Source organism: Lysinibacillus sp. UGB7 (assembly GCF_049058285.1).
GTDB classification, from domain to species: domain Bacteria; phylum Bacillota; class Bacilli; order Bacillales_A; family Planococcaceae; genus Lysinibacillus; species Lysinibacillus sphaericus_B.
This window is the reverse complement of record NZ_JBMGUV010000036.1, coordinates 1-50,928: the sequence shown is the minus strand read 5'-3', so window position 1 is coordinate 50,928 and position 50,928 is coordinate 1. Positions and strand designations below refer to the sequence as shown.

36 protein-coding genes, 5 pseudogenes and 1 riboswitch are annotated in these 50,928 nt (G+C 38.0%); of the genes and pseudogenes, 9 read left to right on the top strand and 32 right to left on the bottom strand.

Annotated elements, in window-relative coordinates:
• Positions 1–150: 150 nt before the first annotated feature.
• The 3 genes and pseudogenes from ACOMCU_RS23395 to ACOMCU_RS23385 form a co-directional block, all read right to left on the bottom strand.
• A pseudogene (locus tag ACOMCU_RS23395) lies at positions 151–312 on the bottom strand (transposase); the annotation flags it as partial.
• Positions 313–657: 345 nt separating this feature from the next.
• Positions 658–4,419 (bottom strand): S-layer homology domain-containing protein, encoded by a 3,762-nt coding sequence (locus ACOMCU_RS23390; RefSeq protein WP_421051582.1) that lies wholly within the window; start codon positions 4,417–4,419, stop codon positions 658–660.
• A 206-nt stretch (positions 4,420–4,625) separates the two neighbouring features.
• A complete protein-coding gene (locus ACOMCU_RS23385; RefSeq protein ID WP_421051581.1) occupies positions 4,626–5,618 on the bottom strand; it encodes a hypothetical protein in 993 nt (330 codons plus the stop codon).
• Positions 5,619–6,075: 457 nt separating this feature from the next.
• Here ACOMCU_RS23385 and ACOMCU_RS23380 point away from each other — a divergent pair, with 457 nt between their 5' ends.
• The gene (locus tag ACOMCU_RS23380; RefSeq protein WP_421051580.1) at positions 6,076–8,580 is read left to right on the top strand and encodes a LuxR C-terminal-related transcriptional regulator; all 2,505 of its coding nucleotides are present in this window, start codon (positions 6,076–6,078) and stop codon (positions 8,578–8,580) included.
• A 79-nt stretch (positions 8,581–8,659) separates the two neighbouring features.
• Here ACOMCU_RS23380 and safA read toward each other — a convergent pair whose 3' ends face one another.
• Together safA and ACOMCU_RS23370 are read right to left on the bottom strand one after the other, a co-directional pair.
• Positions 8,660–9,268 carry a SafA/ExsA family spore coat assembly protein gene (safA, locus tag ACOMCU_RS23375; protein WP_421051579.1) on the bottom strand — a complete coding sequence of 203 codons (609 nt, stop codon included), beginning with the start codon at positions 9,266–9,268 and terminating at the stop codon, positions 8,660–8,662.
• A gap of 542 nt (positions 9,269–9,810) precedes the next feature.
• Positions 9,811–10,446, bottom strand: a complete 636-nt coding sequence (locus ACOMCU_RS23370) for a hypothetical protein (protein WP_421051577.1) — start codon at positions 10,444–10,446, stop codon at positions 9,811–9,813.
• Positions 10,447–10,655: 209 nt separating this feature from the next.
• Here ACOMCU_RS23370 and pgeF point away from each other — a divergent pair, with 209 nt between their 5' ends.
• Entirely contained in the window at positions 10,656–11,417 is a 762-nt protein-coding gene (pgeF, locus tag ACOMCU_RS23365) for a peptidoglycan editing factor PgeF (RefSeq protein WP_421051576.1), read from the top strand.
• A 229-nt stretch (positions 11,418–11,646) separates the two neighbouring features.
• Positions 11,647–11,973: a DUF5658 family protein gene (locus ACOMCU_RS23360; protein WP_421051574.1), complete on the top strand. Its 327-nt coding sequence runs from the start codon at positions 11,647–11,649 to the stop codon at positions 11,971–11,973.
• 108 nt (positions 11,974–12,081) lie between these two features.
• On the opposite strand, the gene ACOMCU_RS23355 is transcribed toward ACOMCU_RS23360, so the two are convergent.
• From ACOMCU_RS23355 to ACOMCU_RS23300, 12 genes are all read right to left on the bottom strand, one after another.
• On the bottom strand, positions 12,082–13,188 hold the full coding sequence (locus tag ACOMCU_RS23355; RefSeq protein ID WP_421051573.1) for a Ger(x)C family spore germination protein: 1,107 nt from the start codon (positions 13,186–13,188) through the stop codon (positions 12,082–12,084).
• Complete coding sequence (locus tag ACOMCU_RS23350) at positions 13,185–14,267, bottom strand: GerAB/ArcD/ProY family transporter (protein WP_010858883.1); 1,083 nt, start codon at positions 14,265–14,267, stop codon at positions 13,185–13,187. The genes ACOMCU_RS23355 and ACOMCU_RS23350 overlap by 4 nt, the downstream gene beginning before the upstream one ends.
• 31 nt (positions 14,268–14,298) lie before the next feature.
• Positions 14,299–15,693: a spore germination protein gene (locus ACOMCU_RS23345; protein ID WP_421051572.1), complete on the bottom strand. Its 1,395-nt coding sequence runs from the start codon at positions 15,691–15,693 to the stop codon at positions 14,299–14,301.
• Between the two features lie 195 nt (positions 15,694–15,888).
• A complete protein-coding gene (locus tag ACOMCU_RS23340; protein WP_010858881.1) occupies positions 15,889–17,268 on the bottom strand; it encodes an amino acid permease in 1,380 nt (459 codons plus the stop codon).
• A 445-nt stretch (positions 17,269–17,713) separates the two neighbouring features.
• Positions 17,714–19,072 (bottom strand): magnesium transporter, encoded by a 1,359-nt coding sequence (gene mgtE, locus ACOMCU_RS23335; RefSeq protein ID WP_421051571.1) that lies wholly within the window; start codon positions 19,070–19,072, stop codon positions 17,714–17,716.
• A gap of 256 nt (positions 19,073–19,328) precedes the next feature.
• Positions 19,329–19,494, bottom strand: a riboswitch (M-box (ykoK) riboswitch).
• Between the two features lie 318 nt (positions 19,495–19,812).
• Complete coding sequence (locus ACOMCU_RS23330; protein WP_155242390.1) at positions 19,813–19,956, bottom strand: hypothetical protein; 144 nt, start codon at positions 19,954–19,956, stop codon at positions 19,813–19,815.
• A gap of 453 nt (positions 19,957–20,409) precedes the next feature.
• Positions 20,410–20,619 (bottom strand): hypothetical protein, encoded by a 210-nt coding sequence (locus ACOMCU_RS23325; protein WP_010858879.1) that lies wholly within the window; start codon positions 20,617–20,619, stop codon positions 20,410–20,412.
• Between the two features lie 70 nt (positions 20,620–20,689).
• Positions 20,690–22,210 carry an NCS1 family transporter gene (locus ACOMCU_RS23320; RefSeq protein WP_421051570.1) on the bottom strand — a complete coding sequence of 507 codons (1,521 nt, stop codon included), beginning with the start codon at positions 22,208–22,210 and terminating at the stop codon, positions 20,690–20,692.
• A 363-nt stretch (positions 22,211–22,573) separates the two neighbouring features.
• Positions 22,574–23,836, bottom strand: a complete 1,263-nt coding sequence (gene preA / locus ACOMCU_RS23315) for an NAD-dependent dihydropyrimidine dehydrogenase subunit PreA (RefSeq protein WP_421051569.1) — start codon at positions 23,834–23,836, stop codon at positions 22,574–22,576.
• 204 nt (positions 23,837–24,040) lie between these two features.
• Positions 24,041–25,393, bottom strand: coding sequence for an NAD(P)-dependent oxidoreductase (locus ACOMCU_RS23310; RefSeq protein WP_421051568.1), 1,353 nt, complete (start codon positions 25,391–25,393; stop codon positions 24,041–24,043).
• Positions 25,394–25,796: 403 nt separating this feature from the next.
• Entirely contained in the window at positions 25,797–27,200 is a 1,404-nt protein-coding gene (gene hydA, locus ACOMCU_RS23305; RefSeq protein ID WP_421051567.1) for a dihydropyrimidinase, read from the bottom strand.
• Between the two features lie 129 nt (positions 27,201–27,329).
• Positions 27,330–28,574: a Zn-dependent hydrolase gene (locus tag ACOMCU_RS23300; protein WP_010858874.1), complete on the bottom strand. Its 1,245-nt coding sequence runs from the start codon at positions 28,572–28,574 to the stop codon at positions 27,330–27,332.
• Between the two features lie 153 nt (positions 28,575–28,727).
• On the opposite strand from ACOMCU_RS23300, the gene ACOMCU_RS23295 reads away from it, so the two are divergent.
• The 3 genes from ACOMCU_RS23295 to ACOMCU_RS23285 all read left to right on the top strand — a co-directional run bounded on the left by ACOMCU_RS23295 (position 28,728) and on the right by ACOMCU_RS23285 (position 33,043).
• On the top strand, positions 28,728–29,897 hold the full coding sequence (locus ACOMCU_RS23295; protein WP_421051566.1) for a PucR family transcriptional regulator: 1,170 nt from the start codon (positions 28,728–28,730) through the stop codon (positions 29,895–29,897).
• A 246-nt stretch (positions 29,898–30,143) separates the two neighbouring features.
• Positions 30,144–31,505: an aspartate aminotransferase family protein gene (locus tag ACOMCU_RS23290; protein WP_421051564.1), complete on the top strand. Its 1,362-nt coding sequence runs from the start codon at positions 30,144–30,146 to the stop codon at positions 31,503–31,505.
• A 17-nt stretch (positions 31,506–31,522) separates the two neighbouring features.
• On the top strand, positions 31,523–33,043 hold the full coding sequence (locus ACOMCU_RS23285; RefSeq protein WP_421051563.1) for a CoA-acylating methylmalonate-semialdehyde dehydrogenase: 1,521 nt from the start codon (positions 31,523–31,525) through the stop codon (positions 33,041–33,043).
• Between the two features lie 172 nt (positions 33,044–33,215).
• Here the strand turns inward: ACOMCU_RS23285 and ACOMCU_RS23280 are convergent, their stop codons facing one another.
• The 9 genes and pseudogenes from ACOMCU_RS23280 to ACOMCU_RS23240 all read right to left on the bottom strand — a co-directional run bounded on the left by ACOMCU_RS23280 (position 33,216) and on the right by ACOMCU_RS23240 (position 41,213).
• Positions 33,216–33,548 (bottom strand): DUF378 domain-containing protein, encoded by a 333-nt coding sequence (locus tag ACOMCU_RS23280; RefSeq protein WP_421051561.1) that lies wholly within the window; start codon positions 33,546–33,548, stop codon positions 33,216–33,218.
• 690 nt (positions 33,549–34,238) lie between these two features.
• Entirely contained in the window at positions 34,239–34,730 is a 492-nt protein-coding gene (locus tag ACOMCU_RS23275) for a methylated-DNA--[protein]-cysteine S-methyltransferase (protein WP_421051560.1), read from the bottom strand.
• Positions 34,723–35,631 carry a DNA-3-methyladenine glycosylase family protein gene (locus ACOMCU_RS23270; protein ID WP_421051559.1) on the bottom strand — a complete coding sequence of 303 codons (909 nt, stop codon included), beginning with the start codon at positions 35,629–35,631 and terminating at the stop codon, positions 34,723–34,725. The genes ACOMCU_RS23275 and ACOMCU_RS23270 overlap by 8 nt, the downstream gene beginning before the upstream one ends.
• A 12-nt stretch (positions 35,632–35,643) precedes the next feature.
• The gene (locus tag ACOMCU_RS23265; RefSeq protein WP_421051557.1) at positions 35,644–36,204 is read right to left on the bottom strand and encodes a bifunctional transcriptional activator/DNA repair enzyme AdaA; all 561 of its coding nucleotides are present in this window, start codon (positions 36,202–36,204) and stop codon (positions 35,644–35,646) included.
• Positions 36,205–36,225: 21 nt separating this feature from the next.
• Entirely contained in the window at positions 36,226–36,996 is a 771-nt protein-coding gene (locus ACOMCU_RS23260; RefSeq protein ID WP_421051556.1) for an isocitrate lyase/PEP mutase family protein, read from the bottom strand.
• Between the two features lie 413 nt (positions 36,997–37,409).
• Positions 37,410–38,612, bottom strand: a pseudogene (locus tag ACOMCU_RS23255) (IS110 family transposase).
• Between the two features lie 346 nt (positions 38,613–38,958).
• A complete protein-coding gene (locus tag ACOMCU_RS23250) occupies positions 38,959–39,252 on the bottom strand; it encodes a hypothetical protein (RefSeq protein ID WP_010858864.1) in 294 nt (97 codons plus the stop codon).
• A gap of 216 nt (positions 39,253–39,468) precedes the next feature.
• Positions 39,469–40,076 (bottom strand): annotated as a pseudogene (locus ACOMCU_RS23245) (SDR family NAD(P)-dependent oxidoreductase).
• 357 nt (positions 40,077–40,433) lie between these two features.
• A complete protein-coding gene (locus ACOMCU_RS23240) occupies positions 40,434–41,213 on the bottom strand; it encodes a CsxC family protein (RefSeq protein WP_421051555.1) in 780 nt (259 codons plus the stop codon).
• 709 nt (positions 41,214–41,922) lie between these two features.
• Between ACOMCU_RS23240 and ACOMCU_RS23235 the strand changes: the two are divergent.
• Together ACOMCU_RS23235 and ACOMCU_RS23230 are read left to right on the top strand one after the other, a co-directional pair.
• Positions 41,923–41,994, top strand: a pseudogene (locus ACOMCU_RS23235) (YjcZ family sporulation protein); the annotation flags it as partial.
• 237 nt (positions 41,995–42,231) lie between these two features.
• Positions 42,232–42,351: a YjcZ family sporulation protein gene (locus tag ACOMCU_RS23230; RefSeq protein ID WP_010858859.1), complete on the top strand. Its 120-nt coding sequence runs from the start codon at positions 42,232–42,234 to the stop codon at positions 42,349–42,351.
• 371 nt (positions 42,352–42,722) lie between these two features.
• Here the strand turns inward: ACOMCU_RS23230 and ACOMCU_RS23225 are convergent.
• The 4 genes and pseudogenes from ACOMCU_RS23225 to ACOMCU_RS23210 all read right to left on the bottom strand — a co-directional run bounded on the left by ACOMCU_RS23225 (position 42,723) and on the right by ACOMCU_RS23210 (position 48,111).
• Positions 42,723–43,129: pseudogene (locus tag ACOMCU_RS23225) on the bottom strand (SAM-dependent methyltransferase).
• Between the two features lie 347 nt (positions 43,130–43,476).
• Positions 43,477–44,139: a peptidylprolyl isomerase gene (locus tag ACOMCU_RS23220; RefSeq protein WP_421051554.1), complete on the bottom strand. Its 663-nt coding sequence runs from the start codon at positions 44,137–44,139 to the stop codon at positions 43,477–43,479.
• Between the two features lie 126 nt (positions 44,140–44,265).
• On the bottom strand, positions 44,266–47,037 hold the full coding sequence (dinG, locus tag ACOMCU_RS23215; RefSeq protein ID WP_421051553.1) for an ATP-dependent DNA helicase DinG: 2,772 nt from the start codon (positions 47,035–47,037) through the stop codon (positions 44,266–44,268).
• A gap of 588 nt (positions 47,038–47,625) precedes the next feature.
• Complete coding sequence (locus ACOMCU_RS23210; RefSeq protein ID WP_421051552.1) at positions 47,626–48,111, bottom strand: hypothetical protein; 486 nt, start codon at positions 48,109–48,111, stop codon at positions 47,626–47,628.
• Positions 48,112–48,553: 442 nt separating this feature from the next.
• On the opposite strand from ACOMCU_RS23210, the gene ACOMCU_RS23205 reads away from it, so the two are divergent.
• The gene (locus ACOMCU_RS23205) at positions 48,554–49,828 is read left to right on the top strand and encodes a cation:dicarboxylate symporter family transporter (protein WP_010858853.1); all 1,275 of its coding nucleotides are present in this window, start codon (positions 48,554–48,556) and stop codon (positions 49,826–49,828) included.
• 462 nt (positions 49,829–50,290) lie between these two features.
• Here ACOMCU_RS23205 and ACOMCU_RS23200 read toward each other — a convergent pair whose 3' ends face one another.
• Together ACOMCU_RS23200 and ACOMCU_RS23195 are read right to left on the bottom strand one after the other, a co-directional pair.
• Positions 50,291–50,548, bottom strand: coding sequence for a hypothetical protein (locus ACOMCU_RS23200; protein ID WP_421051551.1), 258 nt, complete (start codon positions 50,546–50,548; stop codon positions 50,291–50,293).
• A 100-nt stretch (positions 50,549–50,648) separates the two neighbouring features.
• Positions 50,649–50,783: a sigma factor gene (locus tag ACOMCU_RS23195; RefSeq protein WP_421051583.1), complete on the bottom strand. Its 135-nt coding sequence runs from the start codon at positions 50,781–50,783 to the stop codon at positions 50,649–50,651.
• Positions 50,784–50,928 lie beyond the last annotated feature (145 nt).

Genomic DNA, 50,928 nt, shown 5'->3' with positions numbered 1-50,928 from the left:
TAAAATACGTATTATGAAATTGATTCAATAAGGTTGACTAATCGTAAGAAAGAGGCTGAGACATAAATAGTTACAGTTCACGTAAAAAATCGAGATTGCATGATGCAATCTTGATTTTTGCGTTTGATTTTGACAATATGTAGTGGAGGATTATCCTCGTACCGCATATTTTCTTAAATTTACGGCCATTAATGTAAGGCCGATTTCGTTCTCAGCTTTCGATTTTCCACGGACAGAAAATCGTGTGAAACCTAAAATAGCTTTCAAGAACCCGAAAACTGGCTCCACGTCAACTTTACGTTGACGGTAAATCATTGCTCTGTGTTAATTTTTGTAGAGGTACTTAAATTTTTTCAGAAGATGTCCTTTTTTTATGCCTAGAATTATGAATAGATTTAATTGAAATAGAAGTGTTTCAATAGTTGTTCGGAGCGAAGGCGGCGGCTCCTGCGGGAACAGCACAAGCGGAAGCACCCGGACTGAGCGAAGCGAGGGAGAAGGCTGGAGCCTGTGCCCGCGGAAAGCGTCCGCCGTAGCGGAGAAAAATGACTACGAAGTAGACTAAAAAAACAAAGCCTCGAAGATTTTACTAATCTTAAAATTTTCGAGGTTTTTCATTTTTGAGGTGAGTTGTTTTGTCCCAGCCCTTTTCAATAGTTATTGATTCAGCGCTCTATACAAAAAGGCCACGAATTGCGCACGTGTCACAAACTCTTCTGGTCTGAAGTTGCCTTTATCCCCTAAGGCAATGCCGTTATCTGCAAGTGCAGCAATGTAATCATAACTCCAATGCATAACTGGAACATCTTGGAAGGTACTCGTTCCACTTGGTGTGATACCAAATGCGAGTACAAGTATTTTCGCCAGTTGTGCACGTGTCATATTTGCATTTGGATAAAAAGCTCCATTTGACCCATCCACAATACCTGCTTGCTGAAGTAAGGTAATCGCCTCATCATACGGATGACTTGTCGGTACATCACTAAACGCTACAGCATCCCGTTTTGCTGTTAATTGGAACCCACGTGCAACCATCACCGCAACATGCTGGCGTTGAATCGGTTCATTCGGTCGGAAAGAGCCATCAGGATAGCCTGTGATAATCCCACGAGCCGCAATATCTTCAATCATGTCTTGTGCCCAATGTCCATTAATATCTGAAAAAGAGATTGGCTGAGACTTGTCGACAATAAATACCGCAAACTTAGTAAATTCATCTGTCGAAACTGTGATAAAGTCACCCTTAGTCGTACCTTTCATCTCTAGCCATTCTTTTTTCAAAGGATCATAAGAGAAAATGGAAGCGTATTGATCCTTGCCAACCTTTGAAGAGTCGAACTTCATTGTTAACGTAAGAGGTTTCTTTATATTCCCTGCGCTATTTTTGTGTAATTCAAATATTGGGCTAATAAGACGTTGTCCGTTACTTAAAAGGTTCGTGATATCGCGTAATTTCTCTACTGTTATTGTTAGTTCTTGCTGTGCTACGCCAACTGGAATAGAAACATTGATTTCTTCACCAACACTAGTTTCACCAGAGCTTCCTACTGGAACAGTTATTATGCCATTTGTTGTAACGATCTGTGTAGGAGGTGATTCATTTCCTACATTGCTGTTGGAATTTCCACTATTTGAATTATTCGTGTTCGAGTTATTACTGCCTGAACCGCCATTATTAGAACTACCACTATCTGAGCCACCACTTGGCCTGTAATCAATTGTTGCCATGCTTGTTATGCTACTATTACCAGCAGCATCTCGGAATTGAACGTAAAGCTTCTTCTGTCCCTCTTCTTCAGTAAAGCTCCATTTTTTTGAGAGTGATACTTTTTCCCAAGCTGACCACTTTAGTTCATCTGTGGAAAAACGCATCTCGGCGACTCCACTTCCCGAACCATCCGATGAAGTTAGACTAAGTGTAACCGAATTACTATTTGTCGTAGCAGAACCTCCATTAATAACAATTGTTCCTGTGGGCGCTGTTCTATCAATCTTAAAATTTATCGTTGTGACACGGCCTGCTGGATTTGTGACAACCAACGTGTACGTTCCTTCCTTGTCTACCTTTGTTTCACTCGTGAAGGCTACTCCATTCAATGTCGCCGTTCCCTTATTAAATACGATTGTTACCTTGTCTTTATAAACACCTCCATTTGTTACTCCTGTGACAGTTGGTGCTGTGCTGTCAATAGTGAAGCTTATTGTTGTGACATTGCCTGCTGTATCCGCTACGACCAGTGTATAGCTTCCATCCTGATTAATTTCGTGACCACTGGCAAAAATTACTCCATTCAACGTTGCAGTTCCTTCATTGAATCCGACTGTTACTTTATCTTTGTAATTACCTCCATTTGTTACTCCTGTGACAGTTGGTGCTGTCTTGTCAATCGTGAAGTGTATCGTTGTAACATGGCCTGATGCATCTGGTAAGACGAACGTGTACATTCCTTCCTGGTCCACTTCCGTTCCACTCGTGAAGGCTACTCCATTTAACGTCGCGGTTCCCTTATTAAATCCAATTGTTACCTTGTCTTTGTAAGCACCACCATTGGTTATGCCCGTTACAGTAGGTGCTGTCCTGTCAATCATGAAATTTACCGTCGTAACATTGCCTGCCGCATCCGTTACGATTAGTGTATAGCTTCCATCCTGACCAATTTCCGTACCGCTGGCAAAAGCCGCTCCATTCAACGTTGCCGTTCCCTCATTGAATGTGATTGTCACCTTGTCTTTGTAAATACCACCATTTGTTACACCTGTTACGAGCGGTGCTTCCGTATCAATCATGAAATTTACCGTCGTGACATTACCGGCTGAATCTGTTACTACAAGTGTATACATACCATCCATTGTAACCAGCATACCGCTAATAAGAGCTGTACCGTTCAATGTCGCCGTTCCTTCGTTGAATGTAACGGTAACATTCGATTTATATATCCCACCGTTCGTTACTCCCGTCACAATAGGCGCAGTCGTATCAATCTTGAAGGTCACCGTCGTACTATTGCCTGCTGTATCCGTTACGATTAGCGTATACGTTCCATCCTGGGTGATATCAGTACCACTTGTGTAGGGGTTGCCATTGAGTAGCCCACTACCCTCATTAAATACCGCATTCACCTTGTTGTTATATACTTTGCCATGCTCTACATTCGAAATAATCGGGGCTATCGTATCAACTGTAATCATACTGCTAATTGTACCAGTACTCGTATTACCAACTTTATCTTTAAATTGCACATAAATGGTTTTCGCTCCCCCGCCAGCCGGAAGGGCCCACGACTTCCCGTTCAAGTCAGTGATGTTAAACCAGCTAGTCTGCCAACTGCCAATGATATTTGAGAGACGTGCTTGCTCAACTCCTGAACCGCTTCCATCCGTATAGGTTCCTTTCAATGTAACCGTGTCCGATTTCGTCCATGTAGCACCATCATTAATGATTAGTGTACCCGTTGGTGCTGTCTGATCCAATAGAATGGACTGAGAAGAATTGGCTGAGATCCCGTTGTTGGAATCCCTCAATTGCATATAGATGGTCTTCGCCCCATCTCCGCCAGTTAGACTGAATGTTGCAGTATTGCTGAAGGGCAGCCAAGATGCTGCTGATAAATTAGCAGCGCTATTTGCAAACCTCATATGCGTAACACTATCACCTATATCAGGATCTGATCCAGTTATAGATAGATTGACAGTACTAGTACTTGTCATTGCGCCTTCCAGAATCGTGAAGGAACCCACTGGAGGGTTATTAGCAAGTGTCCCTGTCTCATAAGTAACAATCAGCTTCGGTCGAAAAGCAGCATTCGAATTTTCCAAAGAATAAAGTAGAAATCTGCCGCTATCTGCATCAGCTTCATTGCCGTTGAGTATAAAAGTTATTTTACGATCAGAACTATCTGTGAAAGCGTCAATAGCGCTCTTGACATTGAGCATAATCGTTTGATTCTCAAGATAAGTACCCATCGGCACCTCAGCAGTACTTTTAGCGGTGAACTTATCTGCATAGGGGCTATTCGTATCTATTGAGGGGAAATTTACATAATTCAAATCATCCGCAGCAGAGCCCCTTGCCTCCATATACAAGGTTTGACCAGGGTTTCTGATGACAGTTGCAACCGTCAAGCCCAGCTCTGCTGACACAATATTCCCTTCTGGCACACCTAGATCAAATGTTGTGGCCATTCGATTCCGAACATTGACGAAACCGTCATTATTGCTCATACCTACATATAGCAAACCATCATCAACATTATCATAAACACCGTCATAATCCTGATGACCCCTTAAATCCATCGTATCTGCAGTTGCTGTATAGGATTTTGTTACTGTAGCTCCTGCAGCATGTGGTGCAAAATCAGGTACTATAACGGATAATAAAAAAGTAAGAACCACCAATCCCACCCGTTTATTTTTCTTCATTTATTATTCCTCCTCGAAAAACGTCTCCTTTACACTGTAAAATAACAAATAGTTGTTCGATACTGAGGAATGTTAATGATTGACTATTAACAATAAAAAAATAATAAATAGTAGTGTTACTTCACTTTTTATCAACTTCATATAACATGAATATCCCTAACTAACCACCACATCAGGTTGGATAGTCAGGGATATTTGTTCTGTTTTTATGCTCTATATGCTCGTGCTACGTAATAAGCGATCGAGCCACTTCCTGAGTTGCAACGAATGCTCAATTTGAGGCCGTCTTTTTCAGCTTCCCAGAATTGCTTATTTTTATTGGAAGTTCTTTCAGCAACTGTTTTAGCACTTTCGTCTATGGCACAATAACAATTATTATCAGTAGAAAGGGATGTTAACGGACATTCTACACCAAATGAAAAATTAGTGCCTGTACTGCCATATTGCATTGTAAAGCCATATTGTGTCCCTACTAAAGCACTATCTCGCTTCTCGGTTGCAATTAATCCGGCTACTGGATATTTAGCTACCCCAGGGATCTCGACACCTTCGGGAATAGGCGTAGTCATGAGCATTGGTTTGCCATGAACATTATGATCACTAACAAATGTAAGAGGCTTGTCCAATTCATTAATTAACAACACAATAGCATTTGCTGGTTTTTTCATAAAATAAATGATAGGAATAATGATAGCTACGATAACAAGCGCTGCAACCGCAACAACTACTCCAACCGTCGCAGCTGTAACACCAGCTAGAGCGGCAATTGCTTCTGCAGCTCCGACTGCCAATTTTGCCACTACTGTCGAAGTTGATAAAAAGCCGATTCCTAATACACCAGAAAGAAGGATTTGTGCAGTGACAATGCCTGCATCATCTTTTTCTAACCCTTTTAATCGTTCAAGACCATCAATAATGACATGAAGCTGTCTTTTGATGTCATCCCCAGTTGCATTGATGAGAATTTCATAAGTCTCCTTTTTCAAAGGAATTGCTGCTGTTTGATCGCTTGCCTCCAACTCGGTGATGTCTTTGCCTAGAGCGTCCGCCAGTGCTTGCTTTCTTTCCTCAATGAAGATTGTTTGAAGCTTATTGATCTCCTCTTGTGAACTAGCCTTCTCTAGTTTTGTTGCATAATCCGGGAATAAAGACCGGAACCCCTGTTTTAATTTAAGATCGATATCAATTGTAGTGTGCATAAATTTCGAACCTCCCGTGTTTTTTCAATATTCTGGAGCCGGTTGCCCCCAATCGTACTTGAATCACCACGTTCTCATTTGTGATTTAACTTTAGATGTAATGATGATACCGGTATCTTTTGCATTGGTGACGATATAATCTCTCTTGCATTACCTACCGCATGAACTGGTAGACTACTTAGTTGTGAAAATACGACAACTATGAACCATAAGTGCAAACTGCTTTTTAAAAGAAACCTCCCTCTTTGCATATTGTGATACTTATATTTTTTTATAAGTATTTCTCTACCACTGTAAAATAAAAAATGGAAATGCAATACTGACGTATGTTAATGCTTTGACGATTAACACTAGTAAAATGCTTAGAATTTGTAATAAAATGATAGTTAATAGAAATTTTCTCAATCATTACCATAAAATATGCTATCTATCTTTTGAACTAAGGAGAGGAAATGAATTGCCCAATATTCTATTATCTTCTAAAATAAAAATCCCTTATAGCTTGGACGAAGCTGTGGAAAGACCTAGGTTGTACGATATTTTTCACGAAAACACTTTAAAAAAAGTAACGATTATACGTGCACCTGCTGGCTATGGCAAAACAACACTTTTAAGTCAATGGCTTATACAAACAGACAAACAAATTGCATGGATATCGATAGATCATGCTGATAATGACCCTATTCGTTACTGGACATACGTTCTACATGCAGTGGCAAAAGCCAGTCAGTCCGATATAGACAAAGTGCTGGAACCACTTTTGCAGTCACAAGATGCGGCTACTGTTGAATTCCTAATTGACGCCTTTTTACATGAAATCAATACGATGGAAGAAACGTTACATATCGTCATGGACGATTATCATTTAATTGAAAATCAGCTGATCCATCAAATGATGACTCAATTTATCGAGCAACTTCCAGCGCATGTCCACGTTTATCTGACAACACGCACTGCCTTGCCATTGCCAATCGCAAAGTGGCGCGTCAAGCAATGGCTATATGAATTCACTACTGATAACTTACGTTTTACCTATCAGGAAATAGGGCAATTTTATGCCATGAAAAATGTAACCTTACCCCATCAAGAAACCCTACAATTTATTTTGGAGAAAACAGAGGGCTGGGTAGCAGGCTTATTATTAACTAGATTAATAAATGAATCAGAGTCGGAACACCAATGGCATGAGCTCGCACAGCCATTCGTTAGTGAATTTTTACTACAAGAAATTATCGCGACGCTCCCACCACCTACACAAGAGTTTCTTCTATATACATCGATATTACCTGAGCTTGATCCAGCTATTTGTAATCGACTTACACAGCGAATTGATAGCTATGAACTACTTGAAGAATTAGAGGAAAAAGGGCTTTTCATCGTACGTTTACAGTCAACAAAACCTGTTTTTCGCTACCACCATTTGTTCGTGGAAGCTTTACAGAACGAATTCAAAAAAAGATTTTCAGTACAACAGGTAACGGCATTTGCGCATGAAACAGCTACTCTCTTGCATGATGAAGGGGATTTTATCTCTGCCATTGAACTCGCACTACACTATCATCTTTTCGAACAGGCGGATATATGGATAACAGAACATCTAGTTGCGCTTTACTTGTCTGGCCAAACCGCTACCTTTATGCGTTGGCTACATCAGTTACGAAACCAACACTATACGGTTCCATGCGAAATGCTTGTCATGGGCGTTATTACAGCTCTTTCTACACTGGAAATAGCAGAGGCCTCCTCATTTATGCAGGAGCTTGAACTACGCCAGCACACCGAGCAATGGATGGATAAGGAAGAAAACGAAGCGATGGCGTATATTTATGAAACGGTAAAGGCTTATGCCATCATTACTACAGGTGGAGATTTACATCAAGCCAAAGAAATACTTCAAAAACAACTTGCAAAAGAAGCTGTGCCCTCTCGTTGGGATGAAGTGCCGATGCAATATAATATTTTTGAATATAAACTACTACGGACCAGTACGGGCTCAAAAGGAAAAATACCAACAATGGAGGAAGGTACGGCTATAGTAGAACTTTTTCGAAATACTACTTATCAAACAACAAGTGTTACAGCGTTTAGCTATGGAACTTCGGCAGAATCTTTATATGAGCGAAACTTAATTGATTATGCCAAAAAAGAACTTGAAATCGCTATCCAATATGGACATCAACTCAAAGACCCTGGCTTATTTATCCCTATGTATTTATTGAAGGCGAAAATTTATATAGCCGAAAAGCAATTGATTTCTGCACAGGCCATGCTTACGCAAGTAAAGGATATGGTCAAGGAAAAGCATTGGTTGATGACCCTTCGTATCATGCAGGCTTACTGTTACATTTTAGCAGGTGATACTTTGAATGCCGAAATGGAGTTACAAGTAACGAAAACAAAACAGCCCTTTTGGATGCTTGTCTACGCTCGATTGTTACTATTAAAAGAACAACCTGAAGATGCTTTAACGATAGTCATCCAAACGAAAACAAAAGCACAGCAGGATACACAAATTGCCACTATAATTGAAGCAACTGTTCTTGAGGCACTTTGCCATCTCAGACTTGGCAACACCAATTTGGCACTAGATTTTTTACATGAAGCATTAGCACAAGGAGCACCTTATTACTATATTCGTACCTTTTTAGACGAGAAAGAGATACATCCCCTATTAATCAAGTATTTTAAACTGGTACAAGAGAATCCTTCTAAATGGCAGCCCCTTTCGCATCACTATTTGCAACATCTTCAAGTAGAAGACGCAGCAAACAGCGAGATGGACAATTTATTGACGCCACGTGAACAAGAGGTCTTTAATGTATTAGCAAATGGCGGAACGAATCGTGAAATCGCACAACAGCTTAACCTATCGGAAGGGACGGTTCGCGTTTACTTATCAACGATTTATAGTAAACTTGGCGTCAATTCGAGGGCAAAAGCGATTCTTCTCAAGAAATGGTAAAATCAGCGGGTTACGGATAACACGAAAAAAGGCTGCTCCCTTATCAGTATATACTGACGTGGGAACAGCCCTTTTTTTGTTATTTTTGTGTAAACATTTGTGTCCAGTAATTGCCTTCTGCTACATAACCTACACCGATATGGGTAAAGTTTTTACTCATAATATTCGCTCGATGTCCTTCACTGTTCATCCATGCCTTTACAACTTCTGCTGCTGAGCGCTGACCCTTTGCAATGTTTTCACCTGCTGATTTATAGCTAATACCAAAGTTTTTCATCATTGTAAATGGCGTACCGTAAGTTGGGCTTGTGTGGTCAAAATATTTTTTGTCATGCATATCTTGAGATTTGTATTTTGCTACTCTTGAAAGCTCCCAATCTTCTTTCAACGCTGATAGACCTGCTTTTGCACGTTCAGCATTGACAAGTTTAACAACTTCTTGTTCTACAGTTACTTGCTCTTTTGTTGGAATATTAATTTTTTGTCCTGGGTTAATTTGATTCGGATTTGCCAGTTGTGGATTCGCATCAATCAGCTCCTGCACACCTGTTTGGTTTTTCACGGCAATTTTCCAAAGAGAATCTCCTGACACTACTGTATATGAATCTGCTGCCATGGCGCTAATTGGTACTAACAATGATACCGATAATACTGAGGCCATCGCCACTTTTTTTACTTTTTTAAACATCAAATCATTCCTTCCAGTTTGCTCTATATTCATGGTAAATAGTTTCAAAGAATTATTCATCACTAAATATATGGAAGGATTTTTACAATTGTATGACAAGACGAGCGATTGAGCGCAAGATACCTTTCATAACGCTTTTCTCGCCTTTTTCTTTAGTAATCATTTTGCAATCTATTTGTAATAGGAATAAATTACTATAAACTTTTTTAGAAAAACACTAGCTTTCTAGCTAAAAATATACCCATAAAGTGAAACTCCATTCAGTGGACCTTCCACTTATTGGTAGTTGAACCAATCGGGCTATTACGGTCAGTTGTTCGACCACCTCATTGCTTTCCACTTGAGGTCGGCGTCTTACTGACCGTTATTGCGGGGTAAAGTGAAACTCCATTCAGTGGACCTTCACTAAATAGCAAAAAAATCACGCTCAACTAGTGAAAGCGTGATTTTGCTAATCCACTATTTTTTTATCAATCTAAGAAGTGTAATCTTCATTACAGCTATCTATTCGCTTCTGACGAAATACCATCCTTTTAGAGTAACTAGGTTCTTTTTAAATTGATTTTTTTATGATAAAACCTATAAAGCAATACTATATAAATCCAATCATAAATAAATGTCGCTACGGAGATAATTGTTATCAATGGTGTACTAAAATAAAGAAAGAACCCAACGGATGCAAACAAAGTACCAATCATTTTACAAACGGCGATGGACATAGATTGACCAACCAAGTTTCCTCTCCATAACAATAATGAAATAAACAAACCAGACATCATCAGATTTTGAGAAAATGCAGCATATTTCCCTTCAATATCATTCAGTTCCTGTGTCATTGCTAAGATAATTAGAAAACTTACCCCAAGTGTTATGAGGAAAGATGCATAAAAAAGTGTTGCGGACATGACTTTTTTAAATTCTTTACGACCATATCTTAAATACTGCAGCAAAATAACAATATCGAGTAAAAACCACACAAAAGTAATCATTCTTTGTAAATCATTTTGTGGATATATAAAAGTGAAGATGAACTCCCAGGATATATTGGCACAAATTGCCGCCATCGGCATACCGTATTTCTTGTCTTGAAAGCCATGCTTTATAATGAGTATGTATGTAATAATCCAAAATAGCCCCATGCCCAATTGGCAAATTAACAGAACGTTAAGCTGATTCACAACATGCTCCTTTTCTACATATTTAACGGGAAAAACAATGTCTTCTCCGATACTATATGACCGGAAATTCAGCAATTATGTCTGGAACAAGGCTTTCTATTTTTATGAGCTAAACGTATTACAGCTCATTCAATTCGAAGAAAAAAATTGTACATAGCCTAAGCTATACATTGGCAATTCAATCATATATAGTAAGACGAGGTGATGATATGAAAACTAAAATTTACTTCAACAATGAGCAATTCATAGCAGGAACTACCTTGAAGGATAGTATGGCGCTTGAACAAAACAATATGGCCTTCCATGTCTGCACTAGTACCGATGATGTGCTTGACAATCGGAAAACGTTAGCAGCTACATTGCAGTGCGATGTGAATAATTTCGTATGTGCCCAACAAACGCATAGCGCTAATTTTCATCGGGTAACACCTGCTGATATAGGTCGAGGCGCTGTGCAAAAAGATACGGCCATAGCCAATACCGATGCGCTCTATACTTTTGAACCAGATTTGTTACTCTGCAGTTTTACGGCCGATTGTGTACCCGTTATTTTTTATAATGAGGTTAATGGTCTGGTCGGTGTGATTCATTCTGGTTGGCAAGGAACGGTCAAGGAAGTGACCTTACAGCTCTTCCAACATTTGATACAACAGGAGCAATGTCACCCTCAAGATTTTTACGTACAAATTGGTATGGCACTTAGCCAGCAGAAATTTGAGGTTGATGTGGATGTGTATGAAAAATTTAAGCAGCTCGGCTACGCCGATGAATTCATGTATTACAATGCAGAAACCAATAAATATCACATTGATAATCAGCAAACGGTGAAAAAACAATGTGAGCTTGTAGGTATTCCAGCACAACACATCACGGTAGATCCAACATGTACGTATGTTAGCACGGACGGTTTTTCTTATCGTCAAGACAAACAAGCAGGTAGACATTTAAGTTTTATTATGCGAAAAGCATAAGGAACCTCACACATAACCTAAGGAACTTCACTCATAGCAAATCAAAAAGGCAATTTGTCACTCCATCCAAGAATGATAAATTGCCTTTTGTGCTATACGTGAACCAGTCGATTTTCAACACACCTATCTCTTCGTCATAAAAAACCTTCATTTCCTTTATGAATACCGCCAATCTTGACTATCCTAGATAACACGGCCATTTCTAACTCGACATTTGTACAGAGGGGTGATGATAATTCGAAAACCTAATATCATTTCCCTTAGCTTGGTCATTGCTATTTTGAATATTTTTGATGGTTTTGCCACGCTTTACGGGCTAACGCTAAATAAAATTGAAGAATTAAATCCAATAATGAAGTTATTATGGGTTACTAGCCCAACCTTGTTTTTATTAGTAAAAATTATGCTATCGTCTTTTATTTCCTGTCTGTCCTATTTGGTTGATAGAAAGAGTGGCGAACGATTCCAAAAGTTCTTTTTCAACTGTTTGATAGGCATATTCGTCATTTACTTAGGCATAGTAGGTCTCCATATGTTATGGTTAACGATGCTTTAACTATCGAAGTTGATGCAAAATTTAACAGCCTGCGTCCGTTACAAATTCAAATTCATATCCAACAAGTCGCTCAACGAATGCAAGATAGCTCATCATTGTTTAATTTACTTATTTTAAAGTACCTGTACTGATAATAGACGTTTTCACCTGGACATCCACTTCTAATTTACTAATGATTTCTCTCGTGTTATCCTTCGTCCATTTTCCATGATGGTACATTCTGAAATATTCACTTAATCCACTTGGATCCACCTTTATGTCATTCAGCTTATCGAAGAACTTTTTAATGTCCTTCTCAAGCGCTTTATTTACATCGTTCTCTAAAACCGCTAACCTATCCGTGGTATTCAACACATTTTCTCGTTCACCTTTGTACTCACTTAGCGTCCCCTTAATCTTTAACTTAATCGTTAACTTAGGCGATTTCATATTCTTATTGCTCTTGATTTTCACACTATTTTCTATTAAGTCAATCATCAATTTTTCTTCTCCATGTCCTTGATTCATATTTATATCCAATGGAGCGAGATTTTTTCTCCCCTGTATCGCCTGAATAATCAAGGCCTCTTCTGGCTTAATCACTTCAAACATAGTATTACCCTTAAACACCGCTACTCCTTTAATCTCAATTTTGTCATTATTTTTATCAATAAACGGGAGAATTGGATCCATTACTGGGTTTGTAATCTCATACATAAAATCGTGAATATTGGTATTTGGATTAAACGCGGTATTAATGCTTGGTTGCAATAAATCATTTAAATAAAAATTGATATTTGGCTTATCTGGGTATTTATATCGCAGCATCTCTTCGCCTCGCTCCTTCACGACCGCAATGAGTACCTTGTTACCGACCTCAGCATTTCTGTATAAATGCTGAATTAATTTTCGAACATCTCCGTTCCGTGCTAGCTCTTCATTTACAAGAACAACGCGCAATTGGTTGAAAACAATTTTTTTATCAGACAGCTTTTCAATTTCCACAATCCCATTGGAGACAAGGTCTGTTGCAACAGAGAAAATTTGAGTATTTTGCTCTGCCTGAGGAGAGTATTGTGGTATTGCAACAGTTAATTGCGTTTTATCTTCATCAATATAGTCAAAAGCCATAATACCCACCATACCTACATCTTCCAACGGTACTTTTATTTCCTTTTCTGAACAACCGACCAATAGGACAAGAAAAACAGATATGCTAAGAAATTTTCTGCTCATGGCTGCACCTGCTTCTTTTTTCGAAGTAAATAAACAATACTTAAGAAGACCGGCCAAATGATTAGCATATAAGCCACATAATTACTTCCGGTAAATAATTGATCTTGGAAATCTCGCGAAAACGGCATCTTCACAACAAAAAAAATGACAATCGCTAATATATATAAATACACTTTACTGTTTTTCGATAGTAGAGAATCCACGCCCTTTTTTGCACACCATAGATAGGCAGCAGAAGTTGATAATATTAAAAATACCCATAACGTGATACCGATAATATCGATCCTTTCAACAAATGAAAATTCGCCTGCTTTAAAGAGGTTTAACACTGAAAATTCTACATTTTTCAGTTGCCATTCCGAGTAGTACATCACACTGATGGCCGTGGTAATAAAACAAATTAGAATACTTATCCAAATGCCTATTAACGAATGTTTAAAAGCTTTTTTTTGTTGGATTATATACGGAAAGTAGAACATGATTAATTCATATCCTAGAATAGATAAATACCCTTTCTTTATAGCCTCATAAAATTCATCACCCGTGAAATTGAATAAAGGCAGAAAGTGACTCATATTGCCCTTCTCAAATGCCCAACTAGTAAAAAAAACCATTCCTATCGTAATAAAGAAGGTAATTATGCAAAATCTTGCAATAGATTTAATATCACCGCTTACAATGTAAACAAGTAATAGGAGAAAACAAAACACTGGCAATGTAATGGTCTGCTCCTGGAGGGCTGTACTTTGAATAAGGTGCATGTAGTTACTAATAATCCCTGCACAAAAAACAATAAATTGAAGGACAAAGAAAAAATTTATGATTTTGCCTAACCATTTACCTAGCAATAGCTCATTAATTTGAAATAAATTGTCGTTTGGATATTTCGAATTAATCCAAATCATCGGCCACAGTGTTAGACTTGCAATGACACCAAATAGAAGTGGCATAAACGCCTGACTATAACCTAAAGAACTTAGTTTTTGAGGTAGTGAAAGAATTCCTGTTCCAATCATTGTACTTTGTGCTAAAAAAACGACATGATATGAATTTAAAAGCTTCTTATTGTTTGTACTCAACGTTTAACCACCTCTATTTCCATAAAACCAGCTATTTTTTTTGAGCTCTTGAAATCCCCTTCTTTGCCGTTAAATACTTCGTTGGAAATCGAATTACACTATCCAATAGATCTTTAGCTTTACGAGGAATAACAGGCGTCATATAAGGTGTGCCTAAAGATTTCAAACCCTGGAGATGGTTTATTAACCAGGCGAATGCTAGCATTTGTCCGAACAATCCAAAAAAACCGGCTGATATGATAAATATATAACGCACAAACCTACTCGTATTACTCATTAAAAAAATAGGTGGTAGGAATGAAAGTAATGCCGAAGTGGCAACCAACACAATAAGAATATTACTTAAAAGTCCTGCTTCCACCGCCGCAGTCCCAATCACAATACCGCCTACGATACCGATCGTTTGTCCGACTTTTGCAGGCATTCGAGAGCCGGCTTCTCGTAATACTTCGATAATGAGCTCGATAAACAACACTTCAATAAGTGGTGGAAATGGCACCTTACTTCTTGACTCTTGAAGATTTAATAACAGTTCATACGGCAGAATCTCTGGATGAAATGTTAATGCAGATATATACATCGGTGTGATGATAATCGTCAGGAAAAAACCAAAAAATCGAAGCATTCGAAGCAACGATGCTGTTGACCAACGGTTATAATAATCTTCGATGGAAATGAACATTTCAAAAAAGGATGTTGGACAAACGACTGCTGCCTGACTATTGTCCATAAATATGATAATTCGTCCGTCAATGAGGTATTGACTCACACTATCAGGTCGCACGCTCATATAATGCTGAGGAAATGGTGATAATGGATTATCTTCAATCAATTGCTTCAATTCAGAAATATCCGTAAAAAAAGGATAGTCTATTTTATCTATGCGTTCTCTCAGGTTCTCTAAATTTTCCTTATTCACAATATTATCCATATACATAATTGAAATTTTAATATTTGTCTCGGTTCCTACTGTTCGAATTTCATTTTTTAGCATCGGGTTTTGAATTCGCCTTTTTACTAAAGAAATATTGGTCTCTAACGATTCTGTAAAAGCATCCTGTGGTCCAATAACCGTTGATTCTGTTTCGGTATTTGTTATCGAGCGTGTAGGGGCACTATATGTGTCAATCGTTCGTATTTGAGTTAATTGATGAAAAAACATCAGCGTTTGACCCGAATTCAAACTTTTCTTAATTGTTTCCATATCTCCGAGCTCAACATATTCGGCCACTTGGAGAATTTGATTGATATGACGCTCTAATGGTATGTATACCATTGATTGTACGGTCAATTTCTCTACCAGTGAGGAGATATAAATAACCGTCACTTCTCCTACATCCGTCGTTACTTTTTTTAATATGGCATCATCTATTTTGTGAATTTCATGCTTTAACGATTCAATTGCTTGTTGTATTGTCTCTTCCATTTCATTTCAACCCCTTAATAGCATTGAACCGCTAGGACCTTATTTTTGAACTTCCTATTTTTTATGTAGTTTGTCCTTTTCTTGTTTGATTATGTAAAAATCATTTTCTGGAAAATAGCTAAACATGCTCATACAGCAGTAACAAAAAAAAGATGTGTCTCATCTAAGCATGAGACACATCTTTAAATATTATTTTTAGTTGTTGTCATCATCCATGTCAACTGGACGACCTTTTCCGATACCAAAAGCATAGAAGCTAATCGTTACAAGCACAAGGAAAACAATTCCTACGATTAATGACACACGTGTATCATCATTAAACCACATACCGATTAGTACCATTATTAAAAAAGCAATTGTTACATAGTTTGTAATTGGCGCAAATGGCATTTTAAACGGGTGTTTTGCCAGTTGTCCATCTTTTACTTTTCTAAATCGAATTTGACTAATCAAAATAATAAACCATGGCACCATCCCAGGAAGTACACTCGCACTATACACATAGACAAATAGATTTTCAGGAGCAATATAACTCAGTACAACGCCAATGACTAATCCAACAAGTACACCTGCTGTCCCAAATAATGGTACGCCATTGTTAGAAAGCTTTGCAAAGAATTTTGGTGCTTGACCGTTCATGGCAAGTGTATAAAGCATACGTCCCGCGCTATAAATGCCACTATTACAGCCTGACATTGCCGCTGTAATGACTACAAAGTTAATAATCCCTGCTGCTGCAGTAATCCCTACCTTTGCAAATGTTGCTACAAATGGACTGCCAATTGTACCTAATTCATCCCACGGGTAAACCGTAATAATAACAAAAATCGCGCCGATATAAAATATTAAAATACGCCAAATAATACTTTGAATCGCATTGGTAATTGTTTTTTGCGGATTTTTTGCTTCCCCCGCTGTTATCCCGATAAGTTCAACGCCTTGGTAAGCTGCTACAACCAATGAGAGTGCAAAGAAGAAGCCAGTCCAGCCACCTGTAAAGAAGCCGCCATGTTCCCAAAGATTTGATAATCCTATCGCTATGCCTCCATTACCAATACCAAAGAAAATCAGTCCAAAGCCTGCGACAATCATGAGAATAATCGTCACGATTTTAATCATCGCAAACCAGAATTCAAATTCTCCGAACGATTTAACGGAGATAAAGTTCGCTAAACCTAGAATGACCATCGCGATAAAACCTGGAATCCACGCTGGTAAATCTGGATACCAATACTGCATGTATGTTCCTACGGCAATGATTTCGGACATCCCAACGATAATCCACTGAAACCAGTTACTCCACGCCGTTAAATAGCCTGCTAATGGATGGATATATTTATAACCAAATGTTGCAAATGAGCCTGTGCTTGGTTCCATATAAAGCATCTCACCCATTGCACGCATGATGAAAAATATAAAAATCCCTGATATAGCATAAGCAAGTAGCACAGACGGTCCTGTCCACTGAATGGCACTTGCAGAACCCATAAATAGCCCTACACCAATCGTACCACCGAGAGCAATCATTTGAATATGACGCGCCTCTAAGCCTCTTGTTAATTCTTTATTTGCCACTTGAATTAGCCTCTTTCCTTCATGTTGTTTCACAATTAAATTACTTTACTAATAATAATAAATTCTTTCTAAAAACACAATTGTATTTTTAGGAAAAACAGCATTTAAGTAATATTTAACCGGTAAAAAAGTAATAGAGAATTTGTCAGAATATTATTTCAAAATATTTTTAATATACGGAATATTCTCATTTTAATTAAAGGTTTGTCAGAGTAATTTCACTGTAAAAGAATAATAGCCGCTAGGACAGGATGCATTTTACACTATAAAAAGAATCCATTTTGACAAAAGATTGATCAAAATGGATTCTTTTTCAGCAGATTAGATTGGGATTTTAAAAAAGTTTGATCATTTCTAAATTATCGTACCAAGTCTTCTTTTACTAAGGATCGATTCCCCGTTCGCTTAACAATACTTGATAAATGATTTAGATTAAATTACGTCTCTACATCAATTTTGAAATAAACATTGTTGCAATTCCAAAGTAAATAAGTAATGATAGAATATCATTTAGTGTTGTAATTAATGGACCAGATGCCACTGCTGGATCGATTTTAAATTTATATAAGATTAAAGGAATAATAGTCCCAGCTAAAGTCCCAATAATTAGAGTCACAACTAATGAACTTCCAACAACTAAACCTAAAACCGGATTTCCTTGCCAAATATAGGCTATAATCGAGATTAATATGCCACAGGTAATGCCTATAATCAATCCAACTTTAAGTTCTCTAATAATAAGTTTAAAAACTACGCCTTTATTAGTGTCGGTAGTAATTAGGCCTCTTACAACAACAGCTAATGATTGAGTACCTGTATTTCCAGTCATCCCAGCAATCATAGGCATAAAGAAGGCAAGTGCGACAACTTTGGATAATGTTTCCTCAAAACCACTAATAATGGTTCCTGAAACTAATCCGATAAATAAAAGTAAAATAAGCCAGGGAAGTCGGCGATACGCAGCCACGTGTGCCTTCGTGTCAAAATCAATGGCTTTACCAGATGCCGAAAGTTTTTCAATATCTTCGTTTGCTTCCTTAATAACAACGTCAATAATATCGTCAACTGTTACAATACCTACTAATTCATTATTTTTTTCAACAACAGGAACTGATAAAAAATCATAACGCTCTATTACACGAGCTACTTCTTCTTGGTCCGTTTCAGCAGAAACGGAGATCACTCTGCTATACATAATATCTTGAATCTTTTCAAATTCATCACTTATTATTAAATCTCGATAGGATACAACACCTACTAATTTTTTTTCATTATCGATTACATATAAATAGTTAATCGTTTCTGAGAATTCTGCAAATATTTTAAGTTTATCAACTGATTCTCGAATAGTATAGTGTTGAGGAATCCACACAAAACGGTTTGTCATTATTCGTCCTGCCGTTTCAGGAGGATAGTTCATGATATTTTGAACAATTTTTGATTCTTCTTGCTTCATACCTGAAAGAAGTTCTTCAATTTTATCAGGAGATAGGTTTTCTAACAACGAAGCTAAATCATCATTATCCATTAAATCCATTACCTGTCCTGATTTTTCGATCCCTAATTTATTTAGAACTTTTAATTGATGTACTTTTTCAAGCTCTTGAATAAGTTCAGCGATTTGTTCAGGGGTAAGAAACAATAAGAAACGTGTATGATGTTTTTCTGGTAGCTCCTCAAAAATTCGTGCAATATCATAAGGTTGGAGTTCCTTTAATATTGCTTGTAATTCTTTCTGTTTTCCTTCTTTTAATGCCTTAATAATTTGAAGCGTTATTTGGTCTTTTGGCATATTTTTAATCATTTTAACAACCACTCCTTCATTGAGGAACAAAAAAATATTCCCCCAACGATAAAACAATCGTTAAGAAAGATAATTTAAAATTCCTCATGGATATTCTGTGTATTTAGTTCATTTTTATAATACTTCGAGTCTGGTTCTGAATAGTTATCCATTTTCCTCACCTCACAGAAAAAATAAAACACCCTCATATCGAATGAAGGTGTTTACACGGTACTATATACGTACATTGATTGCACAACAAATAAATTGTAGCAAATCTGTTCCTCCATTCGTAGAGCTTTAGCACTGTGTGGCATAGGACAAAGCCAGCTACATTAAAAACCACCTTATGTCGATGGTTTCTGTTGACCCATTGGCGTCTTTCGACATTTCTGGGCAGTAGCATATCTCCTACACAGGAGCCTCACCTAACGAGGATATTTAATTTACAAATTCACTCTAAAAGAATATCTTTTAGAAGTCAATGTTTTTATTAAAACTTTTTATTGACACCCTAGTATTTCTTTCTCAAGTAACGTGCTAATTAATTGCATTTTGATTCACTTTTTTCATAATTCTGTCTCCTATTCAAAAATATTGATGGACATCATCATAATATGTGCAACATTATAAAAAAGTGAAGATAGAATAAACCCTCATGTACAATTACTTATCTTTAATGTTACAGTGTGAAGTTCTGGTCATTATCTTTTTATAGAGGAGCAGATCTATTTGGTCTAGTCTTAGAAGAAGTTAGAATCTTAAATTGGAGGAATATTTTTGCTGACAATTTTTAATAAATGGGCATTTTTTCTAAGCATCATATGTCTATTTTTCACCATTCTCAATCTATCGGTAAGGTTGTATGTACCCAATAATTTTTGGCTAGTTACTTTCTGTTCCATTCTCCTACTCTCACTTATAACATTTGGATTAAATTTTTTTGGATTCGGTGGTGTTGAAAATAAAATTCATTTCATTCGTAGTGTTATCACGTTAAGTATTTCATCCATTTTAATCGTATTTATAAGTTATATACTTTTTATAGGCTTATTTACGGTTTAGTAATCCCCCGCTATAAATGGACATGTGACTGGTAATGAGCAGCAACCATTTTCTGTGACTGTCAATTCATCTAAGGACTATCAAATAACGAGCGAAAACTAGAATTCATATCTCTATGGCTGTAAAAAGTCCTTCGAACAATAACACCCGTCTTCCTATATGGTAATAAATTGCATATAGGAGTCCTCTAAGCATATTTTTCTTTTGAGTCACCAACAACGTAAAAACTCTATTCCATCAGTTGAAGAGCATGATGGAATAGAGTGATATCCACTACATATAAAATTTGTGCCTCACTGCAATAATGTTTGTTCTTGAAGTTTTGCTGAGAAATACTTACGCGCATCTGCTGTAAGAATCTGTAAAAGAACAACTTCTTCCTGACGTCCAAATTCAACAAACATCCCACTTAGGTTTTCGTAGACATACTGAATTTTATAGCCACTGTCCAAAAAGTGATCCACTTTCTTTATTTCATCCAGACTTTGTAAGTAATCTGACATGCCATCACCTCGCTTTGTTCAACATTACTGGCCTTAATTCGCTACCCTGGAATATCCACTTGCTTTTATTTTATTCAGCACCTTTTATTTCGAGTACTGGGTCAATTGACTCTACTGCATCCCCTTCATCTGCTATAACAGGCGGCATAGGTACTTGTTCTTGGCTAAAGATTTCATCTAAATTGTGACCCGCGGTAATCCCTAAGTACTTGGCATCACTTGGATCTCCTAGTTCTGCTTGTGGATACTTTTTGAACCACCAATATTTCGCTAATACATAATAAAGAAGGGCCCCAACAAAGAAACCAATTAATGATGAATAAGTCGGAAACATATTTGCTATGGCCCCACCGATAATCCAAGCGATTAAACCTGCTAAGTTAAAGCCTTTCAAATACTTAAATTGGCCGTCTAACTCGTAAAGATCTTTTACATTTACGCGACGTTTACGGATTAAATAATAATCGGCAAATAAAATTCCTACGATGGCTGTTAAAATACCACCAATGATTAATAGAGCATTGACCAAAACATCAAATAGACTCCATGGCTGTGCTAGTATCCCAATAATCCCTGCAATGACAACGCCAACCCAAAACGGCACTTTTGGTCCACCAATGTTAGAAAAAATCGTCGCTGCAGGAATGACATTGGCCGATGTATTCGTAGACCATTGTGCTAATACAATCATTAGCAATAGGATTCCTAAGACAATGCCGCTTGCACTTTGTTGCAAGGCGTTTATTGGATCAGCGGATGACACTGCCATATAACAAACTGCACCAATTACAATCATAAAAGTATTGGTAATAGGCATGACGATCAGTGAACCAATTAACTGCGTTTTATTGCGTTTGAACCAATTACGTTCATTTTTTGGCGCTTTAAAGAAACGTGAAAGTGTGGGCATGTCGGCTGCCAATGTTGCCCAGAATCCCATGTTTGCCATGATAACGACCATAAACGCTGTAAAGGCTGCCATACCCGTTGCTGGTGCTTCTACCCAAGTCCAGACATCTTTTCCTTGGGCAGTTGCATTATCTGCCAGCGTAATATACATCCAGCACGAGATTAAGATAATAATCGGTGCTGCTAAATCTGCAAATCGCTCGATGGATTTAATGCCAAGCGATGTATTGAATAACTGTAATGCAGCAAAAACGAGGAAGCATATAAACCAATTGTTATAGCCAAAAAGTAAATTCAAAATACCATTAATCGCCATTGCACCAAAATATGTGTTGATGCCAAACCAACACGCCGCTGTCACGCCACGAACGAGTGACGGTATATGCGTGCCAAATGTACCGAATGGCGCGCGCATATATACAGGAAATGATAAGCCATGCTCGATCCCGATATCACCAATTAATGTCATAAATATGCCGATTAAACACGAGCCGATTAATGTCGCTAAAATAACCATTGGCATTGGTAAGCTCATAATAGCCGATCCACCAATCGCAAAGGCAGCTAAAACAATCGCCATCCCTACCCAAATAACCGCAAAACCAAATGCGCCAATATTTCTTTGTTGATGTGTCACTGGAAGTAAATCTGGGGATTTCAAATAATTCCCGTCATTCTCCATACATTTCGCTCCTTTTTAATCAATTACGTCTCGGCGTAATTGAGTCCGGATTTTGACATGGGCTAAGTTAGCCGTTATCGGATGGTTGCAACAAAGCTAGGCTAACATCTGCGAGTAATTTCCTTCAAAATCCTTGGCATCCGCCGGAGGCTTTTTCTTCATTCAAGCGTCTTCTCATCATCCACTTTACAGGGGTATTATGGCGTTCATCTAACGCCAATAGTGGCATCATCTAACGCCAATAGTGGCATCATCTAGCGAATGAAAACATTTCCGTGACAACTACCAGAGGTTTTTCCTTCATTGAGTTTAGTTACATCTACAGAACAAAGGTGGCATTTTAGTAAATCATTCATCGTGTAACTATCGAGATAGGCTACTGATAAGCACTTGACGTTCATTCCAAGTCATAGGCGCAATAGCTGATTTTCTTTCAACCATTGTAATCGCTCCATCTACCGGGCAAACAATTGAACATAAATTACAGCCTACACAATCTTCTTCACGAACCTTCAGCATCGGACGCCCACTTTTTGAATACAGATCGATACATTGATGTGACGTATCTTCACAAGCGATATGGCATTTATTACAGTTAATGCATACATCATTATTAATTTCAGCAACGATTTTGTAATTTAAGTCTAAATTGCCCCAGTCAGAATAACGTAGTACCGACCGCCCCACTAAATCCATTGCAGAAGCAATTCCCTTATCATCTAGATAATTATTGAGACCATCAATCATGTCCTCTACAATACTAAATCCATGGTGCATCGCCGCTGTACAAACTTGAACTCCAGTGGCGCCCATCAACATAAATTCCGCAGCATCTTGCCAGTTGGAAATACCCCCGATGCCCGAAATAGGTACATTGATGAATGAATTTCGTGCACATTCTGCCACCATATTGAGCGCAATCGGTTTAACAGCAGGGCCGCAATAGCCACCATGTGCGCCTTTGCCAGCAACATGAGGCACTGTATTCCACGTATCTAAATCTACACCCGCTAAGCTATTAATCGTATTTATCATACTAATGGCATCGGCTCCGCCTCTAGTTGCCGCTTCTGCTGTAACCGTAATATCTGTAATATTCGGCGTTAGCTTTACAATGACGGGTGTACGTGCAGCTTCTTTCACCCAATACGTTTGCTTTTCAACCAATTCAGGGACTTGACCAGAGGCAGAACCCATTCCTCGTTCTGCCATCCCATGTGGACAACCAAAGTTAAGCTCAAGACCATCAACTCCCACATCTTCTACTCGTTTTACGATTTCATGCCACTTTTCTTGCTTTGGCTCTACCATTAGCGAAGCGATAATCGCATGATTAGGAAACCTTTTTTTCGTGTCATAAATTTCTTTTAAATTTACCTCTAACGGTCGATCTGTAATCAGTTCAATATTATTAAAACCTGCTACTCTTTGTCCGTTATAGCTAACTGCTGCAAATCGTGAAGAAACATTTAAAATCGGTTCCCCCAATGTTTTCCAGACAGCGCCGCCCCATCCCGCTTCAAATGCACGTTGCACTTGATAGCCAGAATTCGTTGGCGGTGCTGAAGCGAGCCAAAATGGATTAGGTGATTTTATCCCCGCTAAGTCAATGCGCAAATCTGCCATGTCGCTTCCCCTCCTATCAAAATCACTCCAGCGAATTTAGCGTCGAGATGTTGTCAGTCGTGAGCACGAACTGCTCCGTTCAAAATCGATGACACCCGCCGGAGGTTATAACTACATACAGCGAACGTTCGATATCCGCTATGCATACGCTAAACGATAGCTCTCTTATCATGTATAAAAGTATAATCCTCCTGCTGCATGCAGTTATGCAATCTCGCTAGGTTTTCGTAAACGCTCATGTATCCTGTAGGCTGCATCTTTGCCTTGCTGAACAGCTGTAACAACCATTGCCTCACCTTGTCCATTTCCAAATACGACATCACCACATGCAAACACTTTGTTATTTGACGTTTGCATTGTCGCTTCGTCAATATCGACAACACCGTTGGTATGCTTTAAATTAAATGCTTCAAACAATGACACAAAGCGTGTCTGACCAATTGCTTTAATGACAGCATCCACTTCAATCATAAAATTGGAGCCTTTAATTTCTTGTGGTCTTTGACGACCATCAGCCCCGGCCTCACCCAATTTCATTTTGATGCATTCAATCGCTACTACCTCACCGGCCTGATTACCAACAATTTTTTTCGGAGCTGTCAGCCACTTAAACTCCACACCATCTTGTTTGGCAAATTCAAATTCGAATTGGTATGCAGTCATTTCTTTTTGTGTTCTTCTATATAGAATTTTCACATTGTCTGCACCCAAACGAACCGCACATGTCGCACCATCAATTGCTGTATTCCCCGCACCGATGACCGCTACTCGTTTGCCAACTAAATCTGTTGAAAGCGGGCCGATTTTTGTTGTCCTTACAAATTCGATTGCATCATGCACACCAACTAAATCTTCACCTTCAATACCGACATTCGGCACAGCTCCCATACCAACCGCCAAAATGACACTGTCATATTGTTGTAAAATCTCATCCGCCGAGATATCCACGCCTACTGTTGTATTTGTTTTAATGTCTACGCCAAGCTTCACAATTTGCTCGATTTCCCAATCCACTACCTCGTTTGGCAGGCGGAAAGACACGATGCCATAGTTCCCTAAGCCACCAGCTTTCGCTTCGGCTTCATATACTGTGACACGATAACCAAAACGACTAAGCTCGCGCGCAGCTGATAACCCAGCCGGCCCCGCGCCAATAACGGCTACTTGTTGTCCATTGCTTTGTCCTTTCTTAAATAGCTCAACATTCGACTCCATCGCCCAATCGGTTGCATAGCGCTGTAAGTGGCCGATTCTTATTGGTTTTGTTGAGGAATTTAACACACATGCCCCTTCACATAACTCTTCTGTCGGACATACTCGCGCACAGCTTGCACCAATCGGATTTGCCTCTAAAATCGTAGTTGCCGAACCTTTCATATTACCTGAAGCGATTTTCTTAATGAAATTTGGGATTTGAATGCTCGTCGGGCAAGCTGTTATACAGGGTGCATCGTAGCAATATAAGCAGCGATTTGCCTCTTCTATTGCTTCATTTTTTGTCATCCTGCTTGTTAATTCAACAAAATTTCGGTCAAGTTGCGAAGTCATTGAAACCATTTCCACATCCCCCTCATGTGTTGACTTTTCCTCGCTCGCTTGTTTTCGCTCTCCAGACAGAAACAAGCGGGCATTCACGAAAAAAAGATTAATTATGCCTCGGCATAATTGCGTCCAGATTCGGCTTTGCACTTAGGCCTGCACGATGCAAATCAGTTAGCCTAAGTTCACTCCTTTCCGATTCTGTGACATCCGCCAGAGGCATTAGGCCAACATGATGTTGGTCACTCAGTCGTTGCCACAGGACGTGCCGTTCTTAGACTGAGTTCCTCTATTTCATCAGGTGTTTGGACACCCGCTAAAAAAGTAACTTAAACCCGCATTCATCTCACCACCTCTAGAAGTGGGAGACTTCTGTACCTGTTGCTACGCTTTCGGTACAAAAAATATTTGCTGAAAGAAGTTACATTTTTATAGTTTCTGCAGTAGCCGGTTTTAATCCACGTTTTAGATATTGGCCACTACCTAATACCCCTACGAATTCTTTATCCTTAATGACATACTGACCGCGTACAAGTACACTGATAGGTTCCCCAGTAACTTCCCAGCCTTCATACGGGTTATAATCCACATTCATATGATGCGTTTTGGCAGAAATTTCGCGTTTTACATGTGGATCAAAAATAACAATATCGGCGTCAGAACCGATAGCAATCGTGCCTTTTTGCGGGTATAAACCGAAAATTTTTGCAGCACTTGTAGAGACCATATCGACAAACTCATTGATTGAAATTTTGCCTGTTGTCACGCCTTCTGAATATAAGATACTGAAGCGATCTTCGATAAACGGCCCACCATTTGGAATTTTAGAGAAATCATTTAAGCCTAATTGTTTCTTGCCATTGAAACTAAATGAACACTGATCCGAACCAATTGTTTGTAATTGTTTCGCTTTAAGGGCATTCCATAAATGCTCTTGATGGTATTTCGGACGAAGTGGTGGTGACCAAACATATTTTGCTCCCTCAAAACCCGGCTGTGCTAATGCAGACTGATCCAGTGTTAAATAAGGTGGACATGTTTCCCCATACACGTCGTAACCTTTTTCACGCGCTGCGATAATTTCATCTACGGCCTCTTTGCAAGTGACATGCACAACGTACAGCTTCGCACCTGCGATATGAGCCAGTTCAATAGCCCGATTCGTCGCTTCACCTTCCAATTCTGCTGGACGCGTAAGTGCATGATAGATTGGCTCTGTATGACCTGCTCGTTTCGCTTCTTCTACAAGTTCATCAATGACGGAGCCATTTTCACAGTGCACCATCACGACAGCGCCTACATCTTTAGCGATTTTAAACGCTTTAAATAACGTACGATCTGTCGCTTGGAATTCTTTTGCATAAGCCATGAACACTTTCACAGACGTAATGCCTTGCTGCTCTAGTAATAACGGTAATTCCGCTTCTGTCTCAGGTGTTAAATCCCCAATCATTAAATGGAAACTGTAGTCGATTGCCGATTTGCCCTTTGCTTTTGCATGCCACTTTTCTACAGCTGTAGAAAGCTTCTCTTCTCCAGCTGTTAAACAAAAGTCTAAAATGGTTGTCGTGCCACCAAATGCGGCTGCAATCGTACCTGACTTCCAATCATCATCAGTTACTGTGTTGTTAAACGGCATATCTAAATGCGTATGTGGATCAATTCCGCCTGGCATGACATACTTGCCCGTAGCATCCACTATCTCTGCCCCTGAGATCATTAAATTTTTTCCAATTTGCACAATTTTTCCATTTTCAATGAAAATATCTGCCTCATACAAATCTGAAGCCGTTGCAACAAGTCCACCTTTAATAATTTTTTTCATACTCCCCCACACCCTTCGTTTCTAATTAATAGCTATATGAATCAATTTCATAACTCACTTTTCATAGTAATAAAGGCGAGTATTATTAAAGAAAATAAAGTAATTGCGCTTTCCGTGTGCAGCAATCGGTTAATGTAACGTGTATGTCTCACCCATGCTGAACTTTGTTTGCAGTGTCAAAACCGTCTCCAATAGCACATCCGCACCCTTAGCACAGTCTTCAAATGGTGTTTCTTCTTCTTCACAATGACTTTTCCCATGAATACTCGGCACGAAAATCATTGCTGAAGGAATCATGCTGGCAATATACTGTGCATCATGACCAGCCCCACTAAACATTCGATGAGATCGATAGCCGAAGCCCTGACTTGATTTTTCCACTTCATTGCAAATCAGTGCATCAAACAACACGGTATCTCTCCCCCATAGTTTGACTGGCTGAATGTTACAACCTTTTTCTTCTGCTGGTAGATTTTTTAGTACTTGTTCAACTTTTAGCATCACCTCAGGGTTTTGGTGACGTGAATCAATCGTAAACGTTACTTTATTTGGTATGACGGTATGAATATTAGGAGACACATTCATTCGACCAAATGTGTACACCAGTGTTTCATCGATTTTTCCAAGCTGTTCATGTAAATACGTAATGATTGTGGACGCTACGATCATCGGATCTTTACGCATCGACATAGGTGTTGTCCCCGCATGATTTGATTCTCCAGAAATGGTGATTTCATAACAAACCATACCTAAAACGCCTTCGACAACACCAATCTCGAATTGCTTTGCCTCTAGTACAGGCCCTTGCTCAATATGCAGTTCAATATAAGCAAGCGCTTCAGTTAAACGGTTATCCTCTTCCCCCTCATAACCACTTTCTTGAAGCGCCTCTTTAAAGGTAATGCCATTTTTATCGACAGACTGTAGCATTTTATCTTTTTCGAATTTGGAAGAAATCACACCCGAGCTCATCATTGCCGGATCAAATCGAGCGCCTTCTTCATTCGTAAAATTGACAATCATTAATGGCACATCTAGTTCAATTTCATTTTCCTTTAATGTTCTGATTGCTTCTAATGCCGTTAAAACGCCTAAAACACCGTCAAATTTCCCACCCTTTTCAACCGAGTCTAAATGTGATCCCATGACAATGGGGGGAACCTCTTTTTTCCCTGGTAGCATTGCATAGATATTTGCCATATCGTCTACTATAATATCCATACCTAGTTCTTCACAGCACTTACAAAAGTAGTCCCTTGCTAAAAGATCCTCATTCGAAAGAGACAAACGAGTAACACCCCCATTTGGCGTTGCTCCAAATTGACTAAATTGTTCAATTGACTCTTGCAATCGTCTACTATTACATTTATACATATGCAAGTCCTCTCTTTCACATTAGTAATTGAAGGTTCATTTATATAAATTTTAAGATAGAAAAAAACGGTGAGATATAGATATAAACCTAAAAAAATATGTGCATCTGCACATTATATATGGTAAGTTATGTTCATATTAAGGGGGGGTATTATGGGGACAATTCGCAAAATTGTGGAGGGAGTTCAATTCCCTATGCTATCATTAGTAGCTGGTCATAGCGGTTTGTATCGTAGAGTTACAGGTATTAACGTAATAGAGAGCATTGATTTAATTATGTTTTGCCGACCAAATGAATTAGTCGTAACGACAGGCATCAACCTGTCTCAACAAGACGATGCCTTGGAACAGCTAGTTAAACTAGCCTTTTCTAAAAAAGTAGCGGGCTTTATTGTCAACACGGGTCCTTATATTCCAGACATTCCTGAATCGGTTATTACTTTTGCTAACGAGCACGATTTCCCACTTTTTCAAATGCCATGGAATTGTCGTGTAGCCGATCTTTTAAAAACAACCTTTCAATTCATCGCTACGCATCAGCAAGAGCATTCTGTAGAAGAAAAAATCCTTTATAACTTACTATTTCACTACAAACAGCATACAAATTCTATTAAAGAAAGTTTACTCCAACTCGGGTTTCCACAAGGTAGAGAGCTAGCAATCATTTCTTGCACAACCATTGGCGGACAATCCAGCATTGACCGTTATGAGGTCATGATACAGTTCGCATTTCAACATAGATATAAGCGCTTCTTGAAACTGAAGCATAAAAATCACCTCATTTTTTTAATCGATCGAGCACAAATCAATACACCAAATATCCCCTTCTCAAAAATAGTGGAAGAAATTTACAACAAAATTTCACAGAAAAATGGTGATTTAGATATTATCATTGGCAAAGGAAACTATCATAAAGAACTTGACAATGTTCGTAAAAGCTATGAAGAATCACTAACCGTTATCCAATTAGCCCAGCTGCATAATAATCGATTCTTATACAAATATAAGGAGATTGGCGCATATAAAATTATCATGGCTGTACAAAATCAGAAGTTAATCAAATCATTTAGTCAAGATATACTGGGTCAACTTTATCAATATGATGATCTGCACAATACAGATTATGTACCGTTTCTCCGCATTTTTCTCGAGGAAAATGGCAGTACAAGTAAAATTAGTGAACGACAATTTATTCATCGCAACACGGTTCTTTATAAAATCAAAAAAATTGAGATGCTGTTAGATATGGATTTAGCTAACCCATTTACAAAAACCAATCTTTATATAGCCTTTTTAATAGAAGATGTTTTGGCGCATCACTAATCGAATTTTGTCGATATGTGCATTTGCATAATTTAATATATCAGAATCTTCGGTCAATAGTTTTCTCTTCTAAACCACCTTATGTATTCATATAAAGTATCAATGGAGTTGTCTGAGAAGTATGTTTGGGATACCTCTATCAATATCAAAAGAAAGCAGTATAACACATGACAATCTAGCCCTAAACTGCTGTCATAGATTGCTTGCATAACATGCTGCTTATGTTAAAAGGAGAGATAATCGACAGTGACGAATTTAACAAGTCAAAATTGGCAAGTAAAAGATGAACAGTATGTTTGGCACTCGATGAAACCCTACAATCCCAATGCAACCATGATCGTACAAAAATCAAAAGGTGCTTGGATTACAGACACAACGGGCAAGCGATATCTAGACGCTATGTCTGGATTATGGTGCGTCAATATTGGTTACGGTCGAGAGGAAGTCGCAAAGGTAGCTTACGAACAATTACTTGAAAATACCTATACACCATTATCAGTTGGCCACATCCCTGCCATTCAATTAAGCGAAAAAATTAGTGAGCTTTTGGGTGATGATTATGTAGTCTTTTTCTCCAATAGTGGTTCCGAAGCCAACGAAGCTGCATTCAAGATTGCCCGTCAATATCATCAACAACAAGGATTTGTAAACCGTACAAAATTTATCTCTCGGTATCGTGCCTATCATGGGAGCACAATGGGCGCCTTAGCCGCAACAGGACAAGCCCAGCGCAAATACAAGTACGAGCCGTTAGCACCGGGCTTTATACATGTCACACCACCAGATGCTTATCGTGCCAATGAAGATCATATTAAAGATCCTGTCGCTTTGCCATCCGTACAGGCAATCGATCAAGTAATGACCTGGGAAATGTCCGATACGATTGCAGCCGTTATTATGGAACCAATTATTACAGGTGGCGGCGTAATTATGCCTCATGAAAACTACTTGCAAGGGGTTAAAGCTGTTTGTGAAAAACACGGGGCACTTCTAATAGTTGACGAAGTAATTTGTGGCTTTGGCCGTACAGGCAAAGCATTTGGCTTTCAAAACTATGGCATTCAGCCCGATATTGTCACAATGGCAAAAGGCTTAACGAGTGCCTATATGCCACTATCTGCAACTGCCGTGCGACGTGAAATTTATGAGGCTTTTGTAGGTAGCGAAGAATATGACTTCTTCCGCCATGTCAACACATTTGGGGGCTCACCTGCAGCCTGTGCAGTGGCATTGAAAAATATCGAAATTATGGAGCAAGAGAATTTATTTACTCGCGCTGAGGAACTCGGCACTCTCCTACTTGCTGAATTACAAGAGCAATTACAAACTCATCCGAATGTCGGTGATATTCGTGGAAAAGGCTTACTAATTGGCGTAGAGCTTGTGAGCGACAAAAACAGTAAAGCACCACTAGACACAGCTGAAGTCAACAAAGTGATTAGCTTATGCAAAGACCAGGGATTAATCATTGGGAAAAATGGCGTTACAGTTGCTGGTTTCAATAATATTTTGACACTTTCGCCACCGCTTATTATTACCTTAGATGAGAAAGATTTCATTGTCGAAAGATTCACAAATGCCTTAAATGCGCTTCAGCAACAGTCATAATAAGGAGGAAATAAACTATGGTAACCAATACAGAAGTAAAAGAATTAGGTCATTTTATTAATGGAGAGGTCGTTCCAGGCAAAAGTGGTCAGTTCTCCGATGTCTTTAATCCAAGTGCGGGATCAGTCATTGCCCGTGTGCCACTTGCCACAAAACAAGAGGTACAACTTGCCATCGAAACGGCAAAAAAGGCATTCCCAGCTTGGCGTGCGCTGTCCGTTGGAAAACGAGCTGAGATTGTCTTGAAATTCCGTAACCTACTAACCGAGCGTATGGATAAATTGATTGACCTCATTTGTACAGAAAGTGGCAAAACCATAGAAGATGCTAAGGGTGAAATTACACGAGGCATAGAATCTGTAGACTTGGCCATTAATGCCCCTCATCTATTAAAAGGTGAGTATTCCGTAAACGTTGGCGGCCATATCAATGCCTACTCTACTAAAGTACCACTTGGTGTTGTAGCAGCGATTTCACCATTTAACTTCCCTGTTATGGTCCCACTTGCTATCACAAGTATGGCGGTTGCAGTCGGAAATTCCGTAATTTTAAAACCATCTGAACGCGTTCCATGCTCAGCTCTATATTTATCAGAACTTTGGAAAGAAGCTGGTTTACCAGATGGCGTTTGGACCGTTATTAATGGCGATAAAGACACAGTCAACGAGCTGTTAACAAACCCTACAGTTGAAGCTATTTCGTTTGTCGGCTCAACACCAGTTGCGGACTATATCTATGCAACCGGTTCAAAGCACGGAAAACGTGTCACAGCATTAGGGGGCGGTAAAAACAATATGATTGTTATGCCTGATGCTGACTTAGAACAAGCTGCAAACGCATTTTTAGGCGCAGCCTACGGGGCAGCATCTCAACGCTGTATGGCGATTTCAACGATTATACCGGTTGGCGAAGACACAGCTAATCAGCTTGTCAAAATACTAGCCGCTAAAATCGCCAAATTAAAAGTCGGTCCATACACCGATGCCGAAGTTGATTTTGGACCTGTAATTACGCAACAATCCAAGGACGCCATTATCGGTTTTATCGACCGTAGCCTAGAAGCAGGTGCAACATTAGTTTGCGATGGTCGGCACCCAGACATCGCCAAAAACTCAAACGGCTTCTATTTAGGACCTACCCTATTAGACAACATTAAACCAGGTATGGAAATTTATGAACAAGAAGTATTTGGTCCAGCCCGTAATGTGGTGCGTGTAGATACACTAGAAGAAGCTATCCAATTAATCAATGAACATGAACTGGGTAATGGCGTCACAATTTTCACCAATAACGGTGGCGTCGCTCGTAAATTCACAAGTGAAATTGAGGTAGGTATGGTCGGTGTAAACGTGCCCATCCCTATCCCAGTAGGCTATCATAACTTTGGTGGTTGGAAGCGTTCAAAATTTGGCGAAGGGCATATGTTTGGCCCTGACCAAGTCCGCTTCTTCACGAAAGCTAAAACAATCTCAGAAAAATGGTTTGAGGAAAATAGCACATCCACCTCAACATTTGCTTTTCCAAGTAATCATGACTAATCGCACAATACGCTAAAGCCTAAAGCCGTCTCAATTATTTGAGACGGCTAATTTTGTATACAATGACGGATAGAACCCGCAAAGTGACGGATAGAAGTCACGAAATGACGGATAGAACTGGCAAAACGACGGATAGAACCGTCTACTTCCATCAACTTCAAACTTGAAACAATTATTTCTTCTTAGAAGCACCATTTTTTTTCTCCGTTTTTGGCACATCTGTGAAGTCTACTTCTTCACCAGCTTCCATGCTGTAGTTAGGATTACTGTAATTACGGGTATTTGTATCTGTAATAACCTCATCCTCATCATCGAATCGTTTCATAAGAATTGGTATAGAGATTAGTCCAGCTAAACCTACAAGAGCATAAACCCACCTTGACAATACAGCCGTTTGCCCACCAAATAAATAAGCGACTAAATCAAATCTGAAAAATCCTATGAGTCCCCAGTTTATCGCACCGATAATGACTAATACTAAGGCAATCCTATATAATACGCCCATCGTGTAACACCTCCTTCGTTTTTGAGACGTAGCTGTTGTTTGGTAAAGCAATGTGCCTCTCTATTCAGCAAGCAAAACTGCTAAAGCTGTTATAGCAATAGAAGCCAACAATTGCACCGGCCATCTATAGTGCGCTTTTTCAACGTTTGTAATAATAACAGCCGATTAAGCTGTATTTTGACAATCGTCCTAAAGAACACCTGCGATGACGCATTCGTATTTTTTGCAATAACCGTTTTTTTATACAAAGTCCTGCTAGCGATGAAAAGTGAATCGTATGAATACTGGGAAAAATATTAGCCATCATTACGTTAACAAAAAGTAAGCGCCAAATAATGCAACACTAGTCATTCAGTGAGCATTATTTGGCGCTTATGAAGAAATATTAAATTTGCATCAATATTTATTTTCCGAAGAATTTCTACTCCATCTTTCCCTAATAATAATCAGTGATCATACTACTTTAAACGAGCACGAAAAAGCAACCTGCTTTATTCCGTTAACTTGCTTGCTACACTTACAACGTTCGTTTTTCAGCAATATGCCTGTTTAAGCAACATCTGCAATCGGAAAAGCAGTTGGGCAATGCAAAGATTTCATCATCACATAAATTTCCCTCCATGCACCAATGCCTTTAATCGCCATTAAAGATTTTTTTGGTATGCAGATAATCAGCTTATCCGTATTACGTTATTTGAGTTCATGGCGAAAGTGAGCTTTTTCATGTTGAAGCAGCCATTCCTTTCTCCACAAACCACCTTCATAACCGGTTAATGTTCCATTTGAACCGATAATACGATGGCAAGGAATGACGATACTTAATTTATTTTTACCGTTCGCACTTCCAACTGCTCTGACCGCTTTTTCATTTCCAATGGATATGGCAATCTCTTTATAAGACCCTGTTTCAGCGTAAGATATACCGGTTAATGCATGCCAAACCGCTTTTTGGAATTCTGTCCCTTCAAAGATATAAGGAAAAGTAAATGTAGAGCGTTCTCCCTGAAAATATTCATGCAGTTGCTCCCTACAATCCACTAAAATCTGGGGCGTATCAGCCTGCTGAACATTCACAATATTTTTTTGTGTAGAAAACATGATGGCATGAATGTATTCAATTGAACCAATAATTTCTATTATGCCAATGGGTGATTCGTAATCTAGTTTGTACTGTTTATTCATATAAAGACCTCCATAGATAAAAGGTAGCATAGGCCTGCCAACCCTTCCAATGTGTTGCTATTTGTGAAATTTCCTCTAGTGTTGGTTTTTGCTCTAGTCCTTGTTGAATTTTTAATGCGTTATGTAAACCAACATCTGCAATCGGAAAAGCAGTTGGGCAATGCAAGGATTTCATCATTACATAATCTGCCGTCCATGCACCAATGCCTCTAATGGCCATTAAAGATTTTTTGGTATGCAGATAATCATCTTGTTGTAGTAAACTTTCTTTTGTTAATGCACCACTTGCCATAAGCTGTGCGATACCAATGATGTATTCAGACTTCCTAACGGTAAATTGTAATTGCCTCAATGTATCAACCGAAATGGTAGCGATCTTTTCATATGTCGGAAACAGCCAATAGGTCTCTCCTTCAAAAATTAGATTTTCCCCAAATTGTTCAACAAATCGTTTTTTTAATGTATAGGCGAATGTTAAGTTTATTTGTTGTCCTATGATTGCCCAGACCAGCGCTTCGAATAAATCTGGCATGCCCATCAGCCGTAATCCGTAATATTTTTGCGCAAGAGGCTGCAAAATGGTATCTTTCTGCGCCATTTCGTAAAATTGCCTCAAGTCTTGAGCTAAATCAAACCATGCCCATAAATAGGCGGCAATTTTTTCGCGAGTGCTTCGTGAGGGTGACGTAAGAGGGAAATCCACCTGAATCGAATTTTCGTTATACCCAATTTTACATAAAATGAATTCTTCATCGAATTTTAGTAACTTATATAAATAATCACCATTTATGCGATGCAGGAGCTCTTGCTCGGACCGTCCTAAAAACACCAAGCATTGCGTAAAATCGAATGCGCTAGGTGTATGCATTTCTATATAGGATTTACAATCAGACCAATTCATATCCATCACTCCTTATCTATGAAGATTGCGATATTCTGTAGGGGAACAATGATTTAAACGTCTAAATACTTTATAAAAATTGGATGGACTTTGAAAGCCAATATCATAACAAATTGCTAGCATTGTCCAATCTGTGCTTTTTAGAAGATGTGTTGCTTTGTCAATTCGTATTTTTTCTAAATATCGACGTGGTGTTTCAGCAGTTTCTTGTTTAAATAGGCGTTCAAGATAAAACGGGCTAATACCAACATTGTTAGCAATATCCTGTAATGTTAGCTGTTGTTTATACTCTTTTATCAAAAAAGTTGTTACATTTTTGATGAGTTGAGTATGTGGAGAATTTTCAACCTCGGGCTGGCACCTTTTACAAGCACGAAAACCAGCTCGTTCAACTGCTTGAATATTATCATAAAAATCCACGTTGATTTTTTTCGGCTTTCTCGATTTGCATGAGGGCCGGCAATAGATTTTAGTGGTTTTCACAGCAGTATAAAATTGTCCATCATAAGTGTCATCACATGCGATAATTTTATCCCACATTTCATCAAAAGTAAGATTGATGTTATGCTCCACTGCATTCCCTCCCGTGTTTAGCTATTGTTCATATAAAAATGAAGTATCCTGCGTTTCAATTAATTGTTTGGCATTCTTTGTCATATAGGCAATAATTTTATCTGATAATGCATTGCCAAAGCTAAAACGTTTAACCCCTAATTCTTTAAGAATAGTACAATTCGTTATTCCAGGTAAAGACATTAGATTTATCGGTGCATCAACGGTCAACGTCAGCTCTCTTATTTGCTGATAATCTGTCATCCCTGGAATAAATATACCGCTAGCTCCACTTTCCACATAAGCTTTCGCTCTATTTAATGTTTCGAGAAAAGGCTGCTCCTCAAGAAAATAAGTATCCGTCCTAGCATTAATATAGAAATCTCGAAAGCCATGATGATCTAACATGGTTCTCATTTGTGCTAAAAGGTTACAATGTTCCTTTATTGTTCTAAGTCCCTTTTGTTCTTTCAGTGAATCCTCTATATTAATACCAGCAACGCCAACATCTGCAGTCCTTAAGACATTTTCAAGAATCGTTTCGGTGGTATTGCCATAACCAGCTTCAATATCTGCCGAAACGGGTATATTTACATTTTCTGCAATCGTTTTAATAATAGCTAAATGTCTGTTAAAATCTATTAATTCACCGTCTGCGTAACCAAGTGAGTTGGCAATTCCCCAGCTTGTTGTACCAATTGCTGTGAAACCCGCTTTTTCAAGCGTTAACGCAGATAGTAAATCCCAGGCATTCCCTATAAATAATAGCTCTTGTGATGCATGTAGCTCATTAAATGCTTGTATTCTAGTCATGTTCTTGCCTCCCAACTGTTTATAGCCCTCATAGTAACAGGGATTCCGTCTCCATTTCGTCCTCATTCTTGCTATTATGGTCTTGACAATCAATTGATCAAAAAAAGAAAGCATACTAATCGTAATCAACTTATCTTGGTTATCTTATTGAATACAAAAATCGTCAACGACAGTATGAGCCGTAATGATGATAGGCACATAAATAAAAAATGTATGTATAAGAAGTAAACAAATAAGACCACCCATCAGAGTGGTCTTATTTGTTATGTATTCTTCAACTAAACCAGCTAATAGGTTGTCAATATCTATTTGTAAAATGGCACTTTTCTTTATGTTATACTGTTTTTGGGCATACCAAATAGCCCTCCAAGTGCATTGTGGAAGGCTTTTCATCTAATGGTCAATTTAATAAATTAAGATAAATCAAGGAAAACTTCTTTCCTCTTTAATAAAGCATATATCCATTGAAGAAGTTTATTAATACAAGCAACTAACGCAAATTTTGAAGGTTTTCCTTCTGACCGTTTCTTGTCATAAAACACTTTGAGTTTTTTATTTCTAGAGCTTCTTATTCCACACAAAACAGCTAAATATAAACTGTGCCTTAGCCTACTAGAACCACGTTTAGTAATCCGATTCGTTGTCGCTGTGAATTTTCCTGACGAATAAACACTCGGATCAATTCCAGCGTAGGCCACCAATTTCTTAGGGTGATTAAACCGATCCATTTCCCCAATTTCAGAAATAATCGTTGCAGCGATCTTTTCATCGATTCCAGGGATTGATTGGATAATCTTATATTCTTCTATTTCACTTGCCAGGGATATCATTTGGCTCTCTAATTCCGAAAGGTGTCCTTGGTATTGAAATAGGATATCAATATACATATGCAGATTAAATAAGTGACTTTGATACATCACCTTCTGAAAAGGATTTTGATGGGCTGAATCTATCAGTTTTCTTGCCTTTTCTCTTGCCCATAGGGCAGAACGACTCGGACAATACTCACGTATACTATTTGATAGATTATCCTTGTTAGATTCTAGAACTTTTTCTGACGTTGGATATTCTTTCAATATCAACAAAGAGACTTTAGAAAAAAGATCTCCAAAAACTTTTCTATATTCAGGGAAAACCTGATCTAAAATAGTATGAAATTGCAGCTTAGCTTCCACATACATGTTCGTTATAATCTCCTGTTGTCTCGATAGATTACGAAGGTTTAGAAGCTGAATCCCTCTCATTTTATAAGGTTCAAATTCCTCTTTGTAATAGAGAACACATAATTGATAGGCATCGAAGGCATCTGTCTTTACCTTTCTTAAACTTGACTTCTTTGCTTGATAAGAGATGATTGGATTTAACAAAATATAAAGTATTTCATTTTCTTCTAAGCATTGAATAATCGGTGTATGATAATGACCTGTTTATTCCAAAATGACAACAGGCTTACTCCCTGTTATCGATCTAATTTCTCCTAAAAATCCTATAAACTTGTCTAACTCTTCACGATTATGCTTAATTGAAAAATTTCCCCCATACGGCTTTCCTTTTTCTAAAAAAGCTTGTACTTCACTTTCATCTTTAGCTACATCAATACCCACTACTGGGTTCATTTTTTCTCCTCCTACAGCGTATTCACCAGTAACCCCTATTACCTCCAAGTACGAGATCTAAGTCCCAACCAGCCTCAAACATATTTCTACAAGTAGGGGGTGAACAGTTTAGTTGACGGGATCAATGTCCCACGACCCCGTACGTTCTACCCTGGCTACTGTTAGATTAAATCTAAATAAAAAAAGTTCAACCAGAAAGTTCTGGCTGAACTATATAATACGAACGCCCCCGTTAGCCATCCATGTAGCGCAAAACCAGCGCTACACCACAGAGAATGAAAGATTATTACGTTCTTTCATGGGAGTTTAAGTGTATTCATTCACAAATTAAGTTGATTTTGCCTAATCACATTTTTATACTGCTATATTTTTTAATTATTGTAACTAAAACCGCAAGAAGAAATACGATAAGACTATTTATTAGTAAATAATAGGCAAGATTCAACCCATAGAATACCGCAAAGGCATCACGAATAATAAATAATGCTAATGCACCTCCTAGTCCACCAAATACACCTGCTAGTAGTAATATTATGAAAGCAGCAAAATATAGGTTTTTCCCTTTTTTGAAAAACACAAACCCAATCACATTTGCAATAACGATAAAAAAGCCCATAAGTATTATGAAAAAACTATCCATTTAACTCTTCCTCCATAAAAACATACTTTACCAGTAAAACTAAAAACATTGTTGAACTATTCTGCTCCGTTAGTTCAATAAAGAAAAAAGGGCTGCCTTAGCAACTCAATGGTCTTTAATTAACACACCTCGTTAGTTGAATTTGAACTAATCTTTCAGAGGAATTAATTAAAGAGTGAATGAATTTTTAATACCCAAGCAATAATACGCCATCGTTTAGAAACATACTGACTTCTTTTTCTTTTTTACACTATCGTAAATTTGCAAAGCAGTTTTTTTTGGAGAAGTAACCCAAAACTTTTTATCTTTATCGCCTTTAGCCATATTCGTATCAACGAACCCGCATTTAATATCGGTTACTAAAACGGTTACCTTCTGCATCTTTAACTTTTGACGAATACTGATTAGGTAATTAGAAACAAAGGTTTTTGAAGCATTGTACGCAGGTACAGTAGGATTCGCCATTACGGCTCCAATTGAAGATATCCCTACTATATGTCCAGAATTTTTTGATAAAAAATACTTATATGCAACATTAGGCATTACTACAAATCCTGAAACATTTACATCGATTGTCTCTTTTTCAAAATCTAAGTTCAAATGAGGGTTAAGATGGCCCACACCAGAGCTAATAATAATTAAATCCATCCCTTCCATCTCTTGTAGAAGGTTCTTCGTTTCATCAATGTGTGAAACATCGATACACTTGATAAATGATTTATGCGGTAATTTTTTTGAAGTGCAAGTAGATTATCTGTCCTTCTTGCAACTAACCCAACTATATACCCATCATACGATAAAACCTTTGCAACTTCTTCACCAATTCCAGAACTTGCACCAATGACTATTGCCTTTTTAATATTGTCATCCCTTTTCTCCTTAAAAAGGCGTAGTAATACCTTTCTTTATTCTTCCTAACGAAATGATCAGCCTCTCTCATTCATAGCAATTATTTATTCTCATCAATACCAACTATGTAAATGAAAAGCATTCTTTAATAAGAGTATACTTCGTTTTACTAAATATACAAATTGAAGAAAAAAAAACCAAGTTTAAAATGATTGCAAAAAGGCAGTTGAAAGTTCGATTCAACCGAACTTTCAACTGTAAACTCAAATATTGTTTTTTTCAGTGCCCTCTAAATGCCCCTTTTTATCTATTTTCTCCTCTAAAACTAGAGATTAATAAAGATCAGTAGAAGGACTAACTGGAGGAGTAAGTCCTGAAAGAACAGGCGTTACTACACTACCCGCCGCAAGACGGATTTGTTGAACTTGTAGTACTTTCACAGTAAGATCCAGTACGATTTTTTCACGCAATGTGCTGAAAGTACCTTCAGGTCTTGCCATAGTTGGTGAAAAATCAAGTTCAAAGAAGTTTGCAGCTACTAACTCGCCAAATGGTTGTTCATTGTATTTCACGAGGTTTTGGAAGAAAAACTTATCCAATCGAGCATCCAGTTGGGTATGTTCATTAAGGAAGTTCACTTCGGCAAACTCGGAAATTCCTAAGATTGGAGTAGGGCCTCCAGCTTCTTGTGGGAAAGTGAGGTCTGCAAAACCAGAAAACGGAACATCGGCAATTCTATCTCGAAGTGCCCCATTACATTCTGCTGAAGCATATTCTATATTTTTACGAATATGTCCTGCTACAAATAATTTAGCCCGTGTTACCCTAAAAAAGTCAGTGCCAGCAATACGTGTAAATCTAACCGGTACCAGTTTAACTTGATTCAGGAATACATTTTTTTTCACTCTTTTGATTTCAGTTGCTGCAGGATTAAGCGTAATATCTGACTCCACAACAATTTGAAGTGTTGGTTCTGCAAGAACTACCGGTATTTTAATAATTGGAGTGGAAAGCGGTGAAGCGATGACTGGGGTATTCGCACTAGATAATGGTGTTTGTTCAGTTGATGATACAGGACAAGGTTGGATCTGATTATCTAATTGATCACTCAAAATATTCCCTCTTTTCATTTAATAGTATAGAGAACTCTCTCTATATAGCTAGAGTATGTAGTAATCAAATCTATGCATAGACGTTTTACTTGTTCTTTTACTCATTTTAATAAAGGGAAATTTTGAGCTAAGAGATAGGTTTTTAATTATCCTCTAGTCCCTTGGCTATCATAATTGCCTCGAATTTGCTATACTTGTGTACCTTTGGAAGGATGAAATAATTGTTTCGAATAGCTTTTAAATAGCCGTCTAGAATCGGTAAAAAAACCTTTGGCTTAGAATCGTGTACTTCCTTGCTTTCCCTTCCAAAGCTATTCCTTGGAATGCTTCTTCAGGTTGCTCCACAATAGTTTCATATTATTCATTAATCTATAAATTCGAAACGACCATATAATTGTTCCCAAGCCCACTCCTGATTTAATCCAGACGCAATGATTTCGGAAAAATTTAAGTGGTATGGATTAAGCTCTGCCATTGCTTTAACCTATCCAAGCAGCTTCTAACTGTTTTTTGTGTACTCATAATACGTAAACACGATTATTTATTCATCAAAAGAAAATATTGATTAGATAAACACCTCCATTCCTTTTTACAACTAACATATTATAGATTGTAGAAAGGAGGGTTTTTTATGGGATATTCCGGAAATGTAGGTAATTACAACAACAATTGTTATTACGGAGGCTATAATAGCGGTGGCTATGGTGGCGGTTCCTCATTCGTCCTAATTGTTGTTCTATTCATCCTTTTAATTATTGTCGGCGCTAGTTTCTTGTATTAATCTTTATAATCCTCCGTTGCTTGTTAACACCGCATTGAAATATATATTATGATATGGCTAATTTAGCCTTACGCCCCCTTATTTCAGGGTCACTTTTACAAAGGTGACCTTTTTTCATTAAATCTCTTGATATAACTTGATTATTATTTTTAAAATTTATTTTATTGAATAGATAAATATCGCAACTCCATTTGACAACTATACATATTATAGAAAATAGAAAGGAGGGAAGTTATTATGTCTCAAGATTATAGTAGTGATTATGGCTCTAATTCTGGTTCAAAATTCGCCCTAATTGTGGTTCTATTCATTCTTTTAATTATTGTCGGCGCTAGTTTCATGCATAAATCTTATTAACATTTTAATTTTTCAGGTGTAAAGAGTTAATATAGAAGGCTAGCACCTTCATTATTGGCAACTATCAATAATCTACCTTCTCCCTTCTGCGAATTATCATAATAGTAGTATAATGCAATCTATCAGCTTTATTCACTCCTGTTATGACCAAAGGGTCACCCCCAGCCTGGTGACTCTTTTTTATTCATAAATGTCAAATGTCTAAGTGTACCTGTTTAGCAAACGTAATATGGTAGTGTCATGAGTAATCTACAAATTCAATTCTTTTGTTCACTTCCAAATAGAAACACGCTCCCCATAAATAATTGGTCACTTTTTGAATTGGAAGTGACCTTTTTTTTACTTACAATTTCCTCAAAGTGTTCAGTAACTTACTTCATGAACACGAGCCAATGTGTCTTACTTCTACGATTACTGAAAAGTGGACTAACACCAATCGCTTTTAAAACTTAGCCAAGTTTTATTTGGTCCTCATTCCACTTAAAAATAAGTGTTCCGTTTGTCTTCAAAACTCTCATACATTCATTGAATCCTTTTGAAATATCACCTTGCCAAGTATCTTCATCAAGTCCAACCATGATTCCTCGCCTGCTTTGAATAAATGTGGCGGATCAAAAACGACTAAATAAAAACTGGTGTCCTCAAATGGCATGTTTCTTAAATCCGCTAATATATATGGATTAACCTCTAATTTTCGACCATCACATAACGTATCGCTTGTTTGGCGAATATCCATATACAGTGCATCTTCATTTTGTTTGTCGAACCAAAATTTCAATCACTCCTTACGCAAATTGGAAGCTGCTATTGATTTTAATTTTCTATTTCCAGTATTCTACAGCGTTCTTTCTATCATTTACCATTTCTCTCAACAGGTTGATGCCTTTATCACCTCATCTACGCATCGAGTCGAAGTAACTCGCTACACTGTGGATTTTTACGAGTAAACCTGATGAAAACTAGAGTACCCAGAAAAATTAAACGGCTTGAGTCCATTAAAATATAGGGCTCAAGCCGTTTAAGTATTTTATTATTTTGACTGTCTCCTTGTCAGAGAGCAGTTTTTTATGCTGCACTATTACTTACAAAGTCATCAAATTAGTATGTTTCGGATTGTCATACTCTCTATTTTTGTACTTTTGGAGCAGGGTAGTCAAAACCCTTCGTATCCACTTCGACCTTTTTCATTTGCTGATCTTCTAACGGCTTATTTGCACTATCTCGGTCAGCGGCAACAATTGCATCAACTGTTTCCATTCCCCCGATTACTTTCCCAAAAGAAGCATAATCACCGTCAAGGTTTAGTGCTTCTTCCACCATAATAAAAAATTGAGATCCTGCAGAATTCGGATCATCTGTCCGTGCCATTGAAATAACACCACGTTCGTGTTTTAGATTATTTTCAAAACCATTTGAAGAAAATTCACCTTCAATGGAATATTCTGGTCCACCTGATCCATTTCCTAAAGGATCTCCACCTTGAATCATAAAACCAGGGATAACTCGATGGAAAATCAGACCATCATAGTACCCTTCTTCAACTAAGGAAATAAAATTAGCTACCGTATTGGGAGCTGTAGAAGGCTCTAATTCAATCACAATTTTTTCATCATTGCTCATGGTAATCGTCACAATCGGATTTTCTTTCACAGCTGATGAATAATCTGTTTTTTTGCCTGATTCCTTAGCCGTCTTCTCCTCTTCTGCTGATGTGCCACAACCCGTCAAAACAAAAGCTACTGCCATCAGACTAAAGACAAAACAAAATACTTTATAACGCCCTGACATATTCTTGTCAACTCCTCTAAATAATCAGTTTACTAATAGATAACCTACACTACTTTATATATGCACTGATATTGAACTCTAACGTTTCACAAAAATCCCCTAAGTCTTAATTTAGGGGATTTACAGTTATTTCTGCCAATTACTTAATTCTTTCAACAACTCAGGCAACTGCAATTTCTTGACATCAATTGGCGGCAAGGCCTTAATAAATTCCTTGCCATATGATTTTGTGCTGATGCGGCGATCCAAGACGATAAAGGCACCTTTGTCTTGTGATGAGCGGATCAACCGACCAAAGCCTTGTTTAAAGCGCATGATAGCTTCCGGTAATGACAGTTCATTAAAGGAGTTGTGCCCTTGCGCTACTAGGTGTTTCGCACGCGCTTTAAAGACAGGTTCCTCTGGTGACGAGAACGGCAGACGTACGACAATGACAGAGGCAAGTGCGTCGCCTGGTACGTCAACACCTTCCCAAAAGCTGTTTGTACCAAAGAGCACCGCATGACTAAATTTTTGGAATGATTTTAGGATGCGCATGCGACTACCGCCTGTAACGCCTTGTGCAAAGAGCATGTAGTCGTCGAGCAGCTCACTGTCTTGGATGAGCTCAACCGTTTTTCGTAACATGTCCTGCGCTGTAAATAGCACGAAACAGCGTCCTTCCGTCATACGAACTGTGCGTGTGATGGCGTGCGCAACCGCTTCAATATATTCATCCTGCGTGACATGTTGAATATCCGGCATATCTGTAACGATATAGGCCTTGGCACCGGCATAATACGCTGGTGGTGCCTGTAATTGTACTACTTGTACACTATCGGAAATGCCGAGTTGTCGTGTAACAAAACGTTCATTACCTGGCACAGTTAACGTCCCTGATGTCCACACGATACTTGCTTGTCTTCGAAGTGGTGCAAGTACTTTTTCAATAATTGGCGTCACATTAATGGGCTTTTTATAGACACACAGACTACCTGGTACACTGCGTAAATCAAACTCAAGCCATACAGAATTATCTTCCTGTGGGGCAAGGAAAATTTCTTCCCATTCGACGACTTTCAGCTTCATTTCGTGAATCCAATAATGCCACTCTGATAAAATGAAAATTTCATTTTTATCTAATTGTTCGATATCGTTGTCAAAGGCTTGGCCCGCTTCCGTTGCTAGGTCTAACCACTGCTGGAGAAGCTTGCTAACGTGCAAGAATGGCTCTTTCGCCAAAGATACGTCCTCCAAAAACAAGGTGCATTTGCTACCTATTTGCTTGCCCTTTATTTGTTGCTGCATTCTTTGTACGGCACGCTGAATGGTCTCATCAAAAACACGTTGAAGGCGGATAAATTGTTTATCAAGTTGCTGTAAGTGTTGCATGGGTACGCGCTGTTTTTTCTTGGCAGCTTGGCTAAATTGCTGAAAGAGCGCTGTGTCCTCCATTGTACCAATTTGTCCAAACACATATTTCCACTGCGTATAGGATAAAACTGTTTCATCTTGTTGCATGGCAGATTGAATAAATTGATGAGCCTCATCGATAATCCAACCGTCAATTTGTGTAAAAATAGGTGTTTGGCGTACTAAATCGCTGAGTACCATCGAATGATTGGTTACAATACAATCAGCTGCTTCACTATTTTTTAACGCTTGTTCATAGAAATCGAAGCCCTTTGACGGTTTTTCATCTGGCATTTTACGAATTTTTTCTAAAAATAACTGCCCTCCGCCTGATACATTAAGCTCGCTTAACACACCCGTTTCCGTTTTGGTAAGCCATACGAGCAGCTGTAAAATCGTAAAGGTATCATCATAGGATTCGTCCGCATAGGCCATATACTGTTCAAAGCGTGTGAGGTCAATATAATGCTGCATCCCTTTTAGGACAGCAATATTGACCTTTGTGCCGAGGATTCTTTCAATTTTCGGAAGTTCCTCTTCCACAAGCTGTTCCTGTAAATGTGCTGTGTACGTACTGATGGCAATTTTTTTATTGTGTGTACGGGCATATAAAATGGCAGGTAACAAGTAACCGACCGTTTTGCCGATGCCTGTTGATGCCTCAATGACACATTCTTCTTTATCGTTAAGCGCCTGCCAGATCGTGTCCATCATCGCAAATTGTGCTGGTCGTTGCTCGTAATTCGGCAAAGCTTTTGCCATGAGCTCCTCTTTATCGACAGCTGTTTGTGGGTAAGGTGCTAATTCCAGCTTATTTGCATATTTTTTTCGTCCATCACAAATAGCAAAATTACGGAAATAGGAAACGTTGTCATGTGTTGTGACATGTTGACGTTTAATTTGCAGTGCCTCAAAGAACAGCTGAGATAAATTTGATTTTAAACGGAACGAACGCTTATGCATTTGTTCGAGTGTCAGTTGAGGTAGACTAAGTAGCTCCTTCCAGCATTGTTTGAAAAGCTCAGCCGTGGCACGTGCGTCATCATCCGCTCGATGTGCGTTGGCTAGCTCAATATTTAAATCTGCTGCTAAATCACCTAGCTTAAAGCTTAATGACATAGGGAATAAGATTTTCGCTAGTTCAACAGTATCCATTTTCTTGCCTTGCCATTTTGGTAAACCCGCTCGCTTAAACTCTGCTTGTAAAAAGGATAAGTCAAAATCCGTATTATGCGCGACAAACACACAATCGGTAATTAGTTCATATATGTAGTCGGCATGCGCTTCAAACGGTAAGGCATCCTTTACATCCTCATCCGTAATTTGCGTTAAATCTTGAATGAAGGATGGAATGGCTTTACCTGGATGAATAAACTTCGTATACGTACGCTCAATTTCCCAATCCTTCATAATAACAATGGCAATTTGAATCATCCGGTCACCATTTGCAGGCGAATGACCAGTTGTCTCCAAATCTACAATTGCATACTTTTGACTTTCCATCATACATCTCAACTCACAGTTCACATTTGATAGATGAATTTTATCATAAAACTATGTATCAGGTCATGCTTCTGTCGTTTTTCATTCGCTTCTTTTGAGTGATTTAAGCGTTTAGTCAGAAAGGTTGAGCGGTTTTCATGAAAAACTGGGCTACTTCAATTCTTCCTGTTGAAGCTGTTCAATACTTTTATTCTTTTATCCTCTATTAAGAGTTTCAATCTGTTTTATTGTTAGAATGAAGCAAGAGGCATTTTTTAAAACAGAAAAAAATCCTGAGGTTTTTGTAAAAGTTCCCCATTATTCCCAGATCGAAATGGAGAAAGAGTAATTTATTGCATTGCATATAACGAAGCATCTAGCCCATCGTTTAGAAATATAATTGTCATATTATTTTAAAAAACGAAAGATGGAATGAAAATTCAATTTCACTCCATCTCTTTAAACAAACTTATTATTTGTGAACAGCTTCGATGATGATGATTTCCAACTAGAAAATTATTCGACGAAAAAAGACAGCAAAACACTGTCTTAGTAAGAAGATAATATACACGTTGTTATAGATACGAATATTAAAAACACTTATCTAGTTTTTTAGGGAATTAACTCTACTTTTACCTTTAGTTTTATATCTGTAGGAGGCTCTTCCTCTTCTACTACGGAATATATGACATAAGCTCCTTCAGGTAATCCGTCAAATACCTGTTCAAAACTTTCTTTACTTTTTAAAATACCATTTGCGACATTTATTTCTCTATCTACATTTTGAATTTTGTAAAAAAAGCTTTCAGTACCAGTATTTAATAAGGATATTTTAAATGGAACACTACCAGCATAAGTAAAATATGATTTACTTTCACCTATAGGAGATGCTATTTCTGCATCAATCTCAATAGGGTGAAAACCTCCCTTTGGTTCTTCGTCTTTCTCCTTAGGAGTAGTGTCAAAGAAAACAGGTTCGTTTTTTTCAACTTGTGACGCTACTTTTGAAGATGATTCTTCTGTTTTAGATGAAAATGTATTACACCCTGATAAGAGCACAATAAAAATACAGAAACAAGCTAATTTATAAATTCTCATAACTTCCCCTATCCGAATTAGTAAATATTTGTAATTATACCATAAAGCACACATTGTTCTAAAGTATAAAAAAGATGAAAAGACTCTTTGTCCTTTCCTTCTTTATCTATCCCGACCAAAATTTTCTCCTCCCCTAATCACATATAGAGCACCAAGAAAAATCATGTCACCTCTATGAAATCTATAGCAATGAGATGATTTTTAATCAATCTGTAATATAAATAATGAACGTTACAAACTCTAAATTCGAAGATGATGTCATCTCGATACTTACGAAAATCGTCAAGCAAGGGTTACTATTACAAATTTTTTTGAAGTCATATATTCAGATATTTCTCAAAAATGAATTAATTTTTTATCGGATTTTGTCGGATTTCGTAAGTCCTCCGTATTATACAAGTAAGACATGTCTTAAAAATTTAATATTTGGAGGTACGAGGTTTTGAGGAAGAAATTTAAAATCAGTTTAGCCACGCAAATTTTAGTCGGTTTGATTTTAGGTATTATTGTTGGCGGTATCTTTTACGGAAACCCTAAAATTGAAACATATTTACAACCATTAGGGGATGTTTTTCTTCATCTAATTAAGATGATTGTTGTACCGATTATTATTTCGACTTTAATCGTAGGTGTTGCTGGAACTGGAGATATGAAGCAGCTTGGACGATTAGGTGGGAAATCACTTATTTATTTTGAAGTTATTACAACGGTAGCAATTGTTGTCGGATTACTTTCCGCGAATCTTTTCCAACCAGGCGCTGGCCTCAATATGAACGAGCTTTCTCAAGGAGATATCTCGAAATACGTTTCGACAACTGAGGAAGTACAACATGAAGGACCTTTCGATATTATTGTAGGTATTGTACCAACAAATATTATCCAATCTATGGCTGAAGGTGATATGCTTGCGATTATCTTCTTCTCCGTTATCTTTGGTCTGGGTGTTGCTGCCATCGGGGACCGAGGTAAGCCAGTTTTAGGCTTCTTCCAAGGTGTAGCTGATGCTATGTTCTGGGTAACGAACCTCGTGATGAAATTCGCTCCAATTGGGGTATTTGGTTTAATTGGTGTAACCGTTTCCAAATATGGATTCGCTTCTCTAATACCACTTGCTAAACTTGCTATACTTGTTTATGCAACAATGCTATTCTTTATCTTTGTCGTTCTTGCACTTGTGGCAAAATTCGCAGGTGTCAGCATCTTCTTCTTAATTAAAGTATTAAAAGATGAGCTGATTTTAGCATTCTCAACAGCAAGTTCTGAGGCTGTGTTACCTCGAATCATGTTAAAGATGGAGAAATTAGGTGCTCCAAAGGATATCGTATCCTTTGTTATTCCAACTGGTTACTCCTTTAACTTAGATGGTTCAACACTTTATCAAGCCATTGCTGCCTTATTTATCGCTCAAATGTACGGCATTCACCTAAGCATTGGTGAACAAATTACGTTAATGCTTGTATTAATGGTTACATCTAAAGGGATTGCAGGTGTTCCAGGCGTATCCTTCGTTGTACTTTTAGCAACTTTAGGTACTGTCGGCATTCCAATTGAAGGTTTAGCATTCATCGCAGGTATCGATCGTATCCTTGATATGGGACGTACAGTCGTTAACGTAATTGGTAACTCACTTGCGTCATTAGTAATGGCGAAATGGGAAGGCCGTTTCGATACAGAAAAAATGAAAAATTACTTTAAAGATAATGGAAACCTAGCATAAAAATTATCACGTTATATAGCATTGCACTGACCTAAAAATAACACAAATAAAAACACCTTACGTTGAAAAATGGGGATTGAATACCAAGAAATCAGCGTAGGGTGGTTTTTCTATGGATACAAGAATGTCCGAAATGCACCGACTTCATCACCCTGTTAGGAAGCAATATACATTTTATCCAGGTATCATTTGTCTCCGAAAAAGGTCCATTTTTTTATTACAGGCAGGACACATTTCTAATAGATAGCGTTTATGTTCAAAACAAATATTTATTGATTTTATATACAAGATTAGAGGATAATAGATAACTTTCTCATGATTCATCCAATTTCTTATGCAATCAGGACACCAAGAAAAGGATTCTTTTAGTAGATTTCTGAACAGGATTATATCTTTTAGTTTATATAAGGTAAGGTTGGACAGATCTTCTCTTTAGGTTAATATTTCCATTAATTTAATTAATTAGATTGCATTGTCCGTGAACCCATTTATTGTTTTAGCTCCTTCATAAAAACTATTACCTCCATAAATAGTGCTTCTTTTTAAATAGTCTTTATTCATTTTAGGAATTACTATCTTATTTATCAGGTCGCCAACATTGATGTTATGTTCATATGCGACTCTAATTAAATAACTACTAAAACTTTCAACTAATCCTGTTCCTATGCCGACTGGTTCCATATTGTATAAAACACTCGCTGTATATGAATGTTCTAGCAATAAATTACACCCTCAATTCTTATAAACTTTGTTTAATAACCCCTTAGATTGAAATAATAAAGTAAAATATAAATATATTTATAGACAAGTAATCTAACAATTATTCAAAACTGAGAATGGACTCAATTGCCAGCAGCACTGTTTGTTGGAATACGTCTAAAGCATCCTTCTCATTCCGAACATAACTATAAGCAATCCTATAAAGTTTCTCTTTTTCTTGTTTAAGTAAAAACAGCAGTGCTTCTTGGTCCCCTCAGATTGATTGTTTTACTTTCTTTTCGTTAATCGTCATGTTTTTTCACCATCCTATCTATTAGAGAGTGTACTTTCAAAAAAAGATGCACTTTTTTGAAATAAAAAAGACCTATTCAAATGAATTT

Bases quoted from the DNA above. Each gene is read 5' to 3' on its own strand.
- ACOMCU_RS23390 (WP_421051582.1), bottom strand. From the start codon at position 4,419: ATGAAGAAAAATAAACGGGTGGGATTGGTGGTTCTTACTTTTTTATTA.
- ACOMCU_RS23385 (WP_421051581.1), bottom strand. From the start codon at position 5,618: ATGCACACTACAATTGATATCGATCTTAAATTAAAACAGGGGTTCCGG.
- safA (WP_421051579.1), bottom strand. From the start codon at position 9,268: ATGTTTAAAAAAGTAAAAAAAGTGGCGATGGCCTCAGTATTATCGGTA.
- pgeF (WP_421051576.1), top strand. From the start codon at position 10,656: ATGAAAACTAAAATTTACTTCAACAATGAGCAATTCATAGCAGGAACT.
- ACOMCU_RS23360 (WP_421051574.1), top strand. From the start codon at position 11,647: ATGATAATTCGAAAACCTAATATCATTTCCCTTAGCTTGGTCATTGCT.
- ACOMCU_RS23355 (WP_421051573.1), bottom strand. From the start codon at position 13,188: ATGAGCAGAAAATTTCTTAGCATATCTGTTTTTCTTGTCCTATTGGTC.
- ACOMCU_RS23345 (WP_421051572.1), bottom strand. From the start codon at position 15,693: ATGGAAGAGACAATACAACAAGCAATTGAATCGTTAAAGCATGAAATT.
- mgtE (WP_421051571.1), bottom strand. From the start codon at position 19,072: ATGATTAAAAATATGCCAAAAGACCAAATAACGCTTCAAATTATTAAG.
- ACOMCU_RS23330 (WP_155242390.1), bottom strand. From the start codon at position 19,956: ATGGAACAGAAAGTAACTAGCCAAAAATTATTGGGTACATACAACCTT.
- ACOMCU_RS23325 (WP_010858879.1), bottom strand. From the start codon at position 20,619: ATGTCAGATTACTTACAAAGTCTGGATGAAATAAAGAAAGTGGATCAC.
- ACOMCU_RS23320 (WP_421051570.1), bottom strand. From the start codon at position 22,210: ATGGAGAATGACGGGAATTATTTGAAATCCCCAGATTTACTTCCAGTG.
- preA (WP_421051569.1), bottom strand. From the start codon at position 23,836: ATGGCAGATTTGCGCATTGACTTAGCGGGGATAAAATCACCTAATCCA.
- ACOMCU_RS23310 (WP_421051568.1), bottom strand. From the start codon at position 25,393: ATGGTTTCAATGACTTCGCAACTTGACCGAAATTTTGTTGAATTAACA.
- hydA (WP_421051567.1), bottom strand. From the start codon at position 27,200: ATGAAAAAAATTATTAAAGGTGGACTTGTTGCAACGGCTTCAGATTTG.
- ACOMCU_RS23300 (WP_010858874.1), bottom strand. From the start codon at position 28,574: ATGTATAAATGTAATAGTAGACGATTGCAAGAGTCAATTGAACAATTT.
- ACOMCU_RS23295 (WP_421051566.1), top strand. From the start codon at position 28,728: ATGGGGACAATTCGCAAAATTGTGGAGGGAGTTCAATTCCCTATGCTA.
- ACOMCU_RS23285 (WP_421051563.1), top strand. From the start codon at position 31,523: ATGGTAACCAATACAGAAGTAAAAGAATTAGGTCATTTTATTAATGGA.
- ACOMCU_RS23280 (WP_421051561.1), bottom strand. From the start codon at position 33,548: ATGGGCGTATTATATAGGATTGCCTTAGTATTAGTCATTATCGGTGCG.
- ACOMCU_RS23275 (WP_421051560.1), bottom strand. From the start codon at position 34,730: ATGAATAAACAGTACAAACTAGATTACGAATCACCCATTGGCATAATA.
- ACOMCU_RS23270 (WP_421051559.1), bottom strand. From the start codon at position 35,631: ATGAATTGGTCTGATTGTAAATCCTATATAGAAATGCATACACCTAGC.
- ACOMCU_RS23260 (WP_421051556.1), bottom strand. From the start codon at position 36,996: ATGACTAGAATACAAGCATTTAATGAGCTACATGCATCACAAGAGCTA.
- ACOMCU_RS23250 (WP_010858864.1), bottom strand. From the start codon at position 39,252: ATGGATAGTTTTTTCATAATACTTATGGGCTTTTTTATCGTTATTGCA.
- ACOMCU_RS23230 (WP_010858859.1), top strand. From the start codon at position 42,232: ATGTCTCAAGATTATAGTAGTGATTATGGCTCTAATTCTGGTTCAAAA.
- ACOMCU_RS23220 (WP_421051554.1), bottom strand. From the start codon at position 44,139: ATGTCAGGGCGTTATAAAGTATTTTGTTTTGTCTTTAGTCTGATGGCA.
- dinG (WP_421051553.1), bottom strand. From the start codon at position 47,037: ATGATGGAAAGTCAAAAGTATGCAATTGTAGATTTGGAGACAACTGGT.
- ACOMCU_RS23210 (WP_421051552.1), bottom strand. From the start codon at position 48,111: ATGAGAATTTATAAATTAGCTTGTTTCTGTATTTTTATTGTGCTCTTA.